The sequence below is a fragment of the Leptospira hartskeerlii genome, assembly GCF_002811475.1.
GTDB classification, from domain to species: Bacteria; Spirochaetota; Leptospiria; order Leptospirales; family Leptospiraceae; genus Leptospira_B; species Leptospira_B hartskeerlii.
In genome coordinates, this window is record NZ_NPDL01000012.1 from 1 (window position 1) to 57671 (window position 57671).

Sequence of the window (57671 nt, forward strand, 5' to 3'; positions counted from 1 at the left end):
GCTCCGGTGACATCCTTAGTGTTCGCTCCTAATTCGCCAAGACCTGCAGCAATTTCCGGCGGAAAAGTGGAGAATATCCAATGGAGCTCTTTGGATTCCAAAGTTCAGGAAGCTCTTTCTAAGAACAAAGGTAACACTGTAATTGTAACAAGACCTCTTGATTCTCCTTCCACCAAAGCGATCATCGCTGACTTCTTAAAAGCAGTAGGTGGTGGACAACATTTAGAGATCTCTATCACTTCTCCGGAAGATGCAATTTCCAAAGCTCAAGCAGCTTCTTACGGAAAGGCACTTGTTCCTAACTATAATTTCGAATGGGCGAACACTATCCTGTCCATCGATTGCGATTTTATGGGTGGATGGTTGTCTCCTGAAGAACACCAAAAGGATTTTGCAAAACGCAGAAACCTAAGAGATGGAGCAAAAGATCTTAATTACTTCGTCGCTGCTGAATCCATTCCTACTATGTCCGGATCTAACGCGGATCTTAGACTTCCTATTCGTCCTGGCGACCAGTCCAAACTGGCTCTTGCAATTGCTGCAGGTCTTGGCGAATTAGGAGCGAACACTAAGGATGTCACCGGAGCTTCTACTGTAGAAAGTCTCGCAGGAGAACTTGGTGTCAGCGCAGAAGGTATCCGCAAAACTGCAAAGGCTCTTTGGGCAAACAAAGGTAAGTCTCTCGTGGTTGCGGGCGGTCTGGCTGCTTCTACCAAAGAAGCTGTTGATCTTCAGATCATTGTGAACTTCTTAAACTCTACCTTAGACAATGATGGTAAGACTGTTGATTACGCTTCTCCTAAAAAAGAAGGTTTAGCTGATTATTCAGGTAACTTAAACAAACTTACTGAAGCATTAAAACAAACTAAAGTAGGAGTTCTATTCCTCTACGATACCAACTTGGTTTACCAAGCTGGTGATTCTTGGAAGGACCTTCTTCATAGAGCTGCTTTGACCGTAAGTATTGCAGACAGAGCGGATGAGACTGCTCTTGCTTCCAACTATCTGGCTTCCACTACTCATTTCTTAGAGTCTTGGGGAGATTCAGAAGGAACTAAGGGAATATTCTCAATCCAACAACCTGCGATCCGTCCTTTATTCAACACTCGTTCTTTCGAGGACAGCTTGATCGCTTTCGCAGGCGGATCTCTTTCCAACGAAAAATCGTTTTACGAATACGTAAAGAACTCTTGGACCAAAAAGTTAGGTTCCAAACAGAAATGGGAAGATCTTCTCAGAGTTGGAACTACTGTAAGAGCTAAGGATCGCAAAAAAACTGCAAGCGCTACTCGTGGCTTCAATAAAGCAGCCTTGAAAAAGCCTGCAAGTTATCCTGCTGGAATTCGTTTGGCTCTTTACGAGACAAGCTCTATCGGAGACGGTAAAGCGGCAAATAACTCTCTATTACAAGAGCTTCCGGATCCTGTTACCAAGGTTACTTGGGACAACTATGTAATCCTTTCACCAGGACTTGCAAAAGAAAAAGGGATCCAATCTAACGATGTGGTTTCCGTAAAAACTACCAAAGGTTCTATCGAACTTCCTGCTCAGGTTCAGCCTGGAGTGCATAAGGATACGATCGGGATCGCGGTTGGTTACGGTAGAACTGCAGCTGGTAAAGTAGGTAACGAAGTAGGTAAGAACGCATATGTTCTGGCTGAAGACGGAGTATTCTCCGGAATTTCCGTAACTTCTCTCGAGAAGACCGGTAAAACTTACAAGCTTGCTTGCACCCAGCACCACCACGTTTTATCTCCAGGTTTCGGATACGAAGATCGACCTTTGGTTCAATCTACTTCTTTGGAAGAATGGAAAAAGAATCCAGCTTCCGGAGTTAAAGAATCCGAAATTCCTAAAATTAAAAAAGACGGTAAGATGGTCTATGCAGCCGGAGCAAACCCGGTTCATGAATACCCTGGTTACAAATGGGGTATGGCTATCGATTTGACTGCTTGTACCGGTTGTGGTTCTTGCGTCATCGCGTGCCAAGTAGAGAACAATATTCCGGTAGTAGGAAGAGACGAAGTTAGAGTGGGTCGCGAGATGCATTGGCTTCGTATCGATCGTTACTATATCGGTGATCCTGAAAAACCGGAAGATCTACAGATCGCTCATCAGCCTATGCTTTGCCAACAATGCGATAACGCTCCTTGCGAGACTGTTTGTCCTGTTATGGCAACTGTTCATAGCTCTGAAGGGATCAACGACATGGTTTATAACCGTTGCGTTGGAACTCGTTACTGCTCTAACAACTGTCCTTACAAAGTTCGCCGTTATAACTGGGCTCAACACTGGTATAACGAGACCGGAGCTGAAAAAGGATCCAGAACTCCTAGATATCTTGGACTCAATCCGGATGTTACGGTTCGTGGAAGAGGGGTTATGGAAAAATGTAACTTCTGTTCTTCTCGTATCGCGGAGAAAAAGATCCAGGCCAAAAACGAAGGTCGTCCTTTGAAAGACGGAGAACTGAAGACAGCATGCCAACAAAGTTGTGCGGCTGATGCTATCAGTTTCGGAAACACGAACGATAAGAGTTCTACGGTATCCAAACTTAGTTCGGATCCTAGATCTTTCAGAGTTCTTGAGTATTTAAATGTCGGTCCCCAGGTCGCATATTTGACCAGGGTAAGAGCTTAATCCGGAGTAATTAAAGCGCTATGTCTATACCTAACGCAATCAAAGAAGCCCTGGATATCCAACCTTTAGTCACTGGCGGCAAGTCCGTCCGTGACGTTACCGAGGATATCCTCAAGCCGGTCGAAGCTTTCCCCACTTCTCTGTGGTGGAAGGCTTTCATTCTGGCTCTTACCATTACCGTAATCGATTTAGCTATCATCGGATACTTGGTATACGAAGGTCTTTACATCCTCGGGATCAACAATCCTGTAGGTTGGGGATTCTTCATCGTAAACTTCGTATTCTGGATCGGTATCGGTCACGCAGGAACTCTGATCTCTGCGGTTCTTTATCTGTTCCGCCAAGAGTGGAGAACCGGTATTAACCGTGCTGCGGAAGCGATGACCATCTTCGCGGTGTTAACTGCTGCATCCACCTTGATCATCCATATTGGACGTCCTTGGATGGGATTTTGGTTATTCCCTTATCCGAATGAAAGAGGACCTCTTTGGGTGAACTTCAGATCTCCTCTGATCTGGGATACATTTGCGGTTTCCACTTACTTGAGTATCTCTCTTGTTTTCTGGTATATCGGTTTGATCCCTGATATCGCGGCCGTGAGAGACAGGGCAACTACACCTCTTCGCAGAAAAGTTTATGATATTCTTTCCTTCGGATGGGTTGGATCCAACAAAGCATGGTCTCACTTAGAGACTGTTGCGATGATCCTTGCTGCATTGTCTACACCTCTGGTTCTTTCGGTGCACACAATCGTATCCTTCGACTTCGCGGTTTCCATCGTTCCTGGATGGCACACTACGATCTTCCCGCCTTACTTCGTTGCCGGTGCGATCTTCTCCGGATTTGCGATGGTGGTTACTTTGATGGTAATCGCAAGGGAAGTCTTCCAACTGAAAGATTATATCACCATGAAACACTTGGAAAACATGAACAAAGTGATCATGGTTACAGGTTTGATCGTGGGTCTTGCTTACTCCACTGAGTTCTTCATGGCTTGGTATTCAGGAAACGAATACGAAGGATTTACTTTCGTAAACAGAGCATTCGGTCCTTACGGATGGGCATACTTCATCATGTTCAGCTGTAACGTATTTGCTCCTCAGGTATTCTGGTCTAAAAAACTTAGAAATAGCATTCCTGTGATGTTCATCGTTTCCATCATCGTAAACATCGGTATGTGGTTCGAACGTTTCGTGATCGTAATGACATTACACGCGGACTTCTTGCCTTCCAGCTGGGATAAATACATTCCAACGGTTTACGATTTCATGATGTTACTCGGAACCTTCGGTATATTCTTCACTATGTTCCTTCTCTTCTGTAGATTACTTCCGGTAATCGCGATCGCGGAAGTGAAAACAGTAATGCCTCATAAAGATGGAGGTCATCATTAATGTATACTCCTAAGAAAGAACAGTTTCATACTTTCGAAGAAACAGAGCATGGAGTTTTCGGTTTATTCGATACTCCTGCTCAGATCATAGATGCGGCTCAAAAAACAAAAGATAAGGGTTACACCAACTTCGATTGTTTTACTCCGTATCCTGTCCACGGATTGGATGACGCAATGGGTCTTCCTCGTTCCGGACTTCCTTGGGTAACCTTCTTCATGGGGATTTTTGGATGCACAGTCGGTTTTGGAATGCAGTATTTAACTCATAAATACGATTGGCCGATCAATATCTCCGGAAAAAGTTTTAACGCTTGGTTTGCGTATATTCCGATCACATTCGAGTTTACAGTGTTCATGGCTGGACTTTCCACAGCTGCAGCTTTGTTCTTCCTGGCTAAACTTCCAAAAACCGGTCGTAAGGTTTTACATCCGGACATCACTACCGACAAATTCGCGCTTTGGATCCCTTCCAACTCTGCGAATTATTCAGAAGGTTCAGTGACCGACTTTATCAAAGGCCTCGGCTCTAAACATGTCGAGACGGTGAAATAGGAGAATTTTGATGATTTCACTGCAAAGAATTTTTGCTCTTTCTCTCGCAGGTTTGATACTTTGGAACTGCGAGTCTAAGACTCCTCCTATGGAGTATATGCCGGACATGGCTGACTCTCCAGCAAGAGAAGCTCAGGAAGCGGACTCTAATTTTCCGAACAATACTTCCTTACGCCTTCCTCCTGTCGGAGCAGTTCCTCAGGGACATTACCCTTATGAGTATGCTGGCTTTACAGATGTCGAAAAACTTCCAAACAAGGGTTTAACTAATCCTTATAAATCGGATTTGGTTAATCTGAAACGCGGAGAAGATAGATATCAAACGTATTGCAGCCCTTGTCACGGTGTTAGAGGACAAGGAAATGGAACTGTTGTAGGTCCTGCTCCACGGTTAAACGCTCCTAGAGAAGATGGCCCTATGGCAACGTTAGTTTCCACAAAGGTAAAAGGATTTTCTGATGGGCAGATCTATCATGTCATTACTGAAGGAAACGCTTTGATGAAAAGTTATGCTTCTCAAGTTCCTACTGAGGATCGTTGGAAAATCATATTATATGTTCGTAAATTACAAGAATACGACAACAGAACGGCTGGTAAATAATGGAAGTTAAAGTAGAACAAAACTTAATCAACTTTAAGTTGGATTCCAAAACCAGAAACGCTCTGGTAGGAATGATCCTTGTAGGTTTAGCGAGTATCGGTCTTGCTGCTTTCGGTCTTGGACATCCAGAACTTCGTCATGAGGGTGGCCATTCCAATCCAGCTTGGTCCGCATACTTAGTCGGCGTATTCTTTATTTTGGGAATTACACTGGCAGGGATTTTCTTCACCTCTTTAGCACATATCACCGGTGCTCATTGGCCTGTAACTCTGCGTAGAATTTCCGAAACTTATGGATTATTCGTTCCTGTTGCGGCAGTCCTTCTTCTGATTCTGCTTTTGGGAGCTCATGATCTATATGAGTGGACTCATGCAGAAGCGGTAGAAGCTGATAAACTTCTTAAGCACAAAAAGCCACTCTTAAACATCGGGTTCTTCTCAGTGATGATCGTCGTTTTAGGAGCAGCTTGGTCAACATTCGGGTATCTTTTCTATAAGAAATCAGTAACTCAAGATAGCGATAAAGACGTTAAGCACACTCAGTTTAGCGCGAAGTTAGCGGGAGGATATATAATATTCTTCGCACTTTCTTTCTCCTTAGTTTCTATCATGCTGGTAATGTCTCTTACTCCACACTGGTTCTCCACAATGTTTGGAGTTTACTGCTTCGCAGGAGCTTACCAGGCAGGACTTTCTTCTTTCGTGATCATGGCGTATTACCTGAAGAAAAGAGGATTTTTAGGAAACTTGGTGAACGAAAACCATATCCATGACTTAGGAAAATTCATACTCGGTTTCACAGTATTCTGGGCTTATGTTGGTTTCTCTCAGTTCATGTTGATCTGGTATGCTGCCATTCCGGAAGAAACTTTCTTCTATGAGCAAAGGTTAACTGGCGGATGGGAATATCTGACTTTGGCCTTGCCTGCAATCAAGTTCGCAGTTCCGTTCTTGCTTCTATTAAACCGTCCAAACAAAAGAGATATCGATTTCTTAATGAAAGTTTCTCTTTGGGTCATCTTCACTCAAGCTACTGAAATCTTCTGGTTGGTTTATCCTGCTAATTTCGTAGATTTCTCTTTCGGAGGATACTTGGTATCTTTGGGATCGGTAGTAGGCGTGATCGGATTATTCGGTCTGGTAGTTCTGAAAAGATTGGAAAAAGCTCCTTTGATCCCGGTGGGAGATCCGAGATTGGAAGAATCTTTACACCATCACCAATAAGGAAAAGGATCATGAAAAAATTAGCATTAAATATTACGATCCTCGGAATTGCAGCTCTCGCTTTGGGAGCTTGCTCCAACACTGCTCAAATCGTAGGGAATATTAACTGTCCTACATTAGAAAAGGGTAAATTGGATCCTAAAGTCGGAATTCTTTCCGACGACCAGCCCGATTCTGTTCAGGTTGAACTCCTTCCTGTAGGAACTGTAGTAAAGGTTTATGATTACAGAAACCACTACTATATCGCGAAAAAATTGGTCCGTATCAAGACCGAGAAAAACGAAGGTTGGGTAGATCCTGTTTGTTTGGTAGTCGGTCAGAATCCTGATGATTCAGTTTTCAAATGGGCATACCGCTCCGATTATAAACCTTTCTTGGACAGAGAGGACAGAGACAGATACAATCATAAGAATGATCCGAAAGATGGACCTGATGCAAAAGGGAGATCTACAGACGGATTCGAATATGATGTCTACAAGAACCTTCCAAAAGATAAGGTTCCTCTGGCAGATCTGGCACCTGAGCTGAAAAAGTAAAAGAAGAACGTTCTTTTATCCGTTTCAAAATTCACAAAGCCCCCTCCGAATAAAGGTTCGTTGGGGGATTTTTTTTGTAAAATGAGAAGGGAGATTCATGAATAAAAAGATGCTAATCCGAAAGTTTGCAGCAGGTTTACTTCTTCTCTTCTTTTCATGTTCCATCATTTTTCATACTATCATCATATCGGGTGCAGTTCCTTTTTCTATAGTTTGGGGAGGAAGATTAGAAACCTGGGAACAGATGATCGTATTTGAATCAGTTTCGATTCTTCTAAATTCACTCTTTCTAATAGTGATCGCACTTGATTTGGGATATATAAAACTTCCCATTCCCAAGCGAGTCGTTCCGATCGCAATTTGGATCATTATCCTAATCTTTTCTTTGAATACTTTAGGAAATATATTCTCTTTGAATTCTACTGAAGCGACTGTGTTCACTCCGGTCACTTTAGTGATCGCTTTATGTTGTTTAGTTTTGGTATTAGTCCCTTCCAAAGAAGAAGTTTGAGAATTTAATACTTAACTGAGGTAAATTTTTTACTGGAATCTTGCCGAAAATTCGTTTAGGGTTTCTAAATGCGTTTACTCGTCTTTTCGATCTTCTTTATATTTTTATCCAATGCCTGTGCTTCTAGATATTCCCTGACTCAAGCCGGCGATGTGGGAACTCCTACAAAACAACTCACCAAAAAATTTAGGATCGCTTATTTAGGTTTTAACACTTTTAAATCCACTAAGTTAAAAAATCCTGATGGGACAGTCGACTTTGAAGCACTTTCCGATCCATATTCTCGCACGATCAAAGAACCTGTAGGCGGAAATTTTCCAATCCCAGGGGAGAACAAACCGAATGGGATTCGAAAGGATTTATCTCAGGAGAAGGTTTCGAAATTCGTAAAATCCTACTTAGAGGTAACAGGTCCTACAGGGATCAAAGAACTGGAAAAGTTTTTGGAAATCGCAAAAACAGGGGAGAATTATACTTACTCCTTCAAAAATCTTCCTTATGATTATTATATCGTAGGACTACATTATCCCGTTTTCGAAAAAACAAGGAATATCGGCCTAAACTTTATAACTATCTTTTCCAGTCTATTCAGTGTAGCAACCTTGGGGATCTTGCCTTCTTACGAGGCGTATGCTGCGAATACAAAAGTCCTATTATATGATAAAAACTTAAATTTGGTCAAAGAACTGGAATACGATAATAATTATTCTGTGTGGAGAGCGTTGTGGATCTCACCTAATCCTAAAGAGTGTAGAATTGGAAATTTAGAATGTTTAGGGATGTTCAGCCCAACATTGGGAACAAATCCGCCTATGGTATTCGAAGCAAGTTCTCCTAAGATTAGCGCTGACTTAAGTGATTTTATAAATACTTTAAAGTAAGAAAAGACACCCGGGGATTACTCCCCGGGATTCGAAGCTATTTAGCGAGAAGGGATGCGAGGTAACTTTTCTTATCGATAGGAGAATCGAAAATAGAAGCAGAACAAACTTTATAATTAACAGCAGATGGACAACTTGCCGTTCCACCTATCTTACAGCCAGACTTCTCACATTTTTTACGACTTTCAGAAGTATCAGAACCTGAATAACTACAATAGTCCCTACAATTGGAACTAGAACCTGAACCGCAGATATAACATCCATCCGCATAGATACCAAGTTTAGAATGATCGGAAAACATCAGGATAAGAAGCAGGACAATGAGTAGTTTTTTCATATGTTTCCCAGGATAAAAATTAAATAAATAATTTATTTCCAAATTTCAGAATAGTCAATCGATTAATTTAGTATGACTTATAAATTCTCCCTAAAACGGGGGATGCGTTAGTCGATCCGTGTCCCCTAATGGATAAAATTAGGTAAAAATTTTTTTCCAAAAGAAGTCGATTTTGTCCGAAAAAATAGAAAACGAAAGACGTTCCAAGAATAAATTGTGAGTCGGTTAATTCGAAGAGAATCAATTCGCTTATTAAAAGAAGTATAGTCGGATTATGCAATATTTTGAAAAGAACTCCAGAGCTTTAGATTATATAGTTTCCAAAGATCAAAAAAAGCACGTCATTCTGAAATATCTATTGGACCAGGAACTTTCTCTCAAGATCTATCCTTTCGATAAAAAGGCAGTGATCAAAAAGTATCTTGAAGAGGATGAAAAGATACTGATCCGTATGCCTGAAGATTGGGAAGAAACGGGAGAGAAGAAGATTTCCTTATTCAAAATACTCGCCAAATATATAGAAATTGACTGCCAGTTCCTTCAAAAAGCGGAGAAGGATCTTTACCTTTTAAAAGTAGAAAAACTGGCAATTGCGAAATTGAATCGAGAAAGTACTAGGGTCCAAGTCTTAAACGGAAAAGCTGTCGTTACGAATCTAATCACACCTAAAACGGTGATCGAAGCGAATATGTTCAATATTCCAACTTTGATAAAAGTGAATCTAGAGGATTATAAGAATCGTCTTAAAAAGAATAGCACTGATAATATAGTCATCGAAACATTTAAGCCTGGGTTAGATAGGAAGTTTGAGATCGTAAAACGTTCTCGCAAGTCTTTGCTATTGGAAGACGCACAGAATGTTAATTCGTATTCGGAATCAGGGCCGGATCGTTTAGATTATTCGAAAGACGTTGACGATGATATTGCTACTATTATCCGAAAGTTCAAAGATCAAAAGATTGTTTCAGAACTCATTCGGCCTATCATTTACAAAAATCATTCCGATCAACCGATCCCGATTGGTTATATTTGGATACAAAGTAAGGATAAAAAACTCAGTTCAGATTATTTGGAAGAGCTGGGAAGGCTCTCCGATGAGGTTGTGGGCCGGATCAAAGAATCAAATACTATCAAGACTACTGAAAAGTTCAGGGTTTTGGATGCTTCTCCTAGAGGACTTAAGGTCAAGATTCACGATCCGAATTTGATAGATACCTTGCCTAAACAAGAAGGTTTTATCTTAGACGTTCTTTTCAAAATGCAGGCCCCTTTGACTGTTTCTGCTGCGATCCGCTGGTGGGGAAAAGACGAAGATGAGCATTTAACCTTGGGCCTAGAGTTTAAGAGTAAATCGGATCATCCAGGAGAAAGAGATAGATATATTAAGAATTTAGAATTAATGCAGAAGGGAGCACTTTAATCTAAAAATCAAGCCTTCCTTGAGGGTCTATAAGAGAATCAAAGTCCTTAAAGGAAGCAAATTCTGCCCAAACTTCTCTGAAAACCCCAACTAACATTTTTCTATAATATTCTTTATCGAAACCTGTTCTTTTAATCTTGTTCGGATAGAGTTGTAATTCTTCTTCCGGCATATACCTTTTATCTTTGGTTTTTGATCTTTGGTTCAATACTAAATATTTTATTTTTTCTCCCGCCTGTACATCCATTCCAAAATCCTTAAGTTTCATCATGGAAAGTGCCGTGGCCCCCATTACTTCATACTCTTCCAGCTCTCTGGAACTGGATTTGAGAAGTAGAAGATTTTCAGGAGCGATATTATTTTGTCGGATCATAGAATCGTATTTATGATAGATAGATAAAATTTCCGATTCAGATCTTTTTAGTTCTTGGATCGTTATCTTAGTCTTCATCCATTCCAGCATTTCGCTTTGAGCGCTTGTGATAAAATAAGGTATATCTTTTCTTCTGGCTCCTATTCCTCTGCATTTCAATTTCCCGGACTGGAATCTTCCCATATACCTGTTTGCTACAGGCATTTCGGAATCCTGACTGGAAGGAGGAAAAAGTAACCAGGTATAGATCCCATCTACTTCCATTCTGATCCCGGTCCGTTTTTGTATTTCCAAGCACAAAGAATCCAATTCGGATGTGCTCAAAGGAGAAGAATTATAGTTTTTGATAAATATACTGTCAGTGATCGCATGAACGAACTCATACCCGAACTCCTCTGCAGTTTCTTTTGCAATTAAAAGTTTTTCTCTTCCAAATGCGTTTACACTTTCGTGGCTTTCTAATCTTCCAAATTTTGCATTCCTATAACCTAAGTATCCGAAAGAAGTAACTAACATCCATTTTAAACTGGCTTGTTTTGCTTCATAGTTCGCCAGTTGTTTTCCGGTGGTGACCTTGGATTGTTTTTTGTAATAGGCCCTTCTGTCCAACACATGCTCTAACGCCTCAGAAACAACTCCTTTACGTTTATTGCATATACGATATCCTATGTCCGGTGCCTTTGGAACTGTTTCGTCATTTATACAGCATAAGCAGTTTACACATTCAGGAGAGATATTATGCATTGCCATGATGCTGGGATACATCTGAGCAAAATCCAATTGGGCGACATTCTCCGCTGTTTTACCTTCACTGACATCCGGTTGAAAAACCAGACCTCCTTTGTCTGCTTCCAATAATTGGAGCGCTGTTTTAGGAGCCTCTACTGCACTTTTTTGCCAAGGGACTAAGTAGCCTCTTCTTAATGCCACATCCGTTTCTATATAGGTGAGTGCCTTTCCTGTGGATGCCCTTGCCATTTTTTGCATAGGAAGCCTGGAGAGTCTAGCGAGTTCCACGACTCCCATTAGATCCGCTTCCTTATATACGAAACTATTTTTTGAATCTATATGCCATCTTCCGAATAAAGGATAAGAAGGTGCGCGAAATACGATATTTCCATACGTAAAATAACTGGTTCCCTTGGTGCTGATGTTTCTTCGGATAGGAGTGGTTCTATCCCTGTCCAATGCGGGAAGAAATCCTTGTCTTTGGGATTGGTAGAACAAGTAGGGTAGAATGACCTGGTCTCCATGCCTGGTCAGAAGAATATCCGGGTCTTCTTCCCTTAAAAGTATATCTAGTTTTTCTAATAATCTTTTTGGGTTTGTTCCGGATAATTCATGGTAATCAGTATCCGTTCTCACAATCAAAGGATTGTTTTCTATATTGATCCTATGGCTTTTTTTGAGATCTAAATGCATGATCTTGAATTTTGGGACCTCATAATCCATTTCTGAGGGAGAATCTTCTGTCCTTACATTTACGACCCTTTTTGCTCCAGGATCTTCGGTATAATCAATCTCCATTTTACATAAGGGAAATAGGCCTTTCTGGAACATATAGCTGGTTGGAAGATCTAGATCAGAATGATAGATCTCGAATTTCCCATATAGGGCATATAGCTTGCGACTAATCTTGGGTAGGATAGAAGGTTTAGTAATGATTATTTTTAGGACTGGAACTGTTTTATTTTCGTAGAATAGGTTTCTATTTTCGTAAACGGGAATATCTTCAATGGCATCTAACTCGAAGAGACGTTTTACTAATTTTTTAAGTAGGTCAGCTTCTCCTCTTGCATATATGATCGGATTAAATTTATCCAAGAAGAGTTGGGACACGCCTTCTTCATTTTTTAGCCAAAGATATACGATGTCTTCCGCATGATAAACGTCGAACAAATATCCTTTGGCGGTCTGGAGGTTCATTCAGATCTCTGCAGAGCTTCCGTTTCTTTTTTTAATCTAAGGATCTCTTTTTTCAGATCGATCATCATCGTAAGAAGCATGATGTCGATCGGATAAGGAGAAGAAGCCATCACACCAGCTTGTACCTGTAGTTTTGCAGTTCGGATCAATTCATCAAAAATTTCCTGATCCGGTTTACGAAGTCCTCTTCTGTATTGCCCTAGACTTGACTCGATGTACTGCATTTGTCTGGAATATGGAATAACCGTCCTACCCATAAATAAACTCCTGTTTGGAATTCGGATCTGTTTCGATCTCGTACATGGATTTCGCTTTTCTGATCTTTAAATAAGAATGACCTTCCACCATATTTAATTCCCAGAGATCTTCAGAGAGCTCGACTAACTTGGGAAAAATTTTTTGAAAGTTGGGATGGGTGTATTTTGTGGATTCCACAAGTACGATTGGGATCTGTTTGGAGCGCATTCGCTCCAATAACAATATCAATTTTTCCAAGAGGAAAAGACCTTCATCGTCCTGAACGTCTCCATCGAAGAATTGTTTACAAGGAGCCAAAATGAAATAGATCGTATTTTCTTTTGTAGAAGTATAGATCTCCCTTAGGGAGTCCAAGATCTGGTAAGGAGTGAATGCTCTTTGGACGAGGATCTTTTCTAAAAGTGCTTCGGGAGATACTCTTCTTTTTCTGGTCTCTTCCGTAATCGTGAATATGTCGAAACGGATAGCGCAGTCCAGATTAAATACCTGAAATCCGGAAACCGCAAATGCGTATTCCCAACGAAGTGCCAGTGTGTAGATCCCCTGTCTTCCTGTTAAAAGTCCAACATTGTCCCTGCTCCAGCCTAGGACTGGACGAAACAACTGGTCTTGGAAACCTTCCAAAGGGCCTAAATACATATATACTATATAAATGATATCTTAAAAAATGTAAAGTTATTTGGGATGTAGGAACTCCAAAAAGAGGATTTTAGGCTTTGGGCTAAAATGATTTATGTCTTGTCTAAAAAAATTTTCCAAAATCCTTGGAGCTATGGAATCAGATCATTTCAAAACGGTCCGCGCTCGTTCTGCAGTAGATTATCTTTTTAGGACCGTTCACCAACATCATTCTCAACTCAGCCAGATGGCGGACCAAAAGGCGAATATTCTGATCGCTGCATCATTCGTAATACTTTCACTTTCCTTAGGATATGTCCAAAGACCTACCTATAGAACGGGCCTGCTGACTCTGATGGTATTTATCGTAATTGCAGCGAGCTTAGCGATACTTGCAGTGATGCCTACGTTCAAACAGAAGAAGAACGGTAAATCAAATCCTTTGTTTTTCGGACATTTTGCTCCTATGAGTGAAAAAGAATTTATGACTAAGATGGAAGAGATCGCTTCGGAAGATTCTTCTTTGTATGAAGCCTTGACTAGAGATTTGTATCATTTGGGAAAATCCCTCTACTTTACAAAGTATAGATATTTGAGATGGAGTTATCGTTGTCTTTTAGTGGGCGTTACTTCTTCCATGATCTTAATATTTCTAGAAATTAAAGGAATTATTTAATACAATAATTCTCTCGGAGGACTTGGGGATCACAGTTTAATCTGGATAGGAACAAATCGATTCAGGATTTCCCTAACGGCTCGATTCAGTCTGGGCTTTCCTTCGGCTTCTAAAAGGATCCAATAGGCATAGTCTATGCTAAACATATCCTTAATATTCTTTCCAACCTTAACCCATTGTTGTTCTATTCTTTTTTTAGCTTCTACAGTTAGGTTTGGGTTCCTTTGGAAGTCTTCCAGATAGGAATAATATTCAGAGATAAGAGAAGCAGGGATAGGGTCCTTCCATTTTCTGCCTCTTAAGGTCCTTTCTGTTTCCCAGCGAAATTCTCCGAGGGTTTTGGTGACTACTAACGTGGCATTCTCAGTCATAACAACCGGGAATAATAACCTACTGTAATCTTGACTTCCGACACTTGTGTCTTGCCAGAGAACTCCTCTGTTGCCACTGTAAGGAAGGAGGATGCAATCTGCAAAAAATTCTTTCCTGTATTGATCTGTTCGGCTTGGATCCGTATTGGAAATCACGCTTACTTCTCTATGGAAAATACTTGTATCTATCTTTAAAACTCTTTCCGCATTTGATAGGATCTTATCCGGAAAAGTCAGATTGGACTCTGTGGCTCCGTAAAATTGATCTTCGGAAAGGATCGGATAAGCAAAATTCGGATTTAAGGAGACTCCTAAAAGTCCCATATAAAGAATATTTTCCAATTCCCAGTCGAGAATGTGCATAAGATATTCTTTGTTCATTAAATTCTTTGCTTCCGCTTCTTGGTTCCAACGCAGATTTGATTTTTGGATCTGGTCGTAAGTTTGCCCCATATGATTTTGGGAAGGGCTCTTTTTACCTGTGAGTATTAAATTTAACCAATCAGGAAGAAGGTGAACAGAAAGTTTTACTCCTTGGTATTGGCGATCTGTGACGGACGATCTTAATGTAGCGATTGCGAGTTCCAGATCTTGTATTCTCTTTGCGGAAACTAAATCTTCGTCTAAAAAGAAAAAATGTATAAACAGAAGGACCGGCTTAGGGATTCCCGCTGCTTGAGAGCGAGATTTGATAAAGCAGGCCTTATACAATCGTATTAATATTTTATAATCTTCTTGCTTGTGTCTTCTTCTTATTAATCCTGGATGCTCTTTGTATGCGGTTACCAGTCGAGTGATCTCGTCGCAGATGCCTGGATTCAGTCCTGAATATTCTAATATTTGGGCCAGGCTGTTTAAATATTCATCCGGTAAGGCGCCTGGATGAGCAGGACCGGCGGGACTTGTTTTAGAAGTTTCGATCCATTCTGCGGTTTTTTTCTCATCGAGCTCTGGAACAGTTTTTATCTGTAAGGTTAGATTCGTTCCCTCTTGGGAGATCAATATTGCTTCGGTTTTGAGCCATTGTTTACTCTCATCCGGAACTAAGATCTGCATTCTTTCGTATCTTGTAAGAGAAAACGTGGCTCCGACTTTTTTAGTATAAATCCTGGCTCTTATCGCTCTATTTAAGGAATTCTCATCCAGTTCATGGACCCCCAATAAGGCTGGAAATCTTTCCTCGGAATCTGTTTCTAAGATAGCGGTGATGAAGTTTTTGGCAATGGCTTTATGATCTTCTATCAAATGGTCTAAAGTATGCACGATCAATATATCTTTCCATGCGGGAAGATTGCTTTGTTCTGCAAGGAACTGTAGAAATTCAGGAAGGAAATATTTTCGATACCAGGACGGATCTTCCGCTAATCGTTTTAGATCCGAGTTGTCCACTTGGTCCAAGAAAGTGTGGAAAAGATTCGTGTCCTTGGAATTAAAATGATGGAGCTGTAATTTGGATACTATCTTAGCTCTATATTCTAACGCGAGGCGGTTTTGTCGGCGTAGATAACGTTGTAATAAGTAGATTACGGTGAATAGGAGGACTAAAAAAATCGCTCCACTGATAACTGGAGTCCAAGAGAACTCTGGCCAAATCAGGATAGGGCTTCCGGGATCCTGACTTAATATGAGCATGCAAAGATATTAAATAGAATTATAAAGTAGTCAAGATGTTTACTTGGTTGGGAGGCGGGCGGGGAAGAGAAAAGAGTTCGAGAAAGGGCGAATGACTTCTCCGGAAAAAATCCCGGAGAAGTCTGAAAATTTTAATCCAATCTGAAATTGGTCACTTAGATTTCAGATGAGCTATCCATTTGTCTTTTAGCATTAAAAAGGGTCTTTCGATTAAATAGAACAAGATCACGCAGAATATAAAAGTAAATAGCATTGCGACTAAGAAAGTTGCAAAAGTTCTAGAGTAGCTTAAAGAATGAATTACCGTCCCGCACACTAAGGAAATTGCAGCGGAGGTGGGGTAAAGATGCCAAAGATACATTGTATAACTTACTCTGGCAATAGGGCGAAATACTGGTAGGCTTAGGAATTTCCCGAAATAAGAACTCTCCCAAAGGCTGAGCAAAACGAGACCAGCAAAACCTAGATTTAAACAATTATAAGCGTAAATCTGAGTTATTGTATTTCTTTCTGTTAAAAAGCCAATCGCAGCTAATGCGATGGATACAATATATAATCCAATTCTAACGGATTTCTTTCCAACGATATTTGTGTAATTTGTTGAGAGATAAAGTTCTGAACATAACATCCCAGCAATCAGTGAATCAAACCTTGTTTCGCTATGCTGATAAACTACATGAGGGGGGAAAATGTTGAATTGGGAATATAATATCCTAAAGACTAACGGCAGGAAATATAATGATACTAATAGAATTCTTCGTGTTTTATCCGATATTTTGAAAAACAGAAGTGCACAAAGTGGTGGTAATATTATATAAAACTGTTCTTCGATTGAGAGAGACCATCCATAATCGAACATTCTCCCTTTCGTATAATTAGAAATATATAATAAATCTGCCCAATAATAGGAGATACTTTCCGTAAGATTTGTTTTTAAAAGTTCCTTCGAAGAATCGAGATGAGGCGCGGCATTTAGCGACTTCAATATTCCTCGCATGCTGATATACTGTACGAGTAATAAAAAATAATACGCAGGAAAAATCCGAAAAGAACGTTTTATATAAAAGAATGAGAGCTTTATATTACCATTCTTTGTCTTTTCTTTTAAAAGGTTCCCATAAATTAAAAAACCGCTTAATACAAAGAACAGATCAATCCCTGCTGTTAGATTTTTCAATGCCGTGTCCAAAAGAATTGGAATATCGGGTATGAAATGGTTTGCTCCGATCCAAATATGCAGTCCAATAATCATCATTATTGAGAAAGCCCTGACGCCGTTTAGCGCAGGGTATTCGTCGGACCGCTTTTCAGTTATATAAGAAAGAAACTTCATTTGGCCTCTTGTTTTTGCAGTTAAATTTTAATCCAATCTGAAATTGGTCATCGGAAATTGTTGGGTGATTTCTTTCACCCCAGCCTTGACTTTTTCCTTGGTCTTTTCGTCGTCCGGATTGTCCAAGAAATCGCAGATCAAATTTCCTACTTTTTCTATATCGGAAGGTTTGAGTCCCCTTGTAGTAAGTGCAGGAGTTCCTAAACGAATTCCGGAAGCAACCGCAGGAGGGTTTTTGTCGAATGGGATGGCGTTTTTGTTTACTGTAACTCCAACTTCGTCCAGTCCATCCGCCGCTTTTGCACCAGTCAGACCTTTTACGGAAACGTCCAGTAAAACCAGATGGTTGTCCGTTCCACCACTCACTACTCTGAATCCTCTTTTTACAAAAACCTCTGCCAAAACTTTCGCGTTTGCGAGTACTGTTTCGATATACTTTTTATAATCGGGAGTTAAAGCTTCTCCGAATGCTACCGCTTTTGCAGCGATTACGTGCATCAGAGGTCCGCCTTGAATACCAGGAAACACTCTAGAGTTTAATACTTTCTCGTTTTCTAATTTAGAAAGAATTAATCCACCTCTTGGTCCTCTTAGAGTTTTGTGAGTAGTAGTAGTAACATAATCAAAACTATCGATCGGAGAAGGATGATATCCTGTAGCAACTAACCCGGAGATATGCGCGATATCCGCCATCAGTTTTGCGCCCACGGATTTTGCGATCTCTGCAAACTTATCAAAATCGATCGTTCTGGAATATGCAGAAGCACCTGCAACAATCAATTTAGGCTTATGTTCTTTTGCGAGAGAAGCAAGAGCATCATAATCGATTGTTTCCGTTTTAGGATCCACACCGTAAGGGATCGGTTTGTAATATTTTCCGCTGATGTTTACAGGAGAACCGTGGGTCAAATGTCCTCCATGGGCCAGGTTCATTCCTAAAAAAGAATCTCCCGGTTCCATAGTAGCTAAGAACACAGCCATATTTGCCTGCGCCCCGGAGTGAGGCTGAACGTTTGCATATTCTGCTTTGAAGATCTTTTTGGCTCTTTCGATCGCCAGAGACTCCACGGCGTCTGCGTTCACGCATCCATTATAATATCTTTTTCCAGGATATCCTTCCGCATATTTATTGGTAAGCGTGGAAGTATAAGCCTCCAGAACTGGTCTGGACACGAAGTTTTCGGAAGCGATCATTTCCAGGTTTTGTTCCTGTCTTTGGTCTTCCGCTTGTAAGGCTTTAAAAACTTCGGGGTCTTGTTGGGGAAGGTATTTCATTTTTTCCTCTGTGGTGCTGCGAGAATCATTCTCCCAGAATATAGCCTAGATCTGAATATTTTTCCTGGAACAGCCGATCTGCCGCCTTGCGAACGTTTCGAAAGAAGGAAGGATCCGCTTCGGTACCTAGGATTTCAACCCCCAGATAATCCGCAAATAAAAGGGAAAGGTCTTGTTTGAATTTTCCTGGTGAAAAAGAGGCAGGTAGGGAGGTCACAAATTCTTCATGAGCTCTGCCTTTTCTGTATTCGGGTTCTTCCGGAGGATGGGGTAGGAGGTCCGACACTAGTGGAATTAGTCTAGGATCCAAGATTAGGGTCCCATGTTGCACAATACAGTTCTTCTTTCTGAACTGAGCGTTACCGGATATTTTTTTCCATACATCCGGAGAAAGTTCCAGGGCAAGATCGGACTTCCCCTTACATTTCGTTTTGAGTCCTTGTTTGTTTAAGGCAGAAGATATCAGGCCTAAAAATATATTATAAGAATTAGAGACGGGATATAGTTCAGGTTTTGCTTCTAAAGAAACAAAAAGACTAAAGTTCAGGTTCCAGCCAGGTTCGTGAACAACTGTCCCGCCTCCGCTTGCTCTTCTAGCTAAATATACAGGATCTGTTGGAGAAGGTTTTTTAGGAGCTTGTCTTTTTTGGAATGTCGCCAGGAAACTTTCTATATTTTCTTTTCCTGCACTTAGTTCCGGTTTCTCGGAGAGACCCATTATGATGGACCTGGGTCCCTCCCAAAATCGGACCCCTCCGGAATATCCTCCGACTATTAATTGGACTGCGAGAGCCTCTTCCAAAGCTAAATTATAATAAGGTGTCCTGATGGATTTTTGGTCTAGTATAAAAGTCCGCACTTCGAGACCAGAGTCTATCGGACTATAGTTTTCGTCCATGGGTTTTACTACGGACTGTAGTCTTAATTGATCCATTTGATCGTTAGTCCTAACCTTACACTCTCTTCTCTCACTCAGGGAATGATTTTAAACACTTTGTTTTAATAAAAATGAACCGCGTTCCATATATATTATAAAAATATAATATTAAAGTGTGCTTTAAGTTTAGTTGAACTTCGGTCAGCGTTATTCTATTTTTAGTAAAATTGGAACATTATTCTTTCTTCTCTTGTCCTAATTTATAGAGCATTATGAAAAATGAATATAATTTATTTCTTAGAGAAGTTGAGACTTCTTTCTCGCCCTTTGAAAACCAAGGGAGTTTTTAATCGGTTTTCAGTTTTTGTTTTGGCCATGTCCCTTTTGTTGGGGGCATGCGTTCTGGATCAGGATACTCAGTCCAAAAAATCCAAAATATACAAACCTAGTTTTGCACTTTTTGGGGATAGTATCTCCGCTTTCTGGCCTGTAGAAGAGCAGTTTCCTGAATTCGAGACTTATAAGAAGGCATTTCCGGGCAGAAGGACCTACGAGATCCAAGAGGCCGCTAAAAATGAAACAGGAAGATATAGATCCTGTATGTTGAACGGCGGTGTAAATGATTTCCTCAATCAGCCAGAACCTAGTTGGGAAGAGGTCGATGCCACTGTGCAACGTCAACTTAAGACCTTGGAAATACTGAACGACCATTGTGATTACATCATCGTTCTGAATGTGTGGACCGTGCAAGTTCCTTGGCCTGTGAAAGCAGCGTCCATGATCAATTTGGAAATGAAAGAAAAGGTCACCTTCTTACCTAGGATCGATCCTGAAGATATGATCCATAGCGAGATGTTACTAGACGGCGGTCACTTGACTGATGAAGGTTATGGCATCCTTTCCCAAAGAGTAAGAGAATATCTTAAGGCTACTTTGCCTGAGTTTTGGTTGGAGTTCCTATTATGAAATATAGGTTCTTACTCCTTCTGTTATTCTTTAGTCCACTTGCGGAAATTTTCGGGTCGGATAAAACAGTGATCCCATATCCTGTATGGGGACAATCAATCGGAGTATATAATATTTTCGTAATTAGCGAGGATGCAAAAGAATATAGAAATTCTAAAGATTATGATCGGAATCGTAACATTTCTTTGGATGGAGAATTGAAATTAGGAGATCATTTTGCGGTTTCTGCAGGTTACGGATATGTAGATCAATATGCTACTCAGGCTACGCCTTGGAGTGGTTGGGATAGATGGAAAGCGGGTCTGAAAACATTTTTTACCTTCGGGGTATTTTCGATAGGAGGAGGTGTTAACGTTTACGGACCTTCTGCATCCGAACCTTGGATCGGAGAAAGAAATCCTGATCTACTGTTGGTTCGCCCTCATTTGGGTTTTGTATTAGATTTTGGTAGAACTAAATTCCAAGCATTCGGCTTATACGAAAGAGAAACAGATTCTAAGTTCAGAGATCCTATCCAAGACAAATATTATCGTTATATGGAAGCGGGAGCCACTCTTTCTTACGAAACGAATTCGAATTGGATACTTCTTCTGGAGACCACTTATCGTATGGCAGTGGAAGATACAATATCCACTCCTCGTTCTGATTCATTTAATCTGCATCCTGGAGTTCAGTATAAGATAGGAGATGGAGGAAGAGTTTTCTTTAGCGGTCTATATGGGATGAGAAAAGATAATACCTATGACCAAGGATTTAAGATGGGTTATCAGCAGATGTTTTCTTTTGAGTAAACGCGGCCAATCTTAATCTTCCGCCTTATAATACTTACTAGAAGCTTCTTTCAGAAATTTTTTCTCCTTTTTATTCAGAGAATTCATTCCTTCTTTGGAAATTTTTTCTAAGAGACGATCTACTTCTTCCTTTGCTTCTTCTCTGGTTTTCATCTCTTCCTGCCAGCGGACCATTTTTCTTTTTTGTCTCCATCTGGAAAAAGAGAAGCTGGGGAATTTGATCCCAAATCTATATTTTACTTTCGTGTAATATAAAAAGTAAAGTCCGCCTGCAGCGAAGCCGCCCAGTCCGTTGGCGATCGGAGTTCCTGCTTGTAGTCCTAAAATTATCAAAACCGCTAGGATGATGATGGCCAAATACTTTGCTTTGATCGGAAATATTCCCCAAAACAAAAGTTCTCTATTCGGCCAGATCAATGCATAAGCTGTGATTAGCCCGTATAGGACTGCAGAAATACCGAGCACCGTCCCTTGCTGGAATCCCAAAAGAGAAGCGAGCACGGTAGCGACCCCGCCTCCGAAGATACAGAACATAAAATAACGTAAAAAATTCCTGGTTCCCCAATGAGACTCTAACGCGGACCCGAACATCCAAAATGCGAACATTTCGAATAAGAATCCGATCAACATATTAGGGGAATGAAAGAAGCTGTAAGTGAGTAACTGCCAGCCGAAAAACTTTTCTAGGACTAGGCCGGGAGTCAGGCCGAATAACCCGAGGATGGCCAAAAGAACGGAAGGCGCTGTCAGGCTTAGAATAAACTCTATCCCGAAAATCGCTATATTTAAGATCAAAAGTTTCCGAACGAGTGGAGAGGTTGAGACACCGAATCCGCTAGAGAAAGACGCCATTGCCTTCCTAGTTTTCTTTTTTCCTTTCGAACGACAACCTAAATCCGGATTTTGTTTCCTTTGACAGTTTGGGCCAAATATAGTAATTGTTCCTAAGATGGAAATCTTCTTGTACGGAGTCCGGGGATCTATTCCTGCCCCCTTATCGAATCAGGAATACAGGGAGAAAGTAATTTCCATATTGAGGCTTGTCGCCAAGTCGGAGGGAAAAGCTTTCTCTTCTCCCGAAGAATGGTTCGATCAGTTGCCAGAACCTCTGAATTATGTGGTCGGTGGAAATACTACCTGTGTTCGGATCATTGGTTCTTCCGGGGTTGAGCTGGTTGTGGATCTTGGAACTGGAGCGAGAGTCCTGGGAGAAGACTTAGTCCGAGAAAAATTCGGCCAAGGAAAGGGAGAAGCTTCCGTATTTTTCACTCATACCCATTGGGATCATATCCATGGGATCCCGTTTTTCAAACCGATGTATATTCCCGGAAATAAGTTTACCTTCTATTCCCCTTTAGAGGATCTTCCGGAAAGATTAAAATACCAACAAGAGCCCAGATTTTTCCCAATCCATTTCGATCATTTCGGTTCAGAAAGAAATTTCCGGAGGCTCCAAAAGGGAGAAGTCCTGGAAATTGGCGGTGTCAAAGTGGAATGGCTTCCTCTCAAACATCCGGGAGGCTCCATCGCCTACAAATTCACCGAAAATGGGAAAAGTTTTATTTTTGCCACCGATGCCGAGTATAATGGTGAGGATTTTCCTTTGATCCAGGAGCAAAAACCATTCTTCAAAGGGGCAGATCTTTTGGTTTTGGACGCTCAATACACTTTGGACGAATCCTTCCAAAAATTCGATTGGGGTCATACTTCTTACACTATGGCAGTCAATTGTGCTTCTTCTTGGGAGGTCAAAAAACTGGCTTTGACCCACCATGAACCCGCCTATTCGGACGAAATTTTAGCAATCATCTTGGATGACGCCAGAACCCATGCTGAAAATCTTGGAGCTAAGGACCTATCCATTGTACTGGCTAGAGAAGGAATGAAATTCAAACTCGTATGAATCTATTTAGCGAAGGAATTCACAGAGCTACAAAAACACTTTTGGTCTTAGCCTTATTGGGCGGTCTATTTTTCGGATATATTATCGCAGAAGTGGATGAGGGGGGAGAGCTTGCAATTCTTGCTTCTTACCAACCTACCACTCCAACTCGTTTGTATGATATCAACGGTGTGGTGTATGCTGAATTGTATCGCCATAAGCAGCAACTTCTAAAATACCAAGATATTCCTCCTCATGTTGTCCAAGCTTTCCTTTCGGTGGAAGATAATAACTTTTTCAATCACTTCGGGATAGATTTCTCCGCAATCCTTCGCGCGGCGGCAGTCAATGTGATCTCAGGTAGGATCAAACAGGGTGGGTCCACTTTAACTCAGCAGCTTGCTAAAACAGTTTTGAATAACAGGAAAAAATCCTTTATTCGTAAATTCGTAGAAGCTCTGTTTACTCTTCAGATAGAACAAGAATATTCTAAAGAAGAAATATTAGAAATTTATTTTAACTTAATATACTTAGGTCACGGAACGACCGGTCTTGCTTCTGCAGCGGATGTGTATTTCCATAAGGACGTTTCGGATCTGGATGTGGCAGAAGCCGCACTTCTTGCAAGACTTCCTAAGGCGCCTGTGGATTATTCTCCTTATAAAAATCCTGCGGCTTCTAAAAGAGCACATTTGGAAGTTTTGAAACTCATGGCTTCCCAAGGATTTGTTCCAAGCGATAAGGTTCAGACAATCCATGACGAATTCTGGGAAAAATACTGGCCCATCGTAATCACTCAATCTCCTTCTCAATCTACCTGGGGAACCAAACTAAACAGAGCTCCCCATTTTACTGAATTTGTAAGACAGAGATTATTAAAAGAATTGGGAGAAGATCGGATCTATAGCGGTGGTCTCAAAATTTACACCACACTGGATATCCGCAAGCAGGAGATCGCCCAAGACGAACTTCGCAAGGCTCTCAAAAAACACGATGATCTTGTTTCAGGCGTTACCGTAAATTATGCTGGCGGTGCAGATCGAGGTCTCGTAGGACTTTATAATTTTATAGGTTCCTTATTTCCTGTGGCTCCTCCTTTTGTGAGCCGCTTAGACGATAAGGCGAATTTCAGAGTAGCGCTCGAAAAAGAACTGATCGATTCGGCAGATGTTCTCAGTTTACTTCTTCCTGCTGATAATGAGTCCGCTGCATTCACTGAATTCCAAAAAAGATCCGCAGTATTCGGCAAAAACCTTCACGTAGAAGGTGCTGCTATCACAATAGATCATACCAACGGCTATATAGAAACTATGGTTGGAGGATATGAGTTCACTCCTAAAAACCAATTCAATCGCGCGGTCCAGGCGAGAAGGCAGACAGGTTCTTCTTTCAAACCTTTTGTGTATGGAGCTGCGATTGCTGAGCGTATCGTAGGTTCCGGAACCGGGATCATGGACGCACCTTTGACCACGCTTACGGAAGAAGGAGAAGGTTGGTCTCCTCAGGATTTTGACGGAGATTTCCAAGGAATGGTTCCTCTTTCCAGAGCGCTTTCCATGTCTTTGAATATTGTTTCTGTGCAGGTGTTCCTTCGCACAGGCGCGGATGCTGTTATAGATTTTGCTTCTCGCTTAACAAAGGCTGATAAGAGTAGATTTATGCCGAGTCCTGCTCTTGCCTTGGGAATTGCGGAGTTGAGCCCTTATGAAATGGCGGTGGGATATTCTATCATCGCAAATAAGGGAAGAAATGTGATCCCACTTTCCGTTCGATATGTGATCGATCAGTCAGGAAACGTAATTTATAATGAAGAGTTAAAAGTCAGAGAAGAATTGGATAAGGAAGCGGAGGACGGTTCCATTCAGATCATCAGCGAAGGAACAGCCTATATTCTTCGCAAAATGCTGACCATGGTTGCCATGGGAGGAACTGCAGCGAATGGTCTTCATTCTCCTGACCAGGGAAATTACAAAGGGATCGCTGCCGGAAAAACCGGATCCACTTCTTCTTTTACAAATGCTTGGTACTGCGGATTCGATCCTAAATTGACCACTGTCATTTGGCTTGGATTTGATAAGAGTTCAATCTCACTTGGAAGGGGCCAGGCTGCAGGAGTTCTTGCAGTTCCTATTTGGGGAAAAATGTATCGTCGTTTCTATAACGGTGAAAATTATCCGACTTTCGAGAATGAGCACGGCCTGGATCCACAACCGGAAGAAGTGCAAAGTGGGGGAACCTGTGCGTATAATGGATTGTCTCCTAAACCTGGAGTATGTCCTGTTACCCAGAACTTGACCTTAAAGCCGATTACTGTAGCAGGCGTGACAAAATCTGTCCAGGCAAACCGTCAATGCGACGGAGATCGGGACCATCATAAGTCAATAGATTTCAGAGAATTCCTGCAATTGGAATACCAGATCAGCGATGAAGAGATCGGAAAAACGGAACGTAAGTTTAAACCGCAAGCGGACTAAAAAATCGAGTGTGATTTCGGGAAAATTCATTCAAAACACCGATTTGACAAGAACGACTTTACAGAATTTTTCCGCTTTCCGAAAGTGAAATGGAGGCGGTCCCGGAACGGGACGTATACACCGACCTCCGTAGGATCAAGATGTCGATAGAGATCAAGGTTCCCGAAATGGGTGAATCCATTACGGAAGCAACAATAGCAAACTGGGTAAAAAAAGAAGGCGAACGAGTAGAACAGGACGAGGTCCTGGTGGAATTGGAAACCGACAAGGTGACCATGGAGGTACCGGCCCCCTCGGCAGGAGTTCTCCAAAAAATTAACAAGAAGCCGGGGGAGACGGTCAAGATCAAAGAAGTGATCGGAATCATTGACCCTTCTGCCTCCGCAAAAAGCACTCCTACTCCAAGCACTCCTTCAACAACAAATACAGCACAAACTAACACGACTAACGCAGCGCAGAACGATACACTTCCTCCTGCTGTTCGCAAACTGATAGATGATAATGGATTAAATCCTGCTTCTATCTCTGGTTCCGGTAAGAACGGACAGATTACAAAAGAAGACGTGTTAAACGCAATTGCAAATAAACAGTCCACTCCTGCTGTTGCGGTTTCCGCAGCACCTGCGGTAGCAAAGTCTGCTCCTTCTCCTGAAATTCCTAAAGCGGTTCCTGCTGCTTCTCGTAGCAACCTGCCGAGAGAGAACGTTGTTCCAATGACTAAGCTTCGCCAAACGATTGCAAATCGTTTAGTTGCAGCTCAACATAACGCAGCTCTTCTTACTACTTTTAACGAAGTGGATATGAGCGCTGTGATGGATCTTCGTACCAAATACAAGGACAAGTTCAAAGACGCACATAATATCAATTTAGGATTTATGAGTTTCTTTACTAAGGCAGTGATCGGAGCTTTAAAATTTGTTCCTGCAATCAACGCAGAAATTCGCGGTACGGATCTAGTTTATAAAAACTATTTCGATATCGGTGTGGCTGTTGGAGGTCCAAAAGGTCTAGTGGTTCCGATTGTTCGTGACGCAGATCTTTTAAGTTTCGCTCAAGTAGAATCCGAAATTGCTCGCCTCGCCAATAAGGTGAAGGATGGAAAAATCGATCTTTCCGATATGGAAGGTGGAACATTCACCATCTCCAACGGAGGGATCTACGGTTCCATGATGTCCACTCCTATTCTAAATCCTCCTCAAAGCGGAATTTTAGGACTTCATAATATTGTAAAACGTGCAGTAGTAGTTAACGATCAAATCGTGATCCGACCTATGATGTATGTCGCTCTTTCTTATGACCATAGAGTTGTAGATGGAAAAGAGGCGGTAACTTTCCTCGTAAAAGTAAAAGAAGCGATCGAAGATCCGACCCGCCTTCTTTTAGAAGTCTAAGGAATAGAAGGAATCATGGCGGAACAATACGACGTATTAGTGATCGGATCGGGACCCGGAGGTTATGTGGGCGCGATCCGAGCGGCCCAACTCGGGTTCAAAACAGGGATCATCGAAAAAAGAAAAACTTTGGGAGGGACCTGTTTGAACGTGGGTTGTATCCCTTCCAAGGCACTTTTGGATTCTTCTGAAGAATATCACAAAGTTTTACATAAAACGGATGTCCATGGGATCGGAGTCGGAAAAGTCACTCTCGACCTAAACAAACTCATGGAGCGCAAGAATACAATCGTCAAAGAAGTCACAGATGGTGTAGACTACTTGATGAAAAAGAACAAGATCACTCGTTACGAGGGTTTTGGGAAATTGCTCGGAGGAGGCCAGGTAGAAGTTGCCTTAGCTGACGGCAAAAAAGAAGTCTTAAGTGCAAAGCATATCGTTTTGGCAACAGGTTCTGTTCCAATCGATATTCCTGGCCTACCTGTGGACGGAAAGTCCATCATTACTTCCGATCATGCAATCGATCTAAGATCGATTCCTAAAAAATTGGTAGTGATCGGTGCGGGAGTCATCGGCTTGGAACTTGGTTCCGTTTGGGGAAGACTCGGGGCAGAAGTCACAGTGGTGGAACTCCTACCAGGACTTCTTCCTACAGTAGACAGATCTTTCGGTAGCTTGCTCCAAAGAAGTTTAGAGTCCCAAGGTTTTAATTTCTTATTCGAACATAAAGTATTAGGAGCGACTGCTTCTAAATCCGGTGCTAAAGTAAAGATTGCGGCACCTGACGGAAAAGAATCCGAATTGGATGCGGACGTTGTGCTTGTAGCAGTTGGCCGTAGACCATTTATCGAAGGGATCGGATTAGAAGCTGCCGGGGTCCAATTAACAGAGAGAAAAAGGATCAAAGTAGATTCTCATTTTCAAACGAGCGCTGCAGGTATCTACGCGATTGGTGACGTGATCGACGGACCTATGCTTGCTCATAAGGCGGAAGAAGAAGGTGTTGCACTTGCGGAATTACTCGCGGGTCAATCCGGACACGTTAATTACGCTGCAGTTCCAAGCATCATCTATACCTGGCCTGAAATGGCTTGGGTAGGAAAAGGTGAAGAAGAACTAAAAGCTGCCGGTGTAGAATACAAAGTCGGTAAGTCATTATTCAAGCCAAACGCGAGAGCTAAGGCTATGAACGAAGCGGAAGGCCAAGTCAAAATTTTAGCAGATAAAAAAACGGATAAGGTATTGGGAGCGTTTGTGTTCGGACCTAGAGCTTCGGATATGATCGCTGAGCTTGCGGTTGCGGTAGAGTTCGGTGCTTCTTCGGAAGATATAGCACGCTCTTTCCACGCGCATCCTACATTGTCCGAAGTCGTAAAAGAGGCCGCCATGGCCGTAGACAAGTGGGCAATTCACGCTTAGGGGAGAATCCGATCATGAAAATCGAACAATTGATGGCATTATACGGAGAGAACGGAGCATTACTCGAAGAACTTTACGAAAAGTTTAAGAAGGATCCGAACTCTCTGGACAAAGAATGGTCTCTGTTCTTTCAAGAAGTAGAGACTAACGGAGTATATTCTCAGAACGGATCCAACGGGAACGGGAATGGCAACGGAAAATCAGCCGTTGCTACTTCTTTTACGGATGCTCAGGCTGGATCCATTCGAGAGATGGGGATTATCAACCTGTTAAACGCTTATCGTAGACAGGGGCACTTGGCTGCTAAGGTAGATCCTCTTGAAATTTCTCAACCGAACAGAAAGTTCATCGAATCTAAATTGAGCAATCTGACTGCTGCGGATTTGGATTCGGTAGTCGACACACAGAATCCTTCTCTGGGTCGTGCAAAACTAAAAGATGTTATAGCTTGGTTTGAAAAAGCATACTGTAGCACTGTAGGTTACGAGCAATATTATCTAGTAAACGACGAAGAAAGAGAATGGCTCCAAAATCAAATCGAGTCAGCTGAATATCACGCTCCTCTTCCTAAAAGTATACGTCTTAGATTGTTTGAAAAATTATTCCAAGCGGATCATTTGGAAACATTCTTAGCTAAGAAATACGTAGGTAAAAAACGTTTCTCCTTAGAAGGAGGAGAAAGTATGATCCCTATGCTCGACACGATTATTGAAGAAGCCGGACGTTTTAAAATGGACGGACTCGTGATCGGTATGGCGCATAGAGGGCGTTTGAACGTGCTCGTAAATGTGATCGAAAAACCTGCTTCTTTAGTATTTGCTGAATTCGAAGAGAAGGCAGATGCAAAAGCTCAAAATTATGCGGACGTTAAGTATCACTTAGGATATTCTAATAGCAAAATGACTTCGAGCGGAAAGGAAGTTAAACTTTCTCTCGCGTTCAACCCAAGTCACTTGGAAGCAGTGAACCCGGTTGTTACCGGTTCCGTTCGCGCTCGCCAAGAACAATATGGAGATGAGGATCGTTCTAAATTTATGCCGATCACCATCCACGGAGATGCGGCGTTTGCAGGACAGGGCGTAGTAGCAGAAACTATCAACTTGATGAACCTAGACGGTTATACCACTGGTGGAACTTTCCATATAGTGATCAATAACCAGATCGGATTCACCACTTTACCGAATGAATCCAGATCCACATTATATGCAACTGATCTTGCAAAGGGTTATCAAATTCCTATCGTTCACGTAAACGGAGACGATCCGGAAGCAGTATACCGAGTGACCAAGCTCGGAATGGAATACCGCCAAAAGTTCAAAAAAGACTTTATCATAGATCTGATATGTTATCGCAGATTAGGTCACAACGAAACGGATGAGCCTGCATTCACTCAGCCTAAGATGTATTCCATTATCAAAAATCATCTTCCTACCGCTCAATTATATGAGAAAAAATTAATAAACGACGGTGATGTAACCGGAGAAGAGTTGGACTTCATCAAAAATGGCTCCGCTCAAGGTTTAGAAGATTCTTTCCAAAGAGCAAAAGAGCAAGACATCAAGATGAAAGTAGATACTATGCAAGGTGTTTGGGCGAAATATTCCAAAGAGCCTCTAGATAGTGGTACTGCTACTTCCTTGCTCGCGGAACAAATCGATCGTATCGTAAAAGCGATCACCACAGTTCCGGATGGTTTCACCCCAAATCCTAAATTAGTAAAACTTCTTCAAAGCCGTAAAGAAATGGCGGAAGGAAAAGTTTCTCTGGATTACGGAATGGCGGAAGCTCTTTCTTTCGGTTCGATTTTGGAAAACGGATTTAGAGTTCGTCTTTCCGGTCAGGATAGCCAACGTGGAACATTCTCCCATAGACATGCAGTTCTTGTGGATATCAATTCGGGAGCAAAATACGTAGGTCTAAATCATATTTCTGAAAAACAAGCCAAGGCTGAAGTAGTGAACTCTTCCTTGTCCGAGTTTTCCGTTTTAGGTTTTGAATACGGTTATTCTCTTTCTGATCCGAGTGCGTTAGTCCTTTGGGAAGCTCAGTTCGGCGACTTTGCAAACAATACTCAGGTGATCTTTGACCAATTCCTTTCCAGCTCGGAAGTGAAATGGCAGAGGATGTCCGGTCTTGTGGTACTTCTTCCTCATGGATATGAAGGGCAAGGCCCAGAACATAGTTCCGGTAGGGTAGAAAGATTCCTGCAACTATGTGCAGACAATAATATGCAAGTTGCAAACTGTACAAATGCGGCTCAGTATTTCCATTTGCTCCGTAGGCAGATCTTGCGCAATTTCCGCAAACCTCTGATCATCTTTACTCCTAAGTCTTTGTTACGTTTTCCTGGTGCGCTTTCTCCGATAGACGATCTATTAAAAGGCGCGTTTAGAGAAGTTCTTCCGGACCAAGCCGAGATCAAAGCGGATAAAGTAGAGAAGATAGTCTTCAGCTTCGGAAAAGTATATTATGATCTTCTAAAATATAGGGAAGAGAATAAGGTGCAGAACACTGCTCTGATCCGAGTTGAACAAGTTTATCCTTTCCCTGCGAAAGAGATCCAAGAAGTCCTGAAAACTTATAAGAACGCTAAAACTTTCGTTTGGTGCCAAGAGGAACCTAAGAACCAAGGTGCTTGGACTTTTGTAAGAGATCGATTCGAAGATCTTCTTCCTAATGGAACAAAACTCAAATACGCAGGAAGAAAAGAATCTGCGAGCCCTGCTGCCGGACATATGAAAGTCCATACAAAAGAGCAGGAACAACTAGTTTCAGACGCTTACTCGGTCTGAGACTTAGGTGTCGAGTAACGTGGGAGAACCCGTCCTATTAGCATTAGTCTTTGCGGACCGGGTGATCTCGGAAGACAACGGGAAAAAAGGTATCATAGGGACTTTTACAAAGTTTTTTACCGGACAATTTCCCGTAGTCTTTCCTCCCTGGGGAATATACGTATGTGTCACAAATCTTTCCCCAGGTGACCATGAATTTTCTTTAGAATTAGAACACGCCGATTCTGGCGAAAAAGTAATAGGAGTCGGGGGAAATATCCGGGTAAATAACGGCTCCGAACCTGTTGAAATTGGGATACCGATCCCCCACGCAGTTTTCCCAAAAGAAGGAAGGTATATTCTACTTTTTAAAGTAGGTGCCGAGATCGTGGGAAGTCGCCCTCTTTGGGTGGATAAGTTAAATCCTGCTTAATCCGATCCTTTAGAAAATCCTAAACTTCTTACCGAGTCCTTCGTTTTCTTGTACGAGCGAAGAATAATTTCTTTCCAATATTAATCTACGCTTGCCTTGGGAAATTTTTCCAAGTATTCTGCCTATCTCTAATATACGAATTTATTATATATTATGGCAACCCCTACGGAAAAAAATATCACCTTAGATAAGGCCTTAAAGGATGCGAAGCTGATAGAGGCCAAATTCAAAGGGCTTCTGGAGTCTTTACCTGATTCTATTATAATGGTAAACGATTCCGGAAGTATCGTATTTGTGAACGAACAGGCTCTTAAAATGTTCGATTACAAAAAAGATGAACTTTTGGGACAGCCTATAGAGGTCCTTCTTCCTGATCGGTTCAGAAAAAACCACATTTCTCATCGTGATAAATATTTCACTCAACCAAGGACAAGATCCATGGGTGTAGGTTTGGAACTTTTCGGTAGGAAATCTAGCGGTGCAGAATTTCCGGTAGAGGTGAGTTTAAGTCCTTATCACACTGAGGACGCAACGTTGGTGCTAAGTGCCATCCGAGATATTAGAGAAAGGATCAAAGCAGAGGCAAAGTTCAGAGGACTTTTAGAATCCGCACCCGATGCAGTTGTGATCGTAAATCGAGAGGGGAATATAGTTCTTATCAATTCCCAGGCAGAAAAATTATTCGGATATCCAAGAGAAGAATTATTACACAAGCCCGTAGAAGTTTTAGTACCCGAAAGATTCAGAGCAAATCATCCGCAAAATAGGATCGGTTTTTTCAAAGATCCAAAAGTGAGAGGAATGGGAAGCGGGCTTGAGTTATATGGACTAAAAAAAAACGGATTGGAATTCCCGGTCGAGATCAGCTTAAGCCCCTTGGAAACGGAAGAAGGAATGCTGGTTTCCAGTTCTATTCGTGATATCACGGAAAGAAAACAACAAGAAGAATTTAGAAGAGCCGCATTAGAAGAACAGAACGAAAGAATGAAGGAAACAGCCAGATTAAAAAGTGAATTCTTAGCGAACATGTCCCATGAGTTACGGACACCTTTGAACGGTATCATAGGTTTTTCCGAATTACTTTCCGACGAAAGACCTGGGCCCTTAAACGAAAAACAAAAAGAATACTTAACGGATATATTAAATAGTGCGAACCATCTTTTGAAATTGATCAATGATGTTCTAGATCTTGCTAAAGTAGAATCCGGAAAGATGGAATTGTTTTTGGAAACATTCTCCTTATCTTCTGCGATAAAAGAAGTTTCTTCTGTCCTTCGTCCCTTATTAAGGAAGAAGAAGATCAATTTTTCTATAAATATAGAAGATTCTATAGATGAGGTAACATTGGACCCTCAAAAGATAAAACAGATCTTATACAATCTCTTGTCTAACGCGGTCAAGTTTAGTCACGAGGGTGGAAATATTAGAGTGAATATGAAAGCGGAAGGCAAAGAATTTATTAAGATGAAATTCGAGGATGAAGGGATCGGCATAGAGGAAAAAGACCTAACTCGGATTTTTGAAGAATTCCAACAAATAGACAGCGGAGCTAATAGGCAATTCCAAGGAACAGGGCTCGGGCTTGCTTTGACTAAAAGGATCGTGGGGTTGATGAACGGAACAATAAACGTAAAAAGTGAGTTGGGAAAAGGATCTGTTTTTACTATAATACTTCCAGTAAAGATATCGAACGGTAAATAGATATGGCTCCTAAGGTTTTGGTAGTAGATGATAATATCGTAAATCTCAAATTAATTTGCGAATTATTAGAGTTGGATGCATACGAAGTTTTAAAAGCGGGAAATGCGGAAGAAGCACTTCAGGTCATAGAAAATTTTTCTTTGGATCTGATTTTGATGGATATAGAATTGCCTGGGGTGGACGGACTTACTCTTACTAGACAATTAAAAGAAAGAGAGAATACAAAAAATATACCGATCATAGCCGTTACCGCTTTTGCAATGAAAGGTGACGCGCAGAAGGCATACGGAGCGGGTTGCGACGGTTACATTACAAAACCGATCGATACTAGGAAATTTACCGAACAAATTAATGGTTTTATCAAGGGGCTGAACCAATGATCCAAGAGATTTTTTTCGTCCCTTATCAATACACAGTCCATTTTTGGACTGAACTTTTATGCTCATTCTAGTTGTAGATGACAGTTACCAAAACAGGAAACTAATTTCTGCCCAGTTGGAAAATGGTCACAGAAAAATTTATACTGCTTCAAACGGTGTAGAAGCTTTGGAAATCCTGGCAAATACTGAAGTGGATCTGATCATTTCGGACATCCTAATGCCTCAAATGGACGGATACCAGTTCTGTTCTCAGGTAAGACAGAATGATAAATTTAAACATATTCCAATTATTATATATACCGCCACTTATACTTCCGATTCTGATGAAAAACTTTCTTTTGATCTTGGGGCGGACGCATTCTTAAAAAAACCGGCCGGTCTGAAGTTGTTGGAAGAAACAGTAACTAAACTACTCCAAAATCCTAGATCAAAACGGAACGTAAAAGGGTTGGTAATGGATTCAGCACCTCTTCGCCAATATAATCATAGACTTGTTGAGAAGTTGGAAGAGAAAAATTTCGAACTTCGGAGGAGAAGTGAAGAGTTAGGTTACGAAATAGAGGAAAGAAGAAGGGCAGAAAGACTAAATCGTGAAGGCGAGGAATTATTCAAAGAACTGACCGATGCGATCCATGAAGTGTTTTGGATGACTAGTCTTTCTAAAAATGAGATCGTTTATATAAGCCAAGGATATGAACAGATCTGGGGAAGGTCCACGCAAAGTCTTTTGGAAAATCCGATTTCTTGGATTGAATGTATACATCCTGATGATCGGGACAGAGTGTTTGATAGCGCAAGGACCAAACAAGTAACCGGTGAATATAGAGAAGAATATAGGATCATTCGTCCGGATGGTGAGATTAGATGGATAAGAGATAAGGCATTTCCCGTTAAGAACGAAAAGGGAGATACTATCCGAGTTGCGGGGATCGCGGAAGATATTACTGAATATAAATTGAAAGAGGCTCAGTTAAAAGAGGTAGAGAAAAGAAGAGCGGAACTAGAAGAACAACTTATCCAAGCTCAAAAACTGGAAAGTTTAGGTACCTTGGCAAGCGGTATAGCTCACGATTTTAATAATATACTTTCTATCATTATGGGCCATACGTCGGTGATCGAGAATAACAGAAATAATCCTGAAAAATTCTCCCAACATGTTTCCGCATTGCATATGGCTACCCAAAGAGGAGCTTCCTTGGTCAGGCAACTCCTTACATTTGCCAGAAAAACGGAATTCAATCTGGAGCTTGCGCAAATAAACGATATTATATTAGAAATTAGTAAATTGATTTCTCAAACGTTTCCCAAAAATATCCGACTTTTTACGAATTTTCAGGAAGATCTTCCTTTGGTTAAAGTTGATACCAATCAAATCCATCAGGTTTTGCTAAACTTATGTGTGAATGCTCGAGATGCTATGCAAGAGGGTGGGATACTAAGTATAGAGACTTTTTTAGCTGATATAGAAAATCTAAAAACAGGCCATTCTAAAAGTTTGGCCGAAAAATACGTTGTACTTCGGATCTCCGATTCGGGAAGCGGGATGAGCGAAAAAACAAAACAAAGGATTTTTGAACCATTCTTCACTACCAAGGATATAGGCAAGGGAACGGGGCTTGGGCTAGCATTGGCATATAGTGTGATCGACAATCACAAAGGCTGGATAGAAGTAGATTCTGAATTGGGAAGGGGAACGACATTCTTCGTGTATCTACCGGTTCCTAAAGAAAAATCAGAAATAAATCTAAAGCCTATTTATTTAGAACCTGAATCTCTAGGCGGCCAGGAAAGTATCCTGGTCATCGAGGATGAAGAACTTCTTAGAGATATGTTAAAAGACCTTTTGGAATCGAAAGGATACAAAGTGTATTTGGCTGTAGATGGAGAAGATGGTGTAGAACAATTTCTTCTTAGGCATTCCCAAATTAAATTAGTAATGACTGACCTTGGTTTGCCAAAGTTTGGAGGAAGTGAAGTTATAAAACGGATCAGGGCAATTCATAGCTCCGTAAAAATAGTTTTAGCAAGCGGGTTTATGGAGCCTGAGCTAAAACTTTCTTTAAAAGATTATGATGTGAGTTATTTTATTCAAAAACCGTATTTAGGTACTGAAATTCTTTCCTGCATTCGTTCAGCATTAGACCAAGAGTAGAAGACCTTTCACACCAAGACCTATCTCAATTTCATCTTATATATTTCTTCCGCGACCGGAATGCTTTTATATTCGATCCTTTCTTTTCCGTAATAGAGCAATGCTTCTATTGAATTTGTCTTTGGAAAGAATTTTCGGATCTCAGTGAGTGGGATGGTGATCGTATCTGAGTTCGGACTTTTGTTAAAAAACTCGGTGTTCTCCGCTCTTAATATGAGTTGGAGTTCCTTTGGCTCGAAAGTTTTGGTCCTTTCTGATTTTATAATATTCTCAGAGAGCGTTTCTTCTTCCTTTTTCCTGGAAATTGTGCGGAAGGGGACCGTAATCCATTCGAAGAGTGCTCCTATATCTGCAAACATTCCGAGGATGTACCTATTCCAAGGTTTTTCATCGTTATCCAGTTGCCTATATCCGTCTGTTTTCTTATAATCGTAATGTACGATCTTAGTTTCTAAAGTTTTCCTTTTTTCTAACGTTTCTCGGAAGCTAGCGCCTTCTATTTTTAGGACCAGTTCGAAGTTTTGGAATTCGTAATCTATTCTTCCCTTATTTATTAGGATCTCTTCTTCCTTTTTATCCAATAAACGGGACTCTACAGTTTCCTGCTTGTAGGGAAAGACCGTAAAACAGTTTAGAAAAGTTGAATGAACTAAAAATACGACGGTAAAATACCAAAAAGATCGAAATTGATTCACTGAAATAAAGGCACCATTCCATAAGCGGATTCGAATGCATCTGCTTGTTCTTCACAAGCCCAAAGTTCCAGGCTTTTATCGTAGCTCTGGTTTGTAACCAAGGTGAAGATTGCCTGATTTTTTCGGATCTGACATTTGACTGTCTCGATCAATCCTTGTCTGTTTCGATTGCATGCACTCGCAATTCTTAAAATCGCGGAAAGTTTTTCGACAGTTTCCTGTTCTCTCGGACCGACTCTTTGGAACTCTCTATGTTTGGATTTAGGAGAACTTTTACGATGGTATCTCGCGGTGAGTGCGATGATCTCTATTTCTCCCCAAGTAAAACCAAGCATTGCTTCCGAGTTTCGGATCAGATAATAACTATGTTTATGATAGGCAGAATGTGAAATGAATAGCCCTACTTCATGGAGTAAAGAAGAAGCTTCCAAATATTCTCTTTCTTCTTTTCCTAACCGATGTACTGACTGCAGTTGATCGAAAATATCCAACGCAAGTTTGGAAACATGGCGGGCGTATTCTTGGTCCCTTGTATAAGAAACTAAAAGATTCAAGATCGACTTTTGGCGGATATCATCCAGATGTTTGGAATGTTCCAAGTCCTGGAAGTGCTCCCATTTTCGGATGGTATCGTAGATAATCCCTTCTCTTAGTGCAAACTCTGAAACTGTCATATCCGGGAGGTCCAATAATTGGAATAATTCATCTAAGATGAGCATTCCTCCTACGATGATATCGGAACGTTTGGAATCGAAGCCCGGGACCTTACTTCTCTTTTTAGAAGTGTCCGCTTCTAAGATCATATTCCTTGCTTTTTTAAATTCGGAAGACTGGAATGTGTAATGGTTGAGTGGCCTTTCTTCAGTTTCTTCTCCCTCAAAGGCACGGATGATACCGGCGGTTGCCTGGACTGTTCCGGATGAACCGATGATCATTTCCGGTTTTAGATCTCGGATGATCTTTCGGAAAGGAAGAATGATCTCTTCCACGTACAATTTACATTTTCGTATCTGTGAAGAATCTAAGGTTTCGGATTTCAGAAATTTTTCGGTGAGTCGGATCGCTCCCAATTTGAAACTTTTGGAGAATAGAATGTCCCCTCTATAGCCCACTAAAACTTCCGTGCTTCCTCCGCCTATATCCACAAGCAGAACCTTTTTATCAAATACAGGAAGTCCTTGCAGAACCCCGAAATAGATGAGTCGGGCTTCTTCATATCCGCTGATCACATCAATTTTGATACCTGCTTCCTTTAATGCGGCCGCCTGGAATTCGGCTCGATTGGAAGCTTCTCTCATTGCAGATGTAGCGACCGCTCTGATCTCTGCCTTTGAGTTATCTGCAAGCATCTTAAAACGCTTTAAACACTCGATTGCGCGCCTAAATGCGGGAGGATCGATCTCTCCTCCTTCTTCCAAACCGCTTCCGAGACGTACGTTCTCCTTCTCTCTGGCGATTGCTTCAAAGGTCCCGTTTTCTCGGACCCGGACGATGATCATGTGAAAGGAGTTTGTGCCTAGATCGATGGCAGCTAGGGTGTTTTCCCGGACCATAAGTTCCCCAATATTATGGAGGTAGCAATGGGTTCCAATTTGTTTTTCGTTTTTTTTGTTTTGGAATTGCCCGTAAGGATCGGGCAGGAAATATTGAATTGGATCGCGCCCGTAAAATCCTAGAGATTTTCACCGATTCTGCAGATAATAAATAAGATCAACCAGCCTTCTGGCAGCAAAGGATAGAAATGATATTCGATAAGCTATACGGATTATTTTCCAACGATATGGGAATCGACCTCGGAACCGCAAACACTCTCGTCCATGTAAAAGGGCAAGGTATCGTTCTTTCCGAGCCTTCCGTAGTAGCGGTCCACGCAGCTACGGGCAAAGTGCTTGCAGTAGGCCAGGAAGCTAAGAGAATGTTGGGACGTACTCCTGGCGAGATCGTAGCTATCCGTCCTATGAAAGACGGGGTGATCGCAGACTTCGAAACTGTCGAAAAAATGATCCGCTACTTCATTGCAAAAGTCCATAACAGAACTACTTTCGTAAAACCTAGGATCGTGATCGGAGTTCCTTCCGGGATCACCGAGGTGGAAAGACGTGCGGTCCGTGAATCTGCGGAACAAGCAGGTGCTCGTGAGATCTTCTTGATCGACGAAGCATTGGCTGCCGCGATCGGTGCAAATATTCCGATCAACGAACCTGCTGGTAATATGATCGTGGATATCGGTGGTGGAACTACCGAGATCGCTGTGATCTCTCTTGGCGGTATGGTTATCGCCGAGTCAATCAGAACCGGTGGTGACGAGTTCGACGATGCAATCATCAAATATTTAAGAAACCAATACAATCTGGTTGTTGGGGAAAGAACTGCAGAAGATATCAAGCTGACTATCGGTAACGCTTACCCTGAAAAGAAAACCGAGACCATGGAAGTAAAAGGTAGAGATGCAATTTCCGGATTACCTCGTACTCTTGAATTAGAATCGAATGAGATCCGTAAGGCTCTTAAAGAACCAACCGACGAAATTTTAGACGGGATCAAAAGAGTTTTGGAAAGAACTCCTCCTGAACTTGCTTCGGATATCGTAGAAAGAGGGATCGTTCTTACTGGTGGAGGATGTCTTCTTCGCGGATTAGAAACCTATCTTTCTAAAGAAACCGGTGTGCCTGTGTTTAGAGCGGAAAACCCTCTGACTTGTGTGGTGCTTGGAACCGGAAAATTCTTAGACGAAGTTAAGTATCTGAAACCAGGGATCCGTTAATTCGGATCTCGGCCTCTGGTTTGATCCCCAGAGTCTGATACGGAATTTTTTATGCTTTGGCTTCAAGTTAATAAAAGTAAGGAAACTGTTTCCCTTTTATTCTGTATTGTATTCTCTCTTCTGTCCCTGACCTTTAAGAGTAATGTTTTAGTCAGAGGGATTGCAAGTTTCCAGAGAGTAGGGGATTCCGTTTCCGGTTCGATCGATGGGGTCGGTTCCTTTTTTAAAGGAGCCTATACTAAATTAGAATCTTTTGAAGCGGTTCGCCAGGAAAGAGATGCCTGCGTTGCTGCAATAGATGATTATAAACTTCTGCCCCAAGATCTGGAAAGAGTAAGCAGAGAAAACGAAAGTCTCAGAAGAGAATTACGTTTTAATACTAAACAAAAATATTCTACAGTCAAAGCTGAAGTTCTTTCCGTTCGCTTAAATTCAATCTATCGTACTATCATTATAGACAAAGGTTCCGAAGCAGGGATCAAACCTTATATGCCTGTCACTGCAAGAGCGGTGAATCAAAAAGGTGAAATTATAGAAGCTCTAGTAGGAAAGGTGATCGCAGTCACCGGAGGATCTTCAGTGGTCCAACCTATTATCAATTCCAATTATAATATGGGTGTTTCCATTCCGGAAAGTAACCTTTGGGCAACTCTATCCGGAAACTCTGGAAGAGGTATGGAAGCATTGATGAATTATATAGATAGCGGTATCATCATTGATCCAAGGATTTTCGGAGATTATCCGATGGGTCCAAGTGAGATGATCCAATACACCGAGTCTTTGAGTAAGATCGGAAAACCTGTATATAGCTCTGGTTCTTCCGGAATGTTCCCGCCTGGAATTCCTGTGGGTATAATTACTGAAGAAGGTCCGCGCAACGGAAGTTTTAAAACTGCATTCTTAAAACCTTTTGTTCGTTTTGATATGTTGGAGTCAGTTACTATCCTAATGAAACTTCCTGAAAAATGGGCAGAGACCTGGCCGGAAGGACAGAATATTAATATCGAAAATCCGTATTTTGGTGAATTAAATTATCCTAAAGAAGAAAGAGAACCTAAGGTTCCAACTCCTGTAGGAAACAAACCTGTAGAAACTCCTAAACCTCAAAAACCGGAAGGGAATGGATCCGGATTCTCCGAAGAGGAAACGAACTGATGATCTTAGAATATATAGTCATCGGTGCAGGGATATTGATCTCACACTTCTTAAACGGAACAAACTTGTTTGAGATTTCCGGATTTAAACCTGACTTTATGGTGATCTTTGTGCTATTCTTCGCTCTTAGAAGAGGGACAATGGCAGGGATTTGGATCGGATTTTTCGGAGGATTACTTTCCGATTCAGGTTTAGGCGGAGAAATTGTAGGAAACGTTGTTACCTATAAGATAGGTCTTCACTCTCTCACATTCTGTATCATGGGATATATCGTAGGAAAATTCGCAAGACCTGCCTATCATGAAAATCAGATTTCCATAATGTTGTATTCTCTTGTGGTGACTTTGATCTCCAGGATTGCGTCTTATTTCTTATTCTCCTTATTCTTTCATGAAAATTTAAACTACTCCATCATCAGTACCTCGATATTTAACGGAGCGATCGCTCCTATATTCTTTTGGGTACTTGGAAAATTGTACAGATTGGAGCAGGCGGAAGGCTAAAATGTTGGGGGGAGGAGGATCTTCTTCAGCCACAGAGTTTAGACTGGAGCGCAGTTTCAGGCTAAGACTTTACATGTTCTCCGGACTTGTTGCGTTTGCATTAATCGCATTCGTAATTCAGCTATTCAATCTTCAGATCGTACAAGGAACGGATAACTCTTTAAAAGCGGAGAAGTTCGTTCGAAAAAGCGAAACGATCCCTGCCGCTAGGGGAGAAATGTTCGATAGAAACTTTCTCACTCCTGAAACATCTATGGCACTTGTTTCCAATTATTCCAGTTTGGATGCGGTTCTAAACACTTCCATACTCAAATACGATCCGGTTAAGGTTAAAAATTTTCTACAAGAATTCGCAAGAACTCTTTCTATCCCGATGTCTTATTATGAAGAGGATCTGCTTGAGCCTAAATTTTCCAAAAAGATCAAAACTAAAAAACCATTCGTACTTTTAGAAGCGATCTCTAAGGCTCAGCAGGAGCGTATATCAGTTTTTGATAATATATCTAAATATGTGATCTTGGTTCCTTCTCCCAGAAGGATCTATAAGATGGGTCCCGCACTTGCTCACGTTACGGGATATATAGGTAAGCCAAGTAAAACGGATCTTCTTACCCGTGAGATCAAGTCTTATCAATGGCTCGGAAAAGATGGGTTGGAGCTCCAATACGATTCAAGACTTCGAGGAACTGACGGATTCAGGATCCAAAAACGAAGTTCCGAAGGAAATATTGAAGAAGAAAGAGTAGTGGAACATTCTACTCCAGGTAACAACCTCGTTCTTACAATAGACAAGGATATTCAACTTGCTGCATATAAGGCGCTAAAAGGAGCCAGAGGAACTGCGATCGCGATGCGTCCTTCTACCGGAGAGATTTTGGCAATGGCTTCTAATCCGAGCTATGATCCCAATGTTCTTTCCGGAAAAAGTAGATCTGAAAGAACTGCGCATTATAAGAGAGTCGATGCAAACGGCGGATTTTTAAATCTTGCGATCCAATCTAAATTCCCTCCTGCTTCTACCTATAAAACGTTAGTTGCACTTGCCGCATTAGAAAGCGGGCATAAGGTGGATTATACTCCTGAAACCAGCTACCAATGTAATGGTAGTTATACTTTAAAATCCACATTCGCTGGAGTTCCTGACCAAGTGTTTTATTGTTGGGAGAAGGGAGGGCATGGCACGAATGATTTGGCCCATGCTCTTCAAAAGTCATGTTCCGTTTATTTTTATAACCTAGGATATAAACTCGGTTCAGATCCTATCTTGACTTATTCTCGTTTATTCTTGCTGGATCAAAAATCCAAAGTGGATCTTCCTGGAGAAATTGCAGGTCAGGTCCCTTCTCCTGCTTGGAAGAAAAGAATTTATGGAACCAGATGGTTTGATGGAGATACGATCAACCTTTCTATCGGACAAGGATTCATGTCCGTCACTCCTCTTGCCATGACTTTGTTCTATGCGGGACTATTGAACAGAGGCCAGATCTACCAACCTTATATAGTGAACGAGATCAGAGATCCTTTAGACAACTCCATTATCAATCGAACAGATCCACAAAGGCTGAGCGATATTCCGATCCAATCCTCTACAGTAGAAGCGATTAAAACTGGACTTAGATTGGTAGTGAAGAATGGAACTGCTGCATTCGTATTAAATAAACCTGGGCTTCCAGATATCGCGGGAAAAACGGGAACCGCCCAAACAAGAAGAAGGGGATCTTCCGGATCCAACCACGCTTGGTTCATAGGATATGCACCCGCAAATGCACCTGTCAGCGAACAAGTGTTAGTCGCTGTGTTCGTAGAATACGGAGTGGGTGGAGCGGCGGGAGCGGCACCTGTTGCGAGAGAAATGTTTAGGGCCGCTTTCCCTCCAGGAAGTTTCAAAAGAACAGCGGAGATACCTGAAGCGGTTCCTGCAGCATCGGAGAATGTACAATGATGTCGGATCGTTCCATAGACAGGATTGACTACTTTTTGGTAGGCTCGGTCATCATAGTTGTGATCTGCAGTGTTCTCACTTTATATTCGCAAGAATATAATTTTGATGATCCGAGTGCGGGGTTGATGAGCCATAAATGGTTCAAACAGTTATTATTCTTCCTTGGCGGACTCGTGATTATGTGGTTCGTGTCTCGGATCAATTACCAATTGATCGGGGCTTATGCGTTATTTATCTACGGGTTCGCAATTCTATTGCTCGCGCTCACTTTAGTCAAATGGATCGGTTACCTTCCTTCCAGTAGGGGTGCAAGATCGTGGATTAAGATAGGACCATTTCTTTTGCAGGCATCTGAATTTGCAAAACTCGCTACTGTGATCTTACTCGGTCAGTATCTTGTATTGAAAGAAAAAGAAATGAAGAAGCTCGTAGTACTCGTGATCCCGTTCGGGATCGTACTTCTTCCCATGGCTTTGATACTTTTGCAGCCTGACTTTGGAACAGCGGTTTCCTTCTTACCAATCTTATTCACCATGTTGTTCTTGGGAGGAGCCGACTATTTCCATATTGGTTCCTTCATTACATTCGGGGGAATTTCACTAGTTCTTCCGATGTATGTGGAATATTCCAAACTTACATTGCTAAACGATATTCTTGCTTTCCTGCAAAGAACCGGAAAAACGGACCTTCTTTCCGTAGTAAACCGATTAGGTGGAAAAACCTGGCAAGTATTGGATGGGAAAGAAGTAGCCGGGGCCAATCTGACTCCTAAAACGATCGCAGCATTGAGAGAAGTATTCGATCAGGTAATCGACCTGGAAGGAAGTTTTATATTTAAGTTGCTTTCTAACCAAGGACTATTGATCGGCTTGGGTGCAACACTTATCATATTCAGTATTATCATGATTTTACTTAGGATCGCTCGAGGAAGTAAAACATTACGTTCTTATTATATTCCTTTGGGGATCTTAGGGATCAGTTTGATCTCAGCGGTAGTCGTAATGAAAACCGTTCCTTTCCGAGAAAACCAGGTAATCCGATTGACTGCATTTTTAAATCCCGACGAGTTCAAACAGGATGCGGGATACCAGCTCAGAGCTTCTAAGCCTGCAGTGGGTTCCGGAAAATTAGTCGGAAAAGGATTTTTAAACGCGGAAATGACGGAAGGAAAAATCCCTCACGTTCCTGAATCCAGCACAGACTTTATATTCGCTTCTTGGGCAGAACAAACCGGATTTATAGGTTCGGTGTTTTTGCTCTTCTTCTTATTCTCTATTCCACTTAGAGGACTGCAGATCAGTTACGAAAGTAAGGACAGATTCGGCTCGCTCCTCGCGTCTGGGATCGTAGCGATGTTATTTTATCACATGGCGATCAATATTGGGATCGTACTCGGACTATTGCCTGTAACAGGGATCCCACTTTCATTTATGAGTTACGGTGGTTCTCACTTACTTATGTCCATGGCTGCAGTCGGGATTATTCTCTCGATCAAGATGAGAAAACACGCAAACTGAAATTCGGACCGGTAAAATGGCTGACTTTGCAAAAAAGACTGCCGATATTATAACAAAGCCGGCATGGAAAGAGTAAAAGACTCCAGATTTCTATTCGATCTGAAAAGAAAATTCCGTTATATCTTGGAAGAGGTGGAGAAGAATACCTACGACCAAGATTCGGAAGTAAGAGAATTAGAAACAGTCTGGGAAGAAATGTTCGATGTCGCTTCCCGTAACGATACCCCTTATTTCAAAGCGAGACTTTCCAATCTAAAAAGACAGTTAGATGGTTTTGTTAGGAACAAAGCTTATGAAAAACAAGAGTTCGATCGTATCTACAGACAATTAGAAAAAATACGTAAAGACGATACTGTAGAATTTTTAGATGAATCTATGCGTTCCACTTTGGGAAGGATCTCCGAAAACACAAATCGAGTTACAGCTAACGTATCAGGTTCCGGGTTAGAGCCTGGCTCTTTGGGTGGTATACCTCTACTTCTCACATTCAGATGTGGAACTGTTCATTTTATAGTAAAATCCGGACCAAAAAAGATATTCAAAAACGTACATAGAAACAAGGACAAAGTCCTCTACGAAGGAAAAAAATATCCTATCTTCCCGAGTAGATCCATTTATTTTTCTTGGGAAGGAGAAGGTAGAGCCTGGGAAACTGAACCCGGGACCTTACTCATGATCCGTTATCCGGAAGGGAACAGATTTTTTAGATGCGACGCATTAGGTGACACATTCCGTATTCCTGAAGATACTTTTAAAAGAAGATTACAACCGACCGACAAACAGTCCTCCGAGATCCGTTATTATTTCCGCAAAGCGGGTATTCGTTACTATTATATTCCCCAAAAAGGGGAGTGAATATCGGATTCTATGATATTAAAGGAAGTAGATACGGAAAAAGGTCCGATCTCATTTCTGTCGGAAAACGACTATATCATTCGGGATAATGATTCCTTCTTCAATTTGATATATTCTGCAAATAGTGATACGATCGCGATTTATTCTTCAAATCTTCCCGAAAGATTTTTCGATCTGACAACCGGATTTGCTGGAGAGATCTTTCAAAAAATCACCAATTACCAAAAACGTTTTATCATCATTGGCGATTATTCTAATATTACTTCAAAAAGTTTTAAAGATTTAATTTACGAAAGTAACAAAAACGGCAAAGTGATATTTACGGAGACTTTAGAAGAGGGAATATCGCTGCTTAAGTAACTGTTCTAAAAATTTTAAAGAGGAATTATGAAATATTCGAAAATTGCTATATTGATAGTTTTTATAAATCTATTAGGATGTCTTCCTTCGATCTCTGTCGGAGAGGGTTTTCAGGTAAAGGGGAAAAGATATTCAGACGTTTCGGAATTTAAGTCTAAAAAAGTTTATTTAGATCTTACCTATGAATATGGGATTATTAAGGAAGAAACAAAAACAAAGTCAGGCAAAATAGAAAAGAAAACGGATAGAGCAACTCCCGAGGTATATCTACAATTTAGAGATGCTCTCTTTTATGAATTAAAGGGAAAGTATAAGTTGGATGTTGAATTTGGGCTACCTAAGACAAAGGATTCTCTATTCATTTCCGTAACACCGAGAATGGATAGAGAATATACAACGGTAGAAAAGGCTAGTATCATCCTGAACAAAGGACAGGATCCTTTGTATAAATTAGACATCGTAAATGCACCTAGGGTCCAAACCTTGAAGATTGAATACGCGAAGACGGTAGAGCAGCTTGCCGAAATTTCAGCCGAAAAGATCTTCGATGCTATTTTAGGAAAATCAGAAGAATAATAATAAATTTCCTTGAGTCGTAAAAGATATGTTTTGGGTTTCTTAAATTTTCCAAGAGACCTTCTTTTCTTTGCGGCTTTGCGTGAAACGCCTATAAAATCCACCTAACATAAAATTATTGTAATTTAGGTTGCAATTTTCCGCCTCAGTGAGAAAATCCGAGACCTTTACGATGCAGTACAATACTTCTTTCTGGGACAATTGGACATTCGAAAGCCTTTTCGATCTATATGCAAAGGGACCTGATTTTTCGAGTTCCAAAGAATTAAAAATAAATAAAGAGACAAATTCCTATGATTGGATGGAGATCTGCACCGCATGTGTTCAGATAGAAAGTCTATTTCATCTGATCAACGAACTCATACTGAGAGAAAAAATATTCTATGACCAAAAGTTCTCCGCTGGTTGGAATTCCTTCGAAAGTCTGGATTCATTGGACGGAAGTCTTTTAGTTTCGGTGGACATTCCCACTGACGAACCGGAAGTAAAAGACTCTAGAAACGAAGCCTTAAAACTATTATGTGCCACGGATCTGATGAAAAAACATCAGGAAGAAAATCTAAAAGGTTATCGGGAGAATAAACAATCTCCTCACGAGTATTTCAGTCAGGTGGTTTGGGGAGCCGCAGGCAATTTAGGAAGAAGCGCATTTTTAGGAGCACATTACGTGGCTCATCCGATCCGAGCTTCTCTTTTGGAGCAAGTACCTTTATTCAAGCCAAGCGCGGATATCAATTCGGAAATTAAAGAATGGATAGACGAAGAAAGAGTGAAAGTATTCACAAGTCTTACTCCTGTTGGAAGAATGAATAATTTTCAGCTCATTCTTCCTCCTTTGGTGACTGAGGTAATAGAATCTTCTTCTTCCCTTTCTGAGATCATACCCGCAACGATTGAAACCAGGGCGAAATACAAAAAGATCCGAGAATGGATCGGAGAATACCAGGCGGCCTTGGAGAACGAGGGCCCTTCCCAGATCTCTAAGTTTAGAAAAACATTATATAATGTAAGTCAGGATTTGGAAAGGATGAGAAAGCCAGGAGAATTGGGAGATACTAAAGTAGGGATGTCTTATATCGGTTTGAATCTTCCGACTCCTAAAATCCCGGATCTTAGGAAGTTTTTCGGGATCAGAAGTGCTCTCAACAAACTTCTGCTTAATCCAAAAGGAGAGAAGGCATTACTAAAATTACTGAAATGGTTTGGATGCGAGAAGGGAGAAGAACTCGGGAAAATTCGAAAATATTTTCTATTATAAAATCGGAACGAAGGCGGAGAGATTACTCTCCGTCCTCGAGTAGATTGTTCAAACTATCCAGAAGAACATCCACTTCCACACCGTAGCCCATACAAACTTGCTCAATAGTTTCGAGTTCGTTGATGGAACAATGAGAGCATCCGCCCAAATGATAGCTGGAGAATACCAATCCTGCTTCAGGATGAAGACCGATCGCTTCGCCTACCGTCATTTCTTTAAAAAATCTTGGCTTGACCGCTTCCGACATGGGGAAAATCTCCTAAGTACTGGTTTAAGTTCCAGTATATAGACTCCCTAGGCCAAAGTCAATTCCATGTTTTTTCAAGAAACCGGCAAATTCTATATTCGTATCGAGGAACGGTTCGAATCTTCTCATTATCTCTATAAATACTTCCCTGATGGCTCGGATGAGCCGATCCATGGCCATTCCTTTAAGGTAGAAGTTTATCTCTCCGGCCAAAAGAACATTGGAGAAGACGGGATCAGTTTCGACTTTTTAACCTCTAAACGTAAGCTGAAAGAGTTAGTAGCCGAGTTAGACCATATTCTGATTAACGATCATGCTGATTTTAAGAAGACAAATCCAACTTCTGAAAACATGGCTCGTTGGTTTTACCATGGCTTAAAGGATAGTGTGGCCGAGGCGAAAGGAAAAGTAGATCGGATCGTGATCCACGAAGGCCCAGAGAACTTAGCATACTATGAGCCGGCTTAATCAGATTTTTCCGTAAGTAAAAAGAAAAACTAGATTTGCTACCGCATAAGAGATCGTAAAATAAAAGCCGACCCGCAAAGGCCTGGGAAGTTTCATCACTCCGCAAAGAACAAAATGGACCGCTAAAAAACAAAGTGCTAATGTGTTGGTCCAAAGAACTGCCTTCACCGGTTCCGAATCTGCTCCATACAAAAGAAGAAGGACCGTAGGCAATAACCCCAGAAAACTCATGAATCCGCCTGTGGCAATCCAGACCATTAGGATCATTCTGGATTGTCTTTCGTCAGGATGTTGGAAGACCGAGATGGCGCCCCCCACTACTAACTGGTGCAGAAAACCGTGGAATGCGTATACCAAACTTACGCATAAAAATAGGATCGTAGGCAGGTTGAGATGATTTAGATCTGACAACTGGAAAACTCCGGACTTCTTCTCGACTCACAAATCTTACGGAATGGCTTTCGCTTCACAACTAATTTACTGTTGACCTTCGATTGAAAAAAACGAAGATAACAGGCCTGACATGAATCAAACCCTTTGGACTCCCAGTCCCGAACTCATTCAAAACTCAAGACTCACTGAATTCCAAAATTATGCCGAACAAAAGGTCGGTAAAAAATTCCAGAACTATAAAGAGCTACATTCTTGGTCAGTGGAATTCCCTGAAAAATTTTGGGGACTCATTTGGGAATTTGCTCCAGTCATCCATTCTAAAGCGTACGAAGAAGTCATTCGGCCAGGAAAAACTTTTAGAGAAGCCCAATTTTTTCCGGGAGCAAAACTAAACTTCGCTCAGAACTTACTCCGAAAAAAAGATGATACAATCGCGATCTTTTATAGGGGAGAAAGTGGGGCGGAGAAGAGTCTGACTTATTCTGAACTTTATAAAAAAGTCGGAGCACTTGCTGCCTATTTTAGATCGGAAGGTGTGGTGCCTGGAGACAGGGTTGCGGGATTAATGCCGAACGTTCCGGATACGGTTCTTGCGATGTTGGCCGCTACTAGCATAGGAGCAGTCTGGACATCTTGTTCTCCTGACTTCGGAGTTAAAGGAGTGTTGGATCGATTCGGTCAGATTAAACCTAAAATTTTGATTACGACGGACCTGTACGAATTCAAGGGGAAGTCGCTTCCACTTGCAAATACCATCCAAGAGATTTCTTCCCAACTTCCTGACCTGAAAAAGATCTTAGTTTCTGAATATCCTAGTTTAGGGTCAAACGAACGGAAGAATGTCACGGATGGTTTTCCTGAAAAAGCTCTTCCACTAGAAGAATCTTATGGATCGTTTCTGGGACAAGACCCTGAATTCTACCAAACATCTTTCGATCATCCTGTTTATATTATGTATTCTTCCGGAACAACTGGGCTTCCTAAATGCATGGTCCAAGGTTCAGGAGTTTTCTTAAATCACTGGAAAGAACTTGCATTACATACGGATCTGAAAGAAGGAGATGGGATCTTCTATTATACCACCTGCGGATGGATGATGTGGAATTGGCTTGTGAGTTCTCTTTCAATCGGGGCTACGATACACCTGTTCGATGGAAATCCATTCCATCCTGATCCTGGAGTTTTATTTAGATATGTTTCAGATCGTAAGGTAAAGGTATTCGGAGTAGGAGCTAAATACATTCTCAGCTTGGAAAAGGAAAAATACAAACCAAGCGTCGATTTATCTTCCGTAAGGTCAGTATTGTCCACAGGGTCTCCGTTACCTGGATACGGATTTAATTATGTATACGAATCTTGGAAGAAGGATTTAAGGCTTTCTTCTATTTCGGGTGGAACTGATCTGAATGGATGTTTTGCATTAGGAAATCCTAATTTACCTGTTCATTCCGGAGAATTACAATCTTTAGGCCTTGGAATGGCAGTCCAAATTTTTGACGATTCAGGAAAGCCCGTGGAAGGACAGAAAGGCGAGTTGGTTTGCACAAAACCGTTTCCTTCAATGCCATTAGAATTCTGGAATGATCCAGATGGAAAAAAATACTCAGGCGCATATTTCGATACATATTCCGATATCTGGAGACACGGTGATTTTGCGGAAATTCTTCCTAACGGAGGAATGGTGGTTTATGGAAGATCCGATGCTACTTTAAATCCAGGAGGAGTTCGTATCGGTACTGCGGACTTATATAGCTTGCTCGAAACCATTTCCGAAATTGCAGACTCAGTAGTGATTGGCCAAGAATGGAAGGACGATGTGAGAGTGATCCTATTCTTAAAGATGGCACCAGGTGCAGTCTTGGATTCCGCATTCGAATCTAAGATCAAAAAAGAGATCAAGGACAAGGTTTCCCCTCGTCACGTTCCATCTAAGATCATCCAAGTTGCAGATATTCCTTATACTCGGAATATGAAGAAGGTGGAGATCGCGGTAAAAAAGACAGTACAAGGAGAGCCTGTCACAAATCAGGATGCTCTGATCAATCCAGAATCATTAGAATATTATAAAAATATTCCGCAGTTGCAGACTGATTGAATTCATTTTCGGGACATTTTTCTTAATTTACGGCGTAACGACAGAAGGTCCGCTTTTTTGGGCCTTCTATCTTTCTGAAAAAGAAGTCTCTATGATCAGATCTGTATCTTCCCAGATATATTCTGTCTCGATCGGAGAAGCAAGATATTCTGCTGAGTTCTGTGAATTGGAATAAGGATCTTCGGATTCTTTTAAGTTGCGAATATAAAAAGTAGCGAGTCCGGCCAGTCCTAAAAGTAGAATTGCAGCTAACGCATGCCATACGAACTTTTTGTTCGATGCTTCTTGGATTTCCGCCTTAGCGATAACTTTGCCTGCGATCCTTTTGGCAAGGTCCGGATCGTTGAGTAGGGATCCAATTTTTCGGTCTAGATCGGAATCGATATAAGGTTCTTTCATTTTTCTTCTCTTCCTTTCTGATTCGATGCGAATCTGGATAACCATTCTTTTGCTCTGGAGATCCTGGATTTAACGGTTCCTTCGGAGATATCCAGTTTTTTAGCGATCGATTCCATCTTCTCGCCACCTAACCTAAGTATCATAGTTTCTTTATATGGAGAAGGCAAGAGATTAATTTGCGACTCCATCCATTTACGCCGATCCGGATCAGGTTCGATTGCCGCAATATCCGCTTCTTTCTTTTCAGTAACTTTTATCTCAGCTTGTAGTTTGTAATAGGCTTTTCCTTCTCTATTCCATTTTCGGATAGCTCTTCTACATTCGTTTCTCGCAGCTACATATAACCAGCGATTTGCATCTTGTGGATCGAGAGAAGGTCTGTTCTTAAATTTAAGATAATATCTTAAATACGTATCTTGGACCAGGTCCTCAACTAAAGAAGCCATCCCAGGCAGAATATGCCTACGGATGGACTTGAGAACTGTTCCCTTACTGGATTCTATGATCCGGATTAATTCTGGTTCAGTCATTATATCTATCGACAGTCTCTATCTCCAGGAGGAGGTCCGGGAGGCGGACCATGGTGATGGGGCGGAAAGTCCCTTCTCTCTTTGATCCTATTTAATCTTTCCTTATGGAGTTGATTTAGTTTTTGTTTCTGCTCCGGAGTCAGAATGGACTCGAATTCCAATCTTCCTTTTATATGCAAAAATCTTAATTCGAGTTGTATATCGCTGATCTCTTTTAATTTAGATTTTACGGCGACTAAATCTACTTTAGGAGATTCTAATAGTTTGCGTAAGGATTCATGGAGTGCGGGTAATTTCTCACCCATGCTGCGGCTTAGATTCAGTCTTTTGTCGGTTGCCAATTTTGCTTTTTCGATCTGCTCGGGAGTGAGGGAAAGTTCTTTGGAGAATTTTTCGAAATTTCTATCTTCTCTATCTCTTGGGCCCGGGCCTCCCCCAGGTATGAAGAAGTCGAACGGTTCTGGCGGTGGAGGAGGGGGTTCTGCGAACAAGAAATTCCCTGATCCTAAAATCAGGAGAATGAGAACGAATAATTTAAGTTTATTAAAATCCAAAACGATCACCTACTATTTCTGACGAATTATTTTTATTGTGTACTAGTGCTAGAAGAACTTCCGGAAGAAACCGTACTGCTTGTACAGTTCACCTCTCCCTTAATGCTAACGGAAGGTCCTTCCACGCTCGAGGTATTATAACAGGTCTCTCCGTCTTCGGTATAACACATACTTGTAGAAGTCGCGGAAGTACAATTGATTAGGTCCGTAGTATAGCATTGAGTAAGGGAAAGTGCTGCAGTTCCACTTGTAAGTGCGGTTCCCACCAAATCCACGCTTACCGTTAAATAAGACAGTGCTTGTGAACTAGTTACGCTAGTGTCGATCGGGACTCCGCTTCCTCCCCAATAAATTTTTCCATAATTCGAAACGACTGCATAAGTTCCGATCCCTCCGGAATAGGAAAATCCTTGGGTTGAATCGATGGAGCCTTGGTTTTGGGTACTATCGTATAAAAACTTAAGGTATAGATATTCGCCCGTTTTAAAATATAATCTGCTGATAACGGTATATAAACTATTCGTAGAAGACGTGGTCGTAGTTGTAGTAGTGCTCGTGCTCGACGAACTATAAACGGTTGCAGTTCCGCAACTTGCGGTCTTATCCTGGTCTATCTCTCCGGAAATATTAAAAGCCACTCCGTCTCCATAAACCGTTAAACCTACTTTATCGGAGGCAGTGTTCGTACAGGATAAAAAGCAAAATGTGAAGAATACAAAATATGTAGGGTAATAATAGCTTTGTGAAGTGAAAGTATACAAGCGGGTTCTCGGATCCTCTTTCTATATAAGTAAACCCGGAGAGGGGAAAACGTTCCCTGATATTCACAAAAAATTCACACATCCGATCGACTCAGGGTAGATAGGTCTTTGTTTTTCCCTTGATCCATAAGGGCTAAGAAAATATAAAAGAATGGTGTTTCGAAAGTTCGGACTTCTATTTTCGTTTTTGATCCTTTATCCGATATTCTCTCAAAACATCTCAGGCTCTCGTTTGGAAGAAATCCAAAAAAGGGGAGAATTGAGAGTCACTGGAAATCGTAACTTCGACCCATTCTATATCTCGGATCCTAAAGACGGTTTTCCCGGATTCGATGCGGAGCTTGGAAAAAAATACGCCGAGTTTTTGGGAGTAAAATACACATTCACAAACCGTCCGGAATTCGAGGATTATGCGGAAGCGATCAAAAGTGGAGAAGCGGATATCGCATTTTCCGGCTTAAGTTCTACATTAGAAAGATCTAAAAAAGGAAGTTTCAGTTCTCCTTATTTGGTTTCCACACCGGGTGCATTGGTAAATAAGAATGCACTTCCTCCTCCTCCGGAAGGAAATATTATCTCTACAGTATATTTTAGAAGTGTAAAGGACTTGGAAAATGTGAGCGGGCTTAGTTTTTCAGTCAGAGCATTTTCTGCCAGTCATGAATATCTATTGAGTATTTTTCCGAATTCAAGGGTATTCACCTACGGTTCCATGGAAAGCGCTTGGAATTCAGTGAAAGAAGGACAGGCAAATTGTTTTGTGGGAGATTCTCTTTATATCAAGGGTCTTCTGCTCAAACAAAGAAGTATTTTGTCCAATTTTAGAGCGCTTATCGAACCGGTTCAGGAAAATCATGTGAGTGCTTTGCTTCCTAAAGGAGACATTTACTTCTCCCGTAATTTCGAATTTTTTCTGTCGGAACTCAAACGTACAGGCGAATTAAAAAGTTTAGAGGACAAGTATTTTAACAGAAGCGACTGGGTGAAATAACGAAACAGTCTAATCCGTATGGCAACTTTGGCAAAAAGAAAGGCCCAAAATTCTCCCGGACAGATCTATGTGGATTCCAGTTGTATAGATTGCGAAACTTGTAGGATCTTGGCTGGCGATGTTTTTGGAGAAGATCAAACGGGTTCCTTCGTCAAAAAACAACCCGAGTCGGAATCCGAAAAATTCAAAGCCTTACAAGCATTAGTTGCTTGTCCTACTGCTTCCATCGGAACGGAAGATCGAATCGATCTTACTGATGCGAAAGCCTCTTTCCCGAGACAGATCCAGGACGAGGTCTATCATTGTGGTTTCCATTCAAAGGATTCATTCGGTGCCTTCTCCTATTTCATTGTTCGGGAAGAAGGTAACATACTTGTGGATTCTCCTCGATATATTCCGTCACTTTCCGAAAAAATAAAAAACTTGGGTGGGATCAAATATCATTTTCTAACTCATAGGGATGATATTGCGGACCATGAAAAATTCCATAATGATTTCGGGACCCAAAGGATCATCCACGAAGGAGATCTATCCGCCGTTCCAAATGCTGAGATCGTAGTCAAAGGAAGGGAGCCATTCTCACTTGGCGAAGATCTTTTAGTGATACCAGGGGCCGGTCATACAAGGGGACATTCTACTCTATTATATAAACGTAAATTTCTATTTTCGGGGGACCATCTTGCATTTGATCCTAAACGAGAAAGGCTGATCGCATTTAGAGGCGCTTGTTGGTATTCTTGGGAAGAACAAACCAAGTCCATGCAGGACTTGGAAAATTATGATTTTGAATGGCTTCTTCCAGGCCACGGGCACCCCGCTCATACGGATCGGAAGCGTATGAGCGAGATGCTTAGGTCCTGCGTTCTATGGATGCAAAAACGTTAGAATGATTCCCTGCTTCCTAAATATTCTTCCTGGCCTGAAAACACGCTCTCGGCGTAGGCAGGAACTCCTCCCCATTTTTTAACCGCTCCAGGTCCCGCGTTATAAGCGAGAAGTGCTGTTCGGATATTTCCCTCATGGGTTTCTAAAAGATGGTTCAGATAAGATACTCCTAGGTGGATATTTGTCTCCGGTTCGAGTAAGTCTTGCTTCTTGATTTGTTTTCCTTCCCAAGATGCGATCCAGGACCCTGTTCCTGGCATGATCTGCATGAGTCCGAGTGCATTCTTCTTGGATCTGGCTTTTCGGTAGAATTCGGACTCTGTTTTGATAATCCCAAGAAGGAGTCCAGCCTTCTCTCCTTTTTGGCAATAAACTCCGCAGGCGCTATTATTGATCCTTTCTGATTCCTTTTCTACAGTTAAGGAGAGAAGTTCTAGCTCCGGTTCGGTTAGGCTTGGTCTCTCGGAGCGAATGTATTCTTTGATTTGGGTGGATTCAGGTAAGGAGTTCCTACCTGGCGCGCTTTTTCCGATCAGGGAGCCCGCGATTGGGGCTACCAGTGATTGGTAGAGCAGGGGTAACGAGGCGATAAATATGTATCTTTTTCGGATTTTAGGCTGGAGCATTCTCCTTGCCTCCTCTTATGGTGCATTGCACCATCTGTGACCAGTCTTTTTGCGGCGCACTACAGGCAAAGCAAAAAAACGCCCGGTTTTCTAAGTTTTGAGAAAAAAGTCTGATTTTCAGAGACCGGTCTGGCCCTGAAGAAATCGAAAGTCGGAAGTTAAAGAAGCAAAGGAAACATTTTTCATTTTTGGAAAGAAATTTCCAAGAGAGGAGTAAATCTTTCGGTATAAAAAATTTCAAAATATAGATCCGAACGCTTAGAATAAGTTTGGAAATAAATTTACTAACCTAAAATGAGTATATGTATTTGCGTTCGTTTCTCAAAACGATTCTCGTAGTGAGATAAATATAACATTCGATTTATTTAATATAATTTTCTAAAAATAAAAATTTTGATGCAAATTTCTGTAACTGCTTCGTCATAATGTTAGAACCGGGGATTTGTTGAACAAACAAGTCTGAATAAAAAAGAAAAGACTTCCTCGCGATGATCGATCCCGCGATAGAGATAATTTAAAGATACATTACAAAAAGCTAAATCCGTATTCGTCGGATCCGTTTTCTAAAAACAAAAACTCTGAAATCGGATATTTTCTGGGGAAAAATAATGAGGGTATCTTTAGCTCTATCCGTACTATGCCTTATTACATTTTCACAATGTACCCAAATGGGAAATCCATCTAGCGATCTCACTTGGGAAGAAAAACAACTTCTCTGGATTGCATACGGAGAAGAAATGAAAGGCGGACTACAACTTACAAAATCCGCGGCCCAGAAATGGGGCCTTGGCATAGATGTCTATCCGGCTAAAACCAGAGTGGATAGAATGAGAAACACGATCGCTTTTACTGAATCAGGTAAATGTCATGTGGAAGGTATCTCTCAGAAGAATGTAAAAGACTGCCAACTGTTTTCTTCCAATCCTTTTTATCTTGCTGCTTGTTCCATCAGCGCAACTACTAACATTGAAAACAGCGTCATTTTTATTTTTAAGGATAGGATCAAAGCAACTGCAGATGCGATGAGGATGGAAGGAAGTACCATTGATGTAAAAGAATACATCATCGCAACTGTTTCCCATGAAGTAGGGCATTGTCTCGGATTACAACATTCTCAAGACCCTAAAGATCTGATGTTCCCTATGTTGACTGGAAGCGTATTCGAGCCTAGTAGAACTGAAATGCATGCCGCACAGGCGTTGTACGATACTTCTTTGCCGCCAGGTTCCATAGACGACTCGAATCTTTATACGAAACAATCGGACTTTACTTACTTAAAACAATACACCGTACCATCGTTTGCGGTATTCGGAAATATAAATATGGAAGAGGAAGACCGGTAACCCCAGAACGGTGAAAACCGATCGGTCTTCCTATGGTGCGGATCGAAGACTGCCGGGGATTAAACTCCCCGGTTTTTTTCTAATTTTTCGGCCAAGTCTACAAGTAGTCTCACACCGTATCCGCTCGGCCCGTTCCCGATTTGGGTTCCGGATGCCTTCTTTCTCCAAGCAGTTCCTGCGATATCAATATGAGCCCAGTCAATTCCTGAGTCCACAAAACGTTCCAAATATTTTGCCGCAGAAAGGCTTCCACCTGGGCGTCCTGCAATATTACGTAAATCTGCTATATCACTCTTTAAATCTTCGCCGTATTCTTCCCATAAAGGCAGATTCCAGGTCCTTTCATCTGAAGAAGCGGAAGCTTCGTCCAAGAGCCCACGAAGTTTATCAGAATTACTCATAACTCCTGCAGCCTCATGGCCCAAAGAAATGATGATTGCTCCCGTCAAGGTTGCGAGATCCACCATATAGTCCGGTTTGTATTTTTTTCCGATGTAAGAAAGAACATCGCCTAAAACGAGGCGGCCTTCTGCATCAGTGTTTTGGACTTCTACAGTAAGCCCATTATGAGCAGTGTAAACGTCTCCCGGCTTCAAAGCGGCAGCATCCGGCATATTCTCCGCAACTCCGATCGCTGCGATTACCGGAACAGAAATGCCTAATTCTGCAATCGCACCGATCGCATGGATCACCGCTGCGGCACCGCACATATCATATTTCATTTCATGCATGTCTTGTGCTGGCTTGATACTGATCCCGCCTGAATCGAATGTGAGGCCTTTTCCTATCAGAGCTAATTTCTTTTTGGATTTTGCTTTAGGAGGATTATATTCCAAAACGATCATCTTAGGTTTTTTGTCTGAACCTTGGGAAACTGCGAGTATTCCACCCATCTTTTCTTTTTTAAGTTGGGGTTCGTCCATCACTGTGATCTTTAGTCCTGCTTCCTTTGCGATCTCTT

At 41.4% G+C, this 57671-nt stretch carries 54 protein-coding genes (1 of these 54 running past the window's edge); 35 read left to right on the top strand and 19 right to left on the bottom strand.

The features are described from left to right. From CH352_RS17765 to CH352_RS17800, 8 genes are all read left to right on the top strand, one after another. A partial coding sequence (locus CH352_RS17765) for a 4Fe-4S dicluster domain-containing protein (protein WP_243396457.1) occupies nucleotides 1–2640 on the top strand: 2640 nt, incomplete at its 5' end. A gap of 26 nt (nucleotides 2641–2666) precedes the next feature. Next, nucleotides 2667–4034 carry an NrfD/PsrC family molybdoenzyme membrane anchor subunit gene (nrfD, locus tag CH352_RS17770; protein WP_100708199.1) on the top strand — a complete coding sequence of 456 codons (1368 nt, stop codon included), beginning with the start codon at nucleotides 2667–2669 and terminating at the stop codon, nucleotides 4032–4034. After that, on the top strand, nucleotides 4034–4585 hold the full coding sequence (locus CH352_RS17775; RefSeq protein ID WP_100708138.1) for a DUF3341 domain-containing protein: 552 nt from the start codon (nucleotides 4034–4036) through the stop codon (nucleotides 4583–4585). The genes nrfD and CH352_RS17775 overlap by 1 nt, the downstream gene beginning before the upstream one ends. A gap of 10 nt (nucleotides 4586–4595) precedes the next feature. Next, nucleotides 4596–5186, top strand: a complete 591-nt coding sequence (locus CH352_RS17780) for a c-type cytochrome (protein ID WP_100708139.1) — start codon at nucleotides 4596–4598, stop codon at nucleotides 5184–5186. After that, the gene (locus CH352_RS17785; protein WP_100708140.1) at nucleotides 5186–6409 is read left to right on the top strand and encodes a hypothetical protein; all 1224 of its coding nucleotides are present in this window, start codon (nucleotides 5186–5188) and stop codon (nucleotides 6407–6409) included. Before CH352_RS17780 ends, CH352_RS17785 begins: the two co-directional genes overlap by 1 nt. 11 nt (nucleotides 6410–6420) lie before the next feature. Further along, nucleotides 6421–6945 carry an Lsa16 family lipoprotein adhesin gene (locus tag CH352_RS17790; RefSeq protein ID WP_100708141.1) on the top strand — a complete coding sequence of 175 codons (525 nt, stop codon included), beginning with the start codon at nucleotides 6421–6423 and terminating at the stop codon, nucleotides 6943–6945. A gap of 97 nt (nucleotides 6946–7042) precedes the next feature. Further along, entirely contained in the window at nucleotides 7043–7456 is a 414-nt protein-coding gene (locus CH352_RS17795; RefSeq protein WP_100708142.1) for a hypothetical protein, read from the top strand. 68 nt (nucleotides 7457–7524) lie between these two features. Beyond that, on the top strand, nucleotides 7525–8337 hold the full coding sequence (locus tag CH352_RS17800; protein ID WP_100708143.1) for an Lp29 family lipoprotein: 813 nt from the start codon (nucleotides 7525–7527) through the stop codon (nucleotides 8335–8337). Nucleotides 8338–8374: 37 nt separating this feature from the next. Here CH352_RS17800 and CH352_RS17805 read toward each other — a convergent pair whose 3' ends face one another. Next, a complete protein-coding gene (locus tag CH352_RS17805) occupies nucleotides 8375–8638 on the bottom strand; it encodes a hypothetical protein (RefSeq protein ID WP_243396463.1) in 264 nt (87 codons plus the stop codon). A gap of 310 nt (nucleotides 8639–8948) precedes the next feature. Between CH352_RS17805 and CH352_RS17810 the strand changes: the two genes are divergently transcribed. Continuing rightward, nucleotides 8949–10094 (top strand): DUF1577 domain-containing protein, encoded by a 1146-nt coding sequence (locus CH352_RS17810; protein ID WP_100708145.1) that lies wholly within the window; start codon nucleotides 8949–8951, stop codon nucleotides 10092–10094. A gap of 1 nt (nucleotide 10095) precedes the next feature. Here the strand turns inward: CH352_RS17810 and CH352_RS17815 are convergent, their stop codons facing one another. Genes CH352_RS17815 through CH352_RS17825 form a run of 3 tightly spaced genes read right to left on the bottom strand, consistent with a single transcriptional unit; the run spans nucleotide 10096 to nucleotide 13290 of the window. Beyond that, a complete protein-coding gene (locus CH352_RS17815; protein WP_100708146.1) occupies nucleotides 10096–12393 on the bottom strand; it encodes a DNA polymerase domain-containing protein in 2298 nt (765 codons plus the stop codon). Next, complete coding sequence (locus CH352_RS17820) at nucleotides 12390–12650, bottom strand: DUF8156 family protein (RefSeq protein WP_100708147.1); 261 nt, start codon at nucleotides 12648–12650, stop codon at nucleotides 12390–12392. Before CH352_RS17820 ends, CH352_RS17815 begins: the two co-directional genes overlap by 4 nt. Continuing rightward, entirely contained in the window at nucleotides 12643–13290 is a 648-nt protein-coding gene (locus CH352_RS17825) for a hypothetical protein (RefSeq protein ID WP_100708148.1), read from the bottom strand. Before CH352_RS17825 ends, CH352_RS17820 begins: the two co-directional genes overlap by 8 nt. A gap of 133 nt (nucleotides 13291–13423) precedes the next feature. On the opposite strand from CH352_RS17825, the gene CH352_RS17830 reads away from it, so the two are divergent. Further along, the gene (locus CH352_RS17830) at nucleotides 13424–13945 is read left to right on the top strand and encodes a Pycsar system effector family protein (RefSeq protein ID WP_243396458.1); all 522 of its coding nucleotides are present in this window, start codon (nucleotides 13424–13426) and stop codon (nucleotides 13943–13945) included. A 29-nt stretch (nucleotides 13946–13974) separates the two neighbouring features. On the opposite strand, the gene CH352_RS17835 is transcribed toward CH352_RS17830, so the two are convergent. The 4 genes from CH352_RS17835 to CH352_RS17850 form a co-directional block, all read right to left on the bottom strand. After that, nucleotides 13975–15948: a hypothetical protein gene (locus CH352_RS17835; protein WP_100708150.1), complete on the bottom strand. Its 1974-nt coding sequence runs from the start codon at nucleotides 15946–15948 to the stop codon at nucleotides 13975–13977. 151 nt (nucleotides 15949–16099) lie between these two features. Further along, the gene (locus CH352_RS17840; RefSeq protein ID WP_100708151.1) at nucleotides 16100–17281 is read right to left on the bottom strand and encodes an acyltransferase family protein; all 1182 of its coding nucleotides are present in this window, start codon (nucleotides 17279–17281) and stop codon (nucleotides 16100–16102) included. A 27-nt stretch (nucleotides 17282–17308) separates the two neighbouring features. Beyond that, the gene (gene glyA, locus CH352_RS17845; protein WP_100708152.1) at nucleotides 17309–18556 is read right to left on the bottom strand and encodes a serine hydroxymethyltransferase; all 1248 of its coding nucleotides are present in this window, start codon (nucleotides 18554–18556) and stop codon (nucleotides 17309–17311) included. Nucleotides 18557–18581: 25 nt separating this feature from the next. Further along, nucleotides 18582–19415 (bottom strand): lipoate--protein ligase family protein, encoded by an 834-nt coding sequence (locus tag CH352_RS17850; protein WP_100708200.1) that lies wholly within the window; start codon nucleotides 19413–19415, stop codon nucleotides 18582–18584. 297 nt (nucleotides 19416–19712) lie between these two features. Here CH352_RS17850 and CH352_RS17855 point away from each other — a divergent pair, with 297 nt between their 5' ends. After that, a complete protein-coding gene (locus CH352_RS17855; RefSeq protein WP_100708153.1) occupies nucleotides 19713–20399 on the top strand; it encodes an SGNH/GDSL hydrolase family protein in 687 nt (228 codons plus the stop codon). Then, the gene (locus CH352_RS17860) at nucleotides 20396–21190 is read left to right on the top strand and encodes a hypothetical protein (protein WP_100708154.1); all 795 of its coding nucleotides are present in this window, start codon (nucleotides 20396–20398) and stop codon (nucleotides 21188–21190) included. The genes CH352_RS17855 and CH352_RS17860 overlap by 4 nt, the downstream gene beginning before the upstream one ends. 12 nt (nucleotides 21191–21202) lie before the next feature. Here CH352_RS17860 and CH352_RS17865 read toward each other — a convergent pair whose 3' ends face one another. Further along, nucleotides 21203–22042, bottom strand: a complete 840-nt coding sequence (locus tag CH352_RS17865; protein ID WP_100708155.1) for a rhomboid family intramembrane serine protease — start codon at nucleotides 22040–22042, stop codon at nucleotides 21203–21205. Between the two features lie 97 nt (nucleotides 22043–22139). Here CH352_RS17865 and CH352_RS17870 point away from each other — a divergent pair, with 97 nt between their 5' ends. From CH352_RS17870 to CH352_RS17910, 9 genes are all read left to right on the top strand, one after another. Then, nucleotides 22140–23093 (top strand): MBL fold metallo-hydrolase, encoded by a 954-nt coding sequence (locus CH352_RS17870; protein ID WP_100708156.1) that lies wholly within the window; start codon nucleotides 22140–22142, stop codon nucleotides 23091–23093. Further along, nucleotides 23090–25546, top strand: a complete 2457-nt coding sequence (locus CH352_RS17875) for a penicillin-binding protein 1A (RefSeq protein WP_100708157.1) — start codon at nucleotides 23090–23092, stop codon at nucleotides 25544–25546. The genes CH352_RS17870 and CH352_RS17875 overlap by 4 nt, the downstream gene beginning before the upstream one ends. Nucleotides 25547–25686: 140 nt before the next feature. Then, complete coding sequence (odhB, locus tag CH352_RS17880; RefSeq protein WP_165780206.1) at nucleotides 25687–26937, top strand: 2-oxoglutarate dehydrogenase complex dihydrolipoyllysine-residue succinyltransferase; 1251 nt, start codon at nucleotides 25687–25689, stop codon at nucleotides 26935–26937. Between the two features lie 15 nt (nucleotides 26938–26952). After that, nucleotides 26953–28356 carry a dihydrolipoyl dehydrogenase gene (lpdA, locus tag CH352_RS17885; RefSeq protein ID WP_100708159.1) on the top strand — a complete coding sequence of 468 codons (1404 nt, stop codon included), beginning with the start codon at nucleotides 26953–26955 and terminating at the stop codon, nucleotides 28354–28356. A gap of 14 nt (nucleotides 28357–28370) precedes the next feature. Then, the gene (locus CH352_RS17890) at nucleotides 28371–31148 is read left to right on the top strand and encodes a 2-oxoglutarate dehydrogenase E1 component (RefSeq protein ID WP_100708160.1); all 2778 of its coding nucleotides are present in this window, start codon (nucleotides 28371–28373) and stop codon (nucleotides 31146–31148) included. A 19-nt stretch (nucleotides 31149–31167) separates the two neighbouring features. Then, entirely contained in the window at nucleotides 31168–31560 is a 393-nt protein-coding gene (locus tag CH352_RS17895; RefSeq protein ID WP_100708161.1) for a DUF6941 family protein, read from the top strand. Between the two features lie 153 nt (nucleotides 31561–31713). Continuing rightward, nucleotides 31714–33261, top strand: a complete 1548-nt coding sequence (locus CH352_RS17900; protein ID WP_100708162.1) for a PAS domain-containing sensor histidine kinase — start codon at nucleotides 31714–31716, stop codon at nucleotides 33259–33261. 2 nt (nucleotides 33262–33263) lie between these two features. Beyond that, nucleotides 33264–33641 carry a response regulator gene (locus tag CH352_RS17905; RefSeq protein ID WP_100708163.1) on the top strand — a complete coding sequence of 126 codons (378 nt, stop codon included), beginning with the start codon at nucleotides 33264–33266 and terminating at the stop codon, nucleotides 33639–33641. A 58-nt stretch (nucleotides 33642–33699) separates the two neighbouring features. Continuing rightward, on the top strand, nucleotides 33700–35793 hold the full coding sequence (locus tag CH352_RS17910) for an ATP-binding response regulator (protein WP_100708164.1): 2094 nt from the start codon (nucleotides 33700–33702) through the stop codon (nucleotides 35791–35793). Between the two features lie 20 nt (nucleotides 35794–35813). Here CH352_RS17910 and CH352_RS17915 read toward each other — a convergent pair whose 3' ends face one another. Further along, complete coding sequence (locus CH352_RS17915; protein WP_100708165.1) at nucleotides 35814–36488, bottom strand: hypothetical protein; 675 nt, start codon at nucleotides 36486–36488, stop codon at nucleotides 35814–35816. Next, entirely contained in the window at nucleotides 36485–38041 is a 1557-nt protein-coding gene (locus CH352_RS17920) for a Ppx/GppA phosphatase family protein (RefSeq protein ID WP_100708166.1), read from the bottom strand. The genes CH352_RS17915 and CH352_RS17920 overlap by 4 nt, the downstream gene beginning before the upstream one ends. A 188-nt stretch (nucleotides 38042–38229) precedes the next feature. Between CH352_RS17920 and CH352_RS17925 the strand changes: the two genes are divergently transcribed. The 9 genes from CH352_RS17925 (at nucleotide 38230) to CH352_RS17965 (ending at nucleotide 47418) form a co-directional block, all read left to right on the top strand. Further along, complete coding sequence (locus CH352_RS17925) at nucleotides 38230–39252, top strand: rod shape-determining protein (RefSeq protein ID WP_008595388.1); 1023 nt, start codon at nucleotides 38230–38232, stop codon at nucleotides 39250–39252. 51 nt (nucleotides 39253–39303) lie between these two features. Continuing rightward, complete coding sequence (mreC, locus tag CH352_RS17930) at nucleotides 39304–40407, top strand: rod shape-determining protein MreC (RefSeq protein WP_100708167.1); 1104 nt, start codon at nucleotides 39304–39306, stop codon at nucleotides 40405–40407. Then, entirely contained in the window at nucleotides 40407–40910 is a 504-nt protein-coding gene (gene mreD, locus CH352_RS17935; RefSeq protein ID WP_100708168.1) for a rod shape-determining protein MreD, read from the top strand. The genes mreC and mreD overlap by 1 nt, the downstream gene beginning before the upstream one ends. Nucleotide 40911: 1 nt before the next feature. Then, nucleotides 40912–42852 carry a penicillin-binding protein 2 gene (gene mrdA / locus CH352_RS17940; RefSeq protein ID WP_100708169.1) on the top strand — a complete coding sequence of 647 codons (1941 nt, stop codon included), beginning with the start codon at nucleotides 40912–40914 and terminating at the stop codon, nucleotides 42850–42852. Next, nucleotides 42849–44369, top strand: a complete 1521-nt coding sequence (rodA, locus tag CH352_RS17945) for a rod shape-determining protein RodA (RefSeq protein ID WP_100708170.1) — start codon at nucleotides 42849–42851, stop codon at nucleotides 44367–44369. Before mrdA ends, rodA begins: the two co-directional genes overlap by 4 nt. Before the next feature lie 63 nt (nucleotides 44370–44432). Next, nucleotides 44433–45224, top strand: coding sequence for a hypothetical protein (locus tag CH352_RS17950; RefSeq protein WP_100708171.1), 792 nt, complete (start codon nucleotides 44433–44435; stop codon nucleotides 45222–45224). Between the two features lie 12 nt (nucleotides 45225–45236). Beyond that, nucleotides 45237–45584 (top strand): DUF4180 domain-containing protein, encoded by a 348-nt coding sequence (locus CH352_RS17955; protein WP_100708172.1) that lies wholly within the window; start codon nucleotides 45237–45239, stop codon nucleotides 45582–45584. Between the two features lie 27 nt (nucleotides 45585–45611). Then, nucleotides 45612–46160: a hypothetical protein gene (locus tag CH352_RS17960; RefSeq protein ID WP_100708173.1), complete on the top strand. Its 549-nt coding sequence runs from the start codon at nucleotides 45612–45614 to the stop codon at nucleotides 46158–46160. A gap of 172 nt (nucleotides 46161–46332) precedes the next feature. Continuing rightward, nucleotides 46333–47418 (top strand): hypothetical protein, encoded by a 1086-nt coding sequence (locus CH352_RS17965; RefSeq protein WP_100708174.1) that lies wholly within the window; start codon nucleotides 46333–46335, stop codon nucleotides 47416–47418. A gap of 22 nt (nucleotides 47419–47440) precedes the next feature. On the opposite strand, the gene CH352_RS17970 is transcribed toward CH352_RS17965, so the two are convergent. Continuing rightward, complete coding sequence (locus CH352_RS17970; RefSeq protein WP_008593840.1) at nucleotides 47441–47665, bottom strand: DUF1858 domain-containing protein; 225 nt, start codon at nucleotides 47663–47665, stop codon at nucleotides 47441–47443. A 66-nt stretch (nucleotides 47666–47731) separates the two neighbouring features. On the opposite strand from CH352_RS17970, the gene CH352_RS17975 reads away from it, so the two are divergent. Then, a complete protein-coding gene (locus CH352_RS17975) occupies nucleotides 47732–48133 on the top strand; it encodes a 6-carboxytetrahydropterin synthase (RefSeq protein ID WP_100708175.1) in 402 nt (133 codons plus the stop codon). On the opposite strand, the gene CH352_RS17980 is transcribed toward CH352_RS17975, so the two are convergent. Further along, complete coding sequence (locus tag CH352_RS17980) at nucleotides 48134–48544, bottom strand: hypothetical protein (protein ID WP_100708176.1); 411 nt, start codon at nucleotides 48542–48544, stop codon at nucleotides 48134–48136. 112 nt (nucleotides 48545–48656) lie between these two features. Between CH352_RS17980 and CH352_RS17985 the strand changes: the two genes are divergently transcribed. Beyond that, nucleotides 48657–50621, top strand: a complete 1965-nt coding sequence (locus CH352_RS17985) for an acetoacetate--CoA ligase (RefSeq protein ID WP_100708177.1) — start codon at nucleotides 48657–48659, stop codon at nucleotides 50619–50621. Between the two features lie 66 nt (nucleotides 50622–50687). Here the strand turns inward: CH352_RS17985 and CH352_RS17990 are convergent, their stop codons facing one another. Genes CH352_RS17990 through CH352_RS18005 form a run of 4 tightly spaced genes read right to left on the bottom strand, consistent with a single transcriptional unit; the run spans nucleotide 50688 to nucleotide 52865 of the window. Beyond that, nucleotides 50688–51020, bottom strand: coding sequence for a hypothetical protein (locus tag CH352_RS17990; RefSeq protein WP_100708178.1), 333 nt, complete (start codon nucleotides 51018–51020; stop codon nucleotides 50688–50690). Further along, nucleotides 51017–51550 carry an RNA polymerase sigma factor gene (locus CH352_RS17995; protein WP_100708179.1) on the bottom strand — a complete coding sequence of 178 codons (534 nt, stop codon included), beginning with the start codon at nucleotides 51548–51550 and terminating at the stop codon, nucleotides 51017–51019. Before CH352_RS17995 ends, CH352_RS17990 begins: the two co-directional genes overlap by 4 nt. A gap of 5 nt (nucleotides 51551–51555) precedes the next feature. Next, complete coding sequence (locus CH352_RS18000; protein WP_100708180.1) at nucleotides 51556–52113, bottom strand: Spy/CpxP family protein refolding chaperone; 558 nt, start codon at nucleotides 52111–52113, stop codon at nucleotides 51556–51558. Between the two features lie 23 nt (nucleotides 52114–52136). Next, entirely contained in the window at nucleotides 52137–52865 is a 729-nt protein-coding gene (locus tag CH352_RS18005; RefSeq protein ID WP_100708181.1) for an LIC10920 family plasminogen-binding lipoprotein, read from the bottom strand. A 151-nt stretch (nucleotides 52866–53016) separates the two neighbouring features. On the opposite strand from CH352_RS18005, the gene CH352_RS18010 reads away from it, so the two are divergent. Both CH352_RS18010 and CH352_RS18015 read left to right on the top strand, forming a co-directional pair. Next, the gene (locus tag CH352_RS18010; protein ID WP_100708182.1) at nucleotides 53017–53856 is read left to right on the top strand and encodes a substrate-binding periplasmic protein; all 840 of its coding nucleotides are present in this window, start codon (nucleotides 53017–53019) and stop codon (nucleotides 53854–53856) included. A gap of 18 nt (nucleotides 53857–53874) precedes the next feature. After that, nucleotides 53875–54741 carry an MBL fold metallo-hydrolase gene (locus CH352_RS18015; RefSeq protein ID WP_100708183.1) on the top strand — a complete coding sequence of 289 codons (867 nt, stop codon included), beginning with the start codon at nucleotides 53875–53877 and terminating at the stop codon, nucleotides 54739–54741. On the opposite strand, the gene CH352_RS18020 is transcribed toward CH352_RS18015, so the two are convergent. Next, entirely contained in the window at nucleotides 54738–55367 is a 630-nt protein-coding gene (locus CH352_RS18020; protein WP_100708184.1) for a lytic transglycosylase domain-containing protein, read from the bottom strand. The genes CH352_RS18015 and CH352_RS18020 overlap by 4 nt on opposite strands. A 608-nt stretch (nucleotides 55368–55975) precedes the next feature. Between CH352_RS18020 and CH352_RS18025 the strand changes: the two genes are divergently transcribed. Beyond that, nucleotides 55976–56710: a matrixin family metalloprotease gene (locus tag CH352_RS18025; RefSeq protein WP_243396461.1), complete on the top strand. Its 735-nt coding sequence runs from the start codon at nucleotides 55976–55978 to the stop codon at nucleotides 56708–56710. Between the two features lie 59 nt (nucleotides 56711–56769). Here CH352_RS18025 and CH352_RS18030 read toward each other — a convergent pair whose 3' ends face one another. After that, nucleotides 56770–57671 carry the 3' portion of a leucyl aminopeptidase gene (locus CH352_RS18030; protein ID WP_100708186.1) on the bottom strand. 592 nt of this gene lie beyond the right edge of the window, so the window shows 902 of its 1494 coding nt (coding positions 593–1494); the start codon falls outside the window, past its right edge; the stop codon is at nucleotides 56770–56772.

Bases quoted from the DNA above. Each gene is read 5' to 3' on its own strand.
- CH352_RS17855 (WP_100708153.1), top strand. From the start codon at position 19,713: ATGAATATAATTTATTTCTTAGAGAAGTTGAGACTTCTTTCTCGCCCT.
- CH352_RS17790 (WP_100708141.1), top strand. From the start codon at position 6,421: ATGAAAAAATTAGCATTAAATATTACGATCCTCGGAATTGCAGCTCTC.
- CH352_RS17960 (WP_100708173.1), top strand. From the start codon at position 45,612: ATGAAATATTCGAAAATTGCTATATTGATAGTTTTTATAAATCTATTA.
- CH352_RS17970 (WP_008593840.1), bottom strand. From the start codon at position 47,665: ATGTCGGAAGCGGTCAAGCCAAGATTTTTTAAAGAAATGACGGTAGGC.
- CH352_RS17920 (WP_100708166.1), bottom strand. From the start codon at position 38,041: ATGGTCCGGGAAAACACCCTAGCTGCCATCGATCTAGGCACAAACTCC.
- mreD (WP_100708168.1), top strand. From the start codon at position 40,407: ATGATCTTAGAATATATAGTCATCGGTGCAGGGATATTGATCTCACAC.
- CH352_RS17965 (WP_100708174.1), top strand. From the start codon at position 46,333: ATGCAGTACAATACTTCTTTCTGGGACAATTGGACATTCGAAAGCCTT.
- CH352_RS17825 (WP_100708148.1), bottom strand. From the start codon at position 13,290: ATGTATTTAGGCCCTTTGGAAGGTTTCCAAGACCAGTTGTTTCGTCCA.
- CH352_RS17990 (WP_100708178.1), bottom strand. From the start codon at position 51,020: ATGAAAGAACCTTATATCGATTCCGATCTAGACCGAAAAATTGGATCC.
- CH352_RS18020 (WP_100708184.1), bottom strand. From the start codon at position 55,367: ATGCTCCAGCCTAAAATCCGAAAAAGATACATATTTATCGCCTCGTTA.
- CH352_RS17795 (WP_100708142.1), top strand. From the start codon at position 7,043: ATGAATAAAAAGATGCTAATCCGAAAGTTTGCAGCAGGTTTACTTCTT.
- CH352_RS17810 (WP_100708145.1), top strand. From the start codon at position 8,949: ATGCAATATTTTGAAAAGAACTCCAGAGCTTTAGATTATATAGTTTCC.
- CH352_RS17870 (WP_100708156.1), top strand. From the start codon at position 22,140: ATGGAAATCTTCTTGTACGGAGTCCGGGGATCTATTCCTGCCCCCTTA.
- CH352_RS17800 (WP_100708143.1), top strand. From the start codon at position 7,525: ATGCGTTTACTCGTCTTTTCGATCTTCTTTATATTTTTATCCAATGCC.
- CH352_RS17975 (WP_100708175.1), top strand. From the start codon at position 47,732: ATGTTTTTTCAAGAAACCGGCAAATTCTATATTCGTATCGAGGAACGG.
- CH352_RS17995 (WP_100708179.1), bottom strand. From the start codon at position 51,550: ATGACTGAACCAGAATTAATCCGGATCATAGAATCCAGTAAGGGAACA.
- CH352_RS17780 (WP_100708139.1), top strand. From the start codon at position 4,596: ATGATTTCACTGCAAAGAATTTTTGCTCTTTCTCTCGCAGGTTTGATA.
- CH352_RS17950 (WP_100708171.1), top strand. From the start codon at position 44,433: ATGGAAAGAGTAAAAGACTCCAGATTTCTATTCGATCTGAAAAGAAAA.
- CH352_RS17820 (WP_100708147.1), bottom strand. From the start codon at position 12,650: ATGGGTAGGACGGTTATTCCATATTCCAGACAAATGCAGTACATCGAG.
- CH352_RS17835 (WP_100708150.1), bottom strand. From the start codon at position 15,948: ATGCTCATATTAAGTCAGGATCCCGGAAGCCCTATCCTGATTTGGCCA.
- CH352_RS17865 (WP_100708155.1), bottom strand. From the start codon at position 22,042: ATGGCGTCTTTCTCTAGCGGATTCGGTGTCTCAACCTCTCCACTCGTT.
- CH352_RS18025 (WP_243396461.1), top strand. From the start codon at position 55,976: ATGAGGGTATCTTTAGCTCTATCCGTACTATGCCTTATTACATTTTCA.
- lpdA (WP_100708159.1), top strand. From the start codon at position 26,953: ATGGCGGAACAATACGACGTATTAGTGATCGGATCGGGACCCGGAGGT.
- CH352_RS17785 (WP_100708140.1), top strand. From the start codon at position 5,186: ATGGAAGTTAAAGTAGAACAAAACTTAATCAACTTTAAGTTGGATTCC.
- glyA (WP_100708152.1), bottom strand. From the start codon at position 18,556: ATGAAATACCTTCCCCAACAAGACCCCGAAGTTTTTAAAGCCTTACAA.
- mrdA (WP_100708169.1), top strand. From the start codon at position 40,912: ATGTTGGGGGGAGGAGGATCTTCTTCAGCCACAGAGTTTAGACTGGAG.
- CH352_RS17875 (WP_100708157.1), top strand. From the start codon at position 23,090: ATGAATCTATTTAGCGAAGGAATTCACAGAGCTACAAAAACACTTTTG.
- odhB (WP_165780206.1), top strand. From the start codon at position 25,687: ATGTCGATAGAGATCAAGGTTCCCGAAATGGGTGAATCCATTACGGAA.
- CH352_RS17890 (WP_100708160.1), top strand. From the start codon at position 28,371: ATGAAAATCGAACAATTGATGGCATTATACGGAGAGAACGGAGCATTA.
- CH352_RS18010 (WP_100708182.1), top strand. From the start codon at position 53,017: ATGGTGTTTCGAAAGTTCGGACTTCTATTTTCGTTTTTGATCCTTTAT.
- CH352_RS18015 (WP_100708183.1), top strand. From the start codon at position 53,875: ATGGCAACTTTGGCAAAAAGAAAGGCCCAAAATTCTCCCGGACAGATC.
- CH352_RS17955 (WP_100708172.1), top strand. From the start codon at position 45,237: ATGATATTAAAGGAAGTAGATACGGAAAAAGGTCCGATCTCATTTCTG.
- CH352_RS17905 (WP_100708163.1), top strand. From the start codon at position 33,264: ATGGCTCCTAAGGTTTTGGTAGTAGATGATAATATCGTAAATCTCAAA.
- CH352_RS17840 (WP_100708151.1), bottom strand. From the start codon at position 17,281: ATGAAGTTTCTTTCTTATATAACTGAAAAGCGGTCCGACGAATACCCT.
- mreC (WP_100708167.1), top strand. From the start codon at position 39,304: ATGCTTTGGCTTCAAGTTAATAAAAGTAAGGAAACTGTTTCCCTTTTA.
- rodA (WP_100708170.1), top strand. From the start codon at position 42,849: ATGATGTCGGATCGTTCCATAGACAGGATTGACTACTTTTTGGTAGGC.
- CH352_RS17775 (WP_100708138.1), top strand. From the start codon at position 4,034: ATGTATACTCCTAAGAAAGAACAGTTTCATACTTTCGAAGAAACAGAG.
- CH352_RS17815 (WP_100708146.1), bottom strand. From the start codon at position 12,393: ATGAACCTCCAGACCGCCAAAGGATATTTGTTCGACGTTTATCATGCG.
- CH352_RS17830 (WP_243396458.1), top strand. From the start codon at position 13,424: ATGGAATCAGATCATTTCAAAACGGTCCGCGCTCGTTCTGCAGTAGAT.
- CH352_RS17985 (WP_100708177.1), top strand. From the start codon at position 48,657: ATGAATCAAACCCTTTGGACTCCCAGTCCCGAACTCATTCAAAACTCA.
- CH352_RS17805 (WP_243396463.1), bottom strand. From the start codon at position 8,638: ATGTTTTCCGATCATTCTAAACTTGGTATCTATGCGGATGGATGTTAT.
- CH352_RS17900 (WP_100708162.1), top strand. From the start codon at position 31,714: ATGGCAACCCCTACGGAAAAAAATATCACCTTAGATAAGGCCTTAAAG.
- CH352_RS17910 (WP_100708164.1), top strand. From the start codon at position 33,700: ATGCTCATTCTAGTTGTAGATGACAGTTACCAAAACAGGAAACTAATT.
- CH352_RS17860 (WP_100708154.1), top strand. From the start codon at position 20,396: ATGAAATATAGGTTCTTACTCCTTCTGTTATTCTTTAGTCCACTTGCG.
- CH352_RS17925 (WP_008595388.1), top strand. From the start codon at position 38,230: ATGATATTCGATAAGCTATACGGATTATTTTCCAACGATATGGGAATC.